Source organism: uncultured Senegalimassilia sp. (assembly GCF_902464545.1).
Classification (GTDB): domain Bacteria; phylum Actinomycetota; class Coriobacteriia; order Coriobacteriales; family Eggerthellaceae; genus Senegalimassilia.
Genome location: NZ_CABQJR010000018.1, coordinates 1 through 45,396 on the forward strand (window position 1 = coordinate 1; position 45,396 = coordinate 45,396).

The following is a 45,396-nucleotide window of genomic DNA, read 5'->3' on the forward strand; positions in this document are numbered from 1 at the left end:
GCACCTGAAAGCATTCGATATTCGGCTCCCAAATGCAACAACTAAAAGATAGGAGCCCGCATGGAACTGGTAACCATGCACACGCATACGAACTACACCGGCCACGGCCACGGCACCGTTGCCGAGCTGGTGGACGCCGCCGCGGCCGCCAAGCTCGGCGCCATCGCCGTCACCGAGCATTACCCCATGTCGGCGGCCATGGATCCCGACAACGTGGTCTCCATGGCGTGGGATCGCCTGCCCGATTACCTCATCGATATCGCCGCAGCGGCCGCCGCGCATCCCGAGATGCAGGTCATCCCCGGCTGCGAGATCGACTGGCTCGGCGCGCAGGAGGACCGCGACTTCTCCGCGCTCGACTTCTCCAACTTCATCCACGTGCTCGGCAGCGTGCACTATCTTGACGGCTGGGCCTTCGACGACCCGGCTCAAGAGGCGCGCTGGCACGACGTGGGCGTCGATTCCGTGTGGCGTCGCTATTTCGAGGTGTGGTGCCAGGCCGCCAGCTGCACCGACATGCCCTTCACGTGCATGGCGCACCCCGATCTGGTGAAGAAGTTCGGCTATCGTCCCAGCTTCAACCCCCAGTCGCTCTACGACGAAGCAGCCGAGGCCGTGCAATCGAGTGGCCGCATGGTGGAGGTGAACACCTCGGGGCTTACCTATGCGTGCGCCGAGCTGTTCCCCGCGCCCGACCTTCTGCGCACGTTCTGTCGCGCCGGCATCCCGTGCTCCATCGGCACCGACGCGCACGACCCGGCCGTGGTCGATCGCAACCTCATGCCCGGGCTTGCGGCGATGTACGAGGCGGGCTACCGCTGCGTGACGGTTCCCACCCCAACGGGCGACCGGCGCCAGATTGCGCTAGAGTAAAAGCGGCGAAAGCCCCGTCGAAGCGTCGGGGCGCATGACCGGGGCCTGCAGCCCCGGTCATTCCAAGGGAAGCCTCATCACATGGAAGGACTTGATGGACATGGCTTCGAAGAAGATCAAGATCGAAGGTTCCAAGGAAAAGGGCGTGCAGGGCGAAGGCAAGTCTGAGCTGTTGCGCGTGGAGGTCGGCGGTTTGCGTGCCAAAAGCTTCCAACTTTCGGTGGGCGCGCTTGAGCAGGCGCTCCTGGCTGAGTTTCCGGCGGCCGACGCCGAGGAGTGGGACCGCACCGGCCTTCTGGTGGGCGATCCTGCCGCGCCGGTGCGAGCGGTGGCCGTGGCGCTCGATCCTACGGTAGGCGCTATCGATGCGGCCGCAGACGCGGGTGCGAACGTGCTCGTCACGCATCATCCGGCTTATTTGACTCCGCCCACGTCGTTCCAGCCGGCATCGTCGCCGGCGCTGAACTCCGGCGCCGTGGTGTATCGCGCCATCCAGCGGGGCGTGGCGCTCATGAACTTCCATACCGCCCTCGACGTTTCCGCCCGGGCCCAGCGTATGCTGCCCGGCATGCTGGGGCTGTCGCTGCGCGGGGTGGTGGAGCCGAAGGCGGGCTGCGCCGAGAAGGGCTACGGCCAGCTGTGCGCTCCTGCCGAGAGGATGACGTTCGGCCAGCTTGCCGCGCGCTGCACCAGCGTGTTCGGCCGCGCGCCGCGCGTGTGGGGGAGCTTCGAGCGTGCGGTTGGCAGCATCGTCACCTGCACGGGATCGGCGGGCCCCACGGGTCGCGCTGCCCTTGCCGCCGGCGCCGACGTGCTCGTGGCGGGCGAGGTCAAATACCATGATGCGCTCGATCTGTCCCAGGCCGGCATGGCCGTGATCGATCTTGGTCACGATACCTCCGAGCTGCCGTTCTGCGGCGTGCTCGCCGCCAGCGTGCGCGATGCCGGGGTGCCCGATGAGCTGGTCGCGGTGGTGTCGCAGCGCGACAGGTGGTCCTACCCCGAGGCCGTGCGCGTGTAACTTGCAAACCGCGCCCTGCGCCGCGGTATGGCTGCACGCGGGGCGCCCGAACGAAAAGGATTCGCATGAGGATCGACTCCGAGGTTTTGGCCGCGTTTTTGCATATGCAGGAACTCGATGTGCAAATCATCCGCGCCGAGAAGCAGCTCCAGGAACTGCCCGAGCGCAAGGCTATCGCCGATGCCATGGCGAAGAAGCGTGCTGTCGCCGCCAAGGCGGAACAGGTGGAGAAGCTTGCAGCTAAGGCAGAGGACAAGCTTGCGCGCATCACCGAGGAGGATGACGGCCTGGCCGAGAAGGCCCGCCGCATCCAGGACGAGATCGAGCAGGCCCAAGGCGATTTCCGCACCGTCGATGCGCGTACCAAGGAGCTGACGGGCGTCCAGGAGCGCCGGGATGTCCTTGAGGAGGATATGCGCGCCGTCGATGCCGAGCTGGAGAAGATCAAGGCGGTGCGCGCCCAGGTCGCCGCGGCGCTAGGGCAGCTCGAGGGCATCGAGAACAGCGCCGGCGCCGCGTTCGCGCAAAAAGGCGGCGAGCTGAAGCAGCGCATCGCCGACATGCAGGCCAAGCGCAAGTCTATGGCTCAACGCGTGCCCGCCGAAGATATGAAGCTCTACGAGCGGACCGCCGCAGCCACCGCCGGCGTACCTTTGGCCTTGCTTGTGGAAGAGCGTTGCGGCGCATGCCGCACGCCCATCGAGCACGGCCGCGTCATCGACATGCGCTCCCAGGGCAACGTGGCCACGTGCCCCAACTGCGGCCGTCTGCTTATCTTGCGGGCGCATTAGGGTGCTGCTTCGCTTACCATCGATTACGGGTTTGTGCGGCGGCCCCGTCCCTGTTTGGGGCGGGGTCGCCGCCTTCTATTGCCAGGGCGGAGCTGTAAGCGTTTGCGGATCGGGCGCTCGCAAGGCAGGGGATTCAATCCCTGTATAGGCAACCCTCGCGGAATCGGGTTCGCATATGGTTCTGGTTGCCAGGGTTCCGCCCGGCGGTAAAGCCTCCCGAACGTAAGAAGGCCCCCGCTCGCAGAGCGGGGGCCTTCGTTTTCCCGTATGGGATGTTCCGCGAAGGTGTTACGCGCGGGTGACCTTGCCGGCCTTCATGCACTTGGTGCAGACGTTGGCCTTGCGGACATGGCCCTTGGCGTCCTTGATGGTGACCTTCTGGATGTTGGGACGGAACCAACGGTTCGTCACGCGGTGGGAATGGCTGACGTTACGACCGGCAACGGGGCCCTTACCGCAGATTTCGCAAACTTTAGACATTATTCATCACTCCATGTACCTAGGTTGCATGTATCGGCGCGAACGCCGCTCTTGCACAAAAAGCCCTCCAACTATACCACACGTACTTGCAGCATCACAAGATTATTTCGTGTTTATGCCTTGCATGCGCCATGCATGCATACCGTCTGCACAATTGCATGCGCTATACTGCCAGCAGAAGTTTCGAGCCCGCATATGCGAGCCAGAAAGGAACGCCATGAACGATACCATTCCCGGCAACCTCCACGTTGCCAACGATGTCCTGGCCGACATGGTCGGCAACGCCGCTCTCGAGTGCTACGGCGTCGTCGGCATGGCCGCACCTTCCGCTGCCGACGGAATCGCCAAGATCCTGCCCGCCAGCCGCCTGCGCCGCGGCGTGACGGTCACCGCCACCGATGCCGGCGTGCACGTGGCGCTGTACGTCGTCATCGAGTACGGCACCAATATCAACACGGTGTCCCAGAACCTGGTCGACCAGGTCACGTTCGTCTTGAAGGAGTATGCGCGCGTCCCGCTGGACGGGGTTGAAGTGCATGTGCAGGGCGTGAAGGTCCGCAAGTAGCGCGCGCCCAAGCGTCTTGCCGCCTGCCCCAATGAAGGAGAATCCCATCAATGTCTAGTACCTATACCAGCAACGACCTGGTCAACGCCATCGCGGCCGCCAGCAAAAACCTCAGCGCGCGCAAAGACGAGGTCAACCGCCTCAACGTCTTCCCCGTGCCCGATGGCGACACCGGCACGAACATGTCGCTGACGCTGGAATCCGTCGTTGCAAGCCTGGCCAAGCTGCCCATCGGCGCCTCCGCCGCCGAGATCCGCAAGGCCATCACCACCGGCGCGCTCATGGGCGCGCGCGGCAACTCCGGCGTCATCACCTCGCAGATCTTGCGCGGCCTGTGCGAAGGCTCCAACGGCTTCGACGCCGTTTGCGCCGAGTCCATCGAGTCCGCCCTGGCCAAGGCCCAGGACGTGGCGTTTCACGCGGTGCGCAAGCCCGTCGAGGGCACCATCCTCACCGTGTTGAAGGACTCCGCTGCCGCCGCCAAGTATGCCCGCAAGAAGAAGATGTCGGCCGATGAGGCGCTGTCCCACGTCGTCGAGCAGGCGTATGCCAGCGTGCAGCGCACGCCCGAGCTGCTTCCCGTGCTGAAGGAGAACGGCGTGGTGGACTCCGGCGGCTACGGCCTTGCCATCCTCATCGACGGCTTCGTGGCCGCCCTCACGGGTAAGGAAGGCCCTCTCGTCGACGAGCTGGCCTTCGCGCGCGACGCCGCTCCGAAGGTCGAGATCGAGCAGATCAACGACTGGGAGGGTAGCGAGTTCACCTACTGCAACGAGTTCCTGGTGGATTCCGACACGCTCGACAAGGCTGAGGCGCTGGACTTCCTGGCAACCATGGGCGACTGCGAGCTGTGCGTGGGCGAGACCCCGAAGTTCAAGGTGCACGTGCACTCCAACACGCCTGACAAGGTGCTGGCGTACTTCCTGGAGCGCGGCCAGATCTCCGAGGTGTTCATCCACAATATGAAGCTGCAGTCCGAGGAGCGCACCGAGAAGCTCGAGGCCGAGCAGCATGCCGAGCACAAGCCGCTCGGGTTCGTGGCCGTCGCCGCCGGCCAGGGCAACGCCAAGATCTTGGAGTCGCTCGGCGTCGACGTCGTCGTCTCCGGCGGTCAGACCATGAACCCCTCCACGAAGGACCTGCTCGATGCCGCCGCCAAGGTCAACGCCGACGCGGTCATCTTCCTTCCGAACAACAAGAACATCATCATGGCCGCCCAGTCCGCCTGCGAGCTGTCCGACATCCCGGCGGGCGTCGTGCCCACCAAGTCCGTTCCGCAGGCCTTCGCAGCCATGTTCGGCGTTGACGGAGAGGCGTCGCTCGAGGATAACGTCGAGGCCATGACCGAAGCGTTCGCCGACGTCAAGACCGGCGAGGTCACCACCGCCATCAAGGATTCCAAGGACGCCGAGGGCAACGCCATCGCCGATGGCGACGTCATCGGCATCGCCGACGGCGCCATCCATGCCGTAGGCCACAGCGTTTCCGACGTCGTCATGGGCCTGCTCGAGCACATGGAGGCCGACGATTGCGACACCTGCACGCTGCTCGCCGGCGAAGACCTCTCCGAAGAGGACTTCCAGGCGCTGCAGGAGCGCATCGAGCAAGCCTACGAGGACTTGGAGATCGACGCGCACCGCGGCGATCAGCCCCTGTACCCCATCGTCTTCTCCGTGGAGTAGGGCGGCAACGTGGCCGATAGGCTCGCAGCAACATTAGCCTTAGATGAACCCGCGTCGCGCGTGAAGCTGGTCAGCCCGGCTCGCGCGCAGGCGCTTGCGGGTTTGGGCGTGCGCACGGTCCGCGACCTGCTCACGCACTTTCCCCGACGCTACATAGACCTGTCGAAGCGCGAGACCGTCGCCGGCGCGCGCATCGGCGGGTCGTGCACTATCCAGGGGTCCGTCCATGAGGTCAAGCTCAAGCGTCCGCGCCCCAACCTCACGCTCGTCGAGATCGCGGTGGTGGACGCAACCGGCGTGCTCATGGTCACTTGCTTTCGCCAGCCTTGGTTGAAAGACCAGCTCAAACCCGGCATGGGTATCGCCGTCGCCGGCAAGGTGGAGTTCGATTACGGCTTCAAGCGCATGGTGAACCCCTATATCGAGCAGCTCGGCGACGGCCAGATGGCCGAGGGCATGATCATCCCCGTGCATCCGGCATGCGAGAAGATCTCGGCAGCGTGGATGCGCCGTTTGGTGGGAAACGCGCTCGATGCCGTGCAAGGCTGCTACGATCCGCTGCCGCTCGATCTGCGCGTGCGGTATCGGCTCATGGCGCGCGGCGCCGCGCTGTCGTGCATCCATTTCCCGCATACCATGGAGGAGGCGGCCGAAGCGCGCCGCCGCCTGGTATACGAGGAGCTGCTGCTGCTCGAGCTCGTGCTCATGTCGCAGGCTGCGCAGCGTACCGCCGGAGCGCAGCCGACGGCGCATGTGGTTGACGGCCCGTGCGCGGCGGCGCTCGACTGCGTCATGCCGTTCGCCCTCACCGAGGAACAGCAGCAGGCCCGCGCCGACATCCTTGCGCGCATGGCGGCGCCCGAGGCGGCCAACCACATGCTGCTCGGCGACGTGGGCACGGGCAAAACCGCCGTCGCGGCCTTCGCCCTTGCCGCAGTGGCCGACACGGGCACCCAGGCGGCGCTCATGGCGCCCACCGAGGTGCTCGCGCGCCAGCATGCCGCGTCGCTGGGGAAGTGGTTCGACGAAGTGGGCGTCACCTGGGGCCTGCTCACGGGCTCCACGTCCGATGACGAGCGCGCCCGTCTGATCGAAGGCGCCGTCGACGGCGGCATCTGCGTGCTCATCGGCACGCACGCGCTGCTCGAGCCCGATGTTCGCTTCAAGCGTCTCACGCTCGCGGTCATCGACGAGCAGCAGCGCTTCGGCGTGGAGCAGCGCGCGGCGCTCCTTTCCAAGGGCGAAGCCCCCGATGCGCTCTACCTGACGGCCACGCCCATTCCCCGTACGCTCGCGCTGGCGGTGTTCGGCGATATGACGCTGTCCTACATCAAGCACCGTCCCAACGACTCGGCCCGCCGCACCACGCACGTCGTGTCGAAGGCCGATCAGGGCAGGGCTTACGATGCGGCGCGCGAGGCGCTGTCTCGCGGCGAGCAGGTGTACGTGGTTTGCCCGCTTATCGGGCAGGATGCCGAAGCGCGCGATAAGCGGGCCGGAGGTCGGGGCAGGGAAGCCGACGAGGAGGCCTACGAGTTCGCGTCCATCAGCATCGAGTCGGACGCCGATTTCGCCGGCGATAACGTCACGGCCGCAACCAAGGAAGCGTCCTATCTGCAGCAGACGGTGTTCGCCGATTGGCATGTGGAGTTGTTGCACGGGCGCATGAAGCCCGCCGACAAGGACGCCGTCATGGGCCGGTTCCGCGACAACGAAACGCAGGTGCTCGTGGCGACCACCGTCATCGAGGTGGGCGTGGACGTGCCCAACGCCACGGTCATGATCGTCATGGACGCCGACCGTTTCGGGCTCTCGCAGCTCCATCAGCTGCGCGGGCGCGTGGGCCGCGGCGAGAAGCCGGCGCAGGTGTTTTTGGTCTCCACCTCGAAATCCGAGCAGTCCCTGGCGCGCCTTGCCGCCATGGAGGGCACCGATGACGGTTTCGAGCTGGCGAAATACGACTTGTCGCTGCGGCGCGAGGGCGACATCTTGGGTAACCGGCAAAGCGGAGCGAGCGCGCTGAAGCTCGTCAACATCGTGCGCGATGAGCGGGTCATCCAGGCCGCGCACGCCGATGCCGCCGCCATCATGGCGGCGGACCCCGGGCTTGCCGAGCCCGATCACCAGGCGCTCGCGCTCGAGCTTCGTCGCACGTTTCCCGAGCAGGCGCCCGCAAGATAGCCGATACGTTTCGAGCCGCGCCCTATGACGGTGCGGTTCCAGAAAGAGGTAGGTATGAGGATCATCGCAGGTCAGTTCCGCGGTCGAACGCTGGCCGCACCTAAGGGCGACGGCACCCGTCCCACTACCGACCGCGTGCGCGAGTCGCTCATGAGCGCCGTGTTCAGCCAGCGCGGCGGCTTCGAGGACGCCGTGGTACTCGACGCCTTCGCCGGGTCGGGCGCGCTCGGCCTGGAGGCCCTGTCGCGCGGCGCAGCCCGCGCGGTGTTCTACGAGTGCGCCCCCGAGGCGGCGAAGGTCGTGCAGAAGAACGTGGCGAATCTGGGCCTCGAGCCGGCCCGCGCCACCGTCATGCGCGCCGACGTCATCGAGCGTGCCCCGCAGTTCGCCCGCCCGCCGTTCGACCTGATCTTCCTGGACCCGCCCTATGCCTACGACGCCATGGCGGTGCTGGGCATGGTGGCGGGTTTGGTGGAGCGCGGCGTGGCCGCCCCCGACGCCATCGTGGTCTACGAGCATTCGCTTGCCGGCAACGATGCATCCGCCCTGGCAGCCGCCGAGCTGGGCTTCGAGCTTGCATCCCGCAAGAAGTACGGCGATACTACCGTGGACGTGCTGCGCGCCGGCGAGCGCGCCGCGTCCGATAACGACTAAGAAGGAGCAGCGTCATGAAACGCGCATTGACCCCCGGCACGTTCGACCCCATCACCTCGGGGCATCTCGACGTCATCGCCCGCGCCTCCCAGCTGGTGGACGAGGTTGTGGTCGCCGTCGCCGATTCCCAGAAGAAAGGCCCTCTGTTCACGCTCGAGGAGCGCGTCGAGCTGGTCCGTCAAGCCACCGCGCATCTGCCCAACGTGCGCGTGGAGCCCTTCAAGGGCCTGCTCGTCGATTTCGCCAAGGAGCTTGACGCCACCGTGGTGGTCAAGGGCCTGCGAGCCATCACCGACTTCGAGTACGAGTTCCAGATGACGGCCATGAACTACCAGCTTTCCCCGCAGCTCGAGACGCTGTTCATCATGTCCCCGCCGCAGTACATGTACCTGTCCAGCTCCATCGTGCGCGAGATCTCGAAGATGGGCGGGGATATCCAGCAGTTCGTGCCCCCGTGCGTCTACGAGGCGCTTAAGAAGAAGTACGCGAACCTGCAGTAGGACGGATGCCTCCGCCGGCTCTTTCGCCGGCGGGCGAAGATCTGCCGTGGTGCCGTCCTGCGTAGGGCCGTTGCCGCCCGTCCGAATCCGGGTACGCGAAGTGCTTGCCGGCATCGCGCGCTTGCGCAGGTTGGATGCGCCTCGCCCGTGTTTGGGCGGGGCGCATCGTATGTGCATGCTTTGTTCTTCAGGTGCAAGCGGCGGGCGGCATGCTATCATGCTTATCTGCATGCGTGGCCTTATGCCCGTGTGCCTAAACGCAGTTTTCAAACGCAGCAAGCCTGGGTGGAAGGATCATCATGGACGAAACAGGGGTTCTGGGGCTTTTGGAAGAGCTCTCGATTCTGCTTGAGGACTCTAAGCCGGTGTTCGGCAAGGGCAACCTGCGCCAGGTGGATATCGCTGCAGCTTTCGAGATCATGGACGAGATCCGCGACACGTTCCCCAGCGAGTTCTCGCAGTCGCGCCAGATCGTGCGCGAGCGTCAAAGCCTGCTCGATGATGCCGAGGCCGAGGCCAACCGCATGATCGAGGATGCACGCAGCCAGGCGATGACCATCGCCTCCGAGCAGGAGATCGTGCGCATCTCCCAGCAGCAGGCCGACCAGCTGGTCGCCGATGCGCGCGAGCTCGAGCGTCAGACGCGCGCCGGTGCGGAAGATTACGCCGACGAGGTGTTCGGCCACGTCGAGCAAAGCCTCGATACGCTGCTCAACAACGTGCGCCGTTGCCGCGACCGCCTCAACGCCAACGCCATGGCGCAGGGTCGCCAATAATGGACGCCGTGAAGTTCGAGGTCCCGCCGGAGCTCTTCGTTACCACGGAGAGCTCCTCTTTTGCAGGGCAACTTGCCTTGGGGGCGCTTGAGGCGGGCCCCGATACCTATACGTTCTCGCAGCCCGTGGACTGGAACGTCACCGTCACCAACACCGGCGACGCGCTTCTGGTCATGGGCAGCGCCCGTGGCACGGCAACGGTCGCGTGCGCACGCTGCCTGGATGACTTCCAGGTTGACCTCAACGGGGAAGTGGAAGGCTACTTCCTGCTCTCCGAGGACGGTCCGGCTCCCGAGGACATGGACGACGACGAGTTCGAAGTGCTCGGCGCCGACAAGATCCTCGACTTGGAGCCGCTTATCATCGCCGCGCTTCTGGTGGAGGCGCCTCTCGTGCCCCTGTGCCGAGAGGACTGCGCCGGATTGTGCGCGCAGTGCGGCGCCAACCTCAACGAAGGGCCGTGCGCATGCTCCGCTCAGCCCGACGACGGCCTGCCGCGCATGTCCGACGGCCGCGTCAGCCCCTTCGCCGCTCTGAAGGACCTGGATCTGGGCGAGTAGCTGCCCGGATTATGGAACCTGCATGGGTTTGTGTGCGCCTGGCGAACAGGCACTTGCATGCGCAGGAACACTTTGGTAGTATATCGCTTCGCGTGTTTACCAAGCGAACGAGCGAGCGCCACGCGCGCCCGACATAAAGCAAGGAGATAGATCATGGCAGTACCTAAGCAAAAAATGGGCCGCGCCCGCACTCATGCACGTCGTAGCACCAACGACAAGATCGCAGCCCCTTCCCGTTCCGTGTGCCCTCAGTGCGGCGAGGCTAAGCTTCCCCACCGCGTGTGCCCGAACTGCGGCTTCTACAAGAACCGCGAGGTCATCGAGACGGAGTAACGCCGTCACAGCGTGCAATTGCAACTTGAAGCCTCTCTGCGGCGCCATTGGCGCAGAGAGGCTTTCTTGCGTTTAGCAGCGCCGTCCCCTCGGCGCGCAACGCCTGCTAGGGAAAGGGTGTCAATATGACAGACAACGTCACCATCGCAGTGGATGCCATGGGCGGCGACAACGCTCCCGAGGTCGTGCTCGAGGGCGTGGCGGCGGCGCTTGCCGCCGATGAGGGGCTTACCGTCATCTTGTGCGGTCCCGCCGACGTGGTCGAGCCGTTCGCCGCGCAGCACGCACGCTGCCGCGCACAGGTTGCCGCCGAGGTCATCGAGATGGCCGAGCACCCCGCGCAGGCCGTGCGCAAGAAGAAGGACAGTTCCATCGTGGTGGGCTGCCGCCTGGTCAAGGAAGGCCAGGCCCAAGGTTTCTTCTCCGCCGGCTCCACGGGCGCCTGCCTGGCGGCCGCCACGCTGGTCATGGGGCGCATCAAGGGCATCTCGCGCCCGTGTTTGGCCACGGTCGTGCCTAGCCCCGTCCGCCCCATCGTGCTGTGCGACGTCGGCGCCAACGCCGATTGCAAGCCCGAGTACCTGGTGCAGTTCGCCCAGATGGGCAGCGTGTATGCGCAGAAGATCTTGGGCTACGAGTCGCCCAAAGCCGCGCTTCTCAACATCGGCGAGGAGGACACCAAGGGCAACGCGCTTGCCCAGGAGGCCCATCAGCTCATGGCCAAGCGCTTGCCCAACTTCGCCGGGAACTGCGAGGGCCGCGATGTGCTCGGCGCGCAGTACGAAGTGGTGGTCACCGATGGGTTCACCGGCAACGTGTGCCTGAAGACCATCGAGGGCGCCTCGAAGGTGCTGTTCGGCGCCATCAAGGACGCCATGATGTCCACCACGAAGGGCAAGATCGGCGCCCTGTGCGTCAAAGACGGTCTGAAGGGCTTGAAAAGCCAGGTGTCGCCCGACACCTACGGCGGCGCCCCGCTTCTCGGCGTGAAAGGCGCCTGTATCGTCGGACACGGAAGCTCGGGCGCGGCGGCCATCGAAAACGGCGTGCTCACTACGGCGCGCGTGGTGCGCCAGGACGTTTCTGAAATAATTCAGCACATGGCCCAGGCTGGAAACGGCTCGGATACAATCAAGTAACACCATAGGGACCAGCCGCTTTATGCGGTATGGTCGTATCATCATCGATTCTCATTCATAACGGTTTCGGAGGTTGCATGACCTTTACAGAAGAACAAGCCTCAAAACTGCAGAGGGCGGAGGAGGTCCTGGGCTACTCGTTTTCCAACAAGCAGCTCATCTTGTCCGCTATCACGCACCCATCGGCCATCGAAGGCCGTGCAGTGAAGTATTCCTACGAGCGCCTGGAGTTTCTGGGCGACTCCATCTTGGGCGCCATCGTCGCCGACGTCGCGTTCGAGCGCTTCCATGAGCTCGACGAAGGCGGTTTGACGCGCATCAAGGTGGCGCTCGTGTCGGGCGCAAGCCTGTCCGATGTGGCGTCGGGCCTTGGCTTCGCCGACATCATCGTGTTCGGCTCCTCGGAAACGGGCACGGGCAAGCGCGGCCTGCATTCCGCGCTCGAAAACGTCTACGAGGCCGTGGTGGCCGCGTTGTACCTGGACGGCGGCGTGGAGGCGGCGCGCGATTTCATCTATCGCACGCTTATCCCGCGCATGTCCGAGGACATGGCACTCGAGCCGGAGAACCCCAAAAGCGCGCTGCAGGAGCGCCTGCAGGAAGACGGCATCACGCCCACCTATAAGCTGGTGGAAACGCAGGGACCGCCGCATGACCGCACGTTTGTGGCGCAGGTGTTCGCAGGCAATCAGGGTCTGGCGCGCGGAACGGGCCGCACGAAGAAGGAAGCGGAAAGCCAGGCGGCGAAGTCCACGCTGTCGCGTCTCGGCGAGTTTTTCGGTTTGGGCATGGATGAGCAGGCCCGCGCCGAGAAGGCCGCCGCGGCCAAGCAGGCCAAGGCAGACAAGGCTGCGGCTCGTGCCGAGGAGAAGGCGCGCAAGAAGCATGAGCGCGAGCTGCATAAGAGCATGAAACAGGGCTAACGCATGTACTTGAAGTCGCTCGTGCTCAAGGGCTTCAAGTCGTTCGCCGACAGAAGCGCGCTTTCCCTGGAGCCGGGCATCACCGCCGTAGTGGGTCCGAACGGCTCCGGCAAATCCAATATCTCCGATGCCGTGCTGTGGGTGCTTGGCGAGCGCAATGCCAAGCATCTGCGCGGCCAGGCTATGGAAGACGTCATCTTCGCAGGCTCGTCGGCCCGAAAGGCCACGGGCCTTGCCGAGGTTGAGCTGGTGCTCGACAACTCCGATGGCAAGCTGCCGGTCGACTTCAACGAGGTTTCCATCACGCGACGCATGTATCGAAGCGGTGAAAGCGAGTATCTCATCAACGGCAGCGTGGCGCGCCGCATGGACGTGCTCGACATCCTGCACGATTCCGGTTTGGGCACCGGCACGCATTCGATCATCGGCCAGGGCAGCTTGGACTCCATCCTGCAATCCAAGCCCGAGGACCGCCGCGCGCTCATCGAGGAGGCCGCCGGCGTGCTCAAGCACAAGCAGCGCAAGGCGAAAAGCGAGCGCAAGCTGGCCGCCATGGATGCCACGCTCGCGCGCGTGCGCGATGTGGCGGGCGAGGTGGGCCGCCAGCTCGGACCGCTCGAGCGCAAGGCGAAGAAGGCCCGCGCTTACCAAGAGCTCTCCGGGCAGCTTACCGACGTCAGCTTGGCGCTGGCCGTGGACGACCTGCGTTGCCTGCGTCAAAGCTGGGATGAGGCTTGCGCCGGCGAGCATCAGCTGGTGGAAGACCTTCAGGCTCGTCATCAGGACATTTCCACTGCGGAAGCCGCCGCCGAGGCGTTGCAGGAGCAGATCCGCAAGCAAACTCAGAATGCAGGCGACCTGTCGCGCAGCTATCAGCGTGCGTCGTCGGCAGTGGAGCGCTTCGACGGCGCCGTGCTGCTGTTGCACGAGAAGCGCCGTGGGGCGCAGGGCCTTGAGGCCGATGTGCGCGTGAAGCTGGAGTCGGGCCGCGCTAAGCGCGCCGAGGCCGTTGCCGAGCGCGAGCAGGCGGCAGCCCAGCTTGAGGCGGTGCGCCGCGACCATGCCGCCGCGAAGGCCGCCGTCGAGCGCCTTGACGACTCCCGTCGCGAGAACGCCCAGGCCCGCCGCAGCGTGGAGGACGAGCTCGATCAGCTCAAGCGCCAGGGCCGCGCCGACGATCGCGCTTCCGAGGACGCGCGGCGCCGCCTGTCGCAAACGCAGGAGGCGCTTGCCAACGGCTTGGCCCATGCCAAGCTGGTGGAAGGGCGCGCCAAGGAGCTCGAGCTGGCGCTCGGCCACGCTGAGGAGCAGGCTCAAAAGCTCGAGGACGCCCGTGCTTCCGCCCAGCGCTCGCTCGATGATGCCCAGCAGGCCGAATCGCAGGCGCGCGGCGCCGTCGCCGCGGCCATTAAAGAGCGCGATGCCGCCCGTGCCGCGCTTGACGAGGCTCATCGCCAGGTCACCTCGCTCGAAAGCCGCATTTCCGCGCTCGAGGAGGTTGAGCGCGCATCGGCCGCAGCTGGGCCTGCCCGCGCATGGCTCATCGAGCATGCGCGCATATCCGGTCAGCAGCTCGAGCCCCTGGCCCGCGTCGTGCGCGCGCCGCAGGGCTTCGAGGCGCTTGTGGAGCATCTGCTCTCCGGCGATGCCGAGGCGCTTATGACCCCTTCGGTCGATGCTGCGGCGGGCCTTGCGGGCAGCGTGCTGGAAAGCGGTCGTGACGGCCAGGTGTCGCTGCTTCCCGCCGGCGGTATGCGTTCCGGCGCCTCCGCGCGCCAGGCCGCGCAGGCTTCCGGCGGCACGGCGCTTGTGGACATGCTGGAATACCCCGAGCAGGCAGCGTCCACGGTGGAGGCCCTGCTCGGCGACGTGGTGGTGTGCGAAACCTTCGAGGCGGCGCGTCATGCTCAGGCGGCGCGCATGCAAGATCGCTCGGCTGTCCCTGTGCGCTTCGTGTCGGCCGATGGGTGCATCGCCTGGCCCAGCGGCAAGCTCACGGTGGGAACGGTGGACGCCGGCGCCGAGGGCGCCTTGGCCCGTGCGCGACAGCTCGACGAGCTGCGCGCATCGCTTCGTATCGCATCCGAACAGCATAAGGAAGCCGAACAGACGGAGCGCCAAGCCGAGGAGGCGTTGCGCGCCGCCCAGGCAGAAAGCCTTCAGCTTTCCCAGCAGCTGGCCGAGCGCCGTGGAGCCGCGCAGGCGGCGTCGGCCGAGGCCAAGCGCGCCGCCGATGCGCTCGCGTCCACGCGCCGCGAGTTCGCCGACGTCGAGCGCCAGCGCCAGCAGGCGGATAAGACGGTCGCCGAGGCGCGCCCTAACGTCGACAAGCTTGAGGCGCAGCTGGCCGAGCTTGCGCAAGCGGGCCAAGCCCGTGCCGTGCGCACTGAGGAGCTTGAAGCCAAGGTGGTGCCGCTTCGCAAGGAGGCGGCGCAGCTGCGTGACGGCTTGTCGGAGGCGAAGCTCTCGGCTGCCACGCTGCGCGAGCGCGACACTTATACCGCGCGCATCGTGGACGCTCGCGGCCGCGACGTGGCCGCGGTGGACGCCGCCGAGGACGAGCTGAAAAACCAGCTGGCGCGCAAGATCGTGGCGCAGCGCCGCATCGCGCCGCTTCTGGCGGTGTTCGAGGAGCTCACCGCAAGCGCCCGTCGCTGGACGCACGACCTTGAGCAGCGGGCCCAGCAGGCGCAAGATTCGTCGGCGGGCCTGCATGCGCAGGTCACCGCTGCGCGCGAGCAGGCAAAGGCCGCCCACGACGCTTACGATGACGTGAACGCGCGCCTGTCGGCGGCCCGTGTGGAGAAGGGCCGGCTGGAGGTGCGCGTCGATGCTGCCGTCAACTCCATCGTCCAAGACATGGGGGTGCCGCTTGAGACGGCGCTTGCGCTTCCCGAGCTCGAAGATCGTGGAGCCGCCGAGGAGAACGCGTTCAAGCTGCGTCGCCGCATCGCCAACATGGGCGCCATCAACCCCGATGCCGCCCAGGAGTACGAGCAATTGCGCAGCCGCTACGATTACCTGGCGGCCCAGCTGGCAGACCTCGACGGCGCGCGCCGCAGCCTTGCCAAGATCGTCCGCGTCATCGATGCGCGCATGAAAGATGACTTCGTCAGCACGTTCAACGCGGTCAACGACAACTTCCGCAGCATCTTCGCCACCTTGTTCCCGGGCGGCTCGGCCGAGCTCATCCTCACCGACCCTGACGACCTGGAGAACACGGGCGTGGAGGTCAGCGCGCAGCCGGCGGGCAAGCGCATCACGAAGATGATGCTCATGTCCGGCGGCGAGAAGTCGCTTACGGCGCTTGCGCTGCTGTTCGCGGTCTACCGCATCCGCAGCGCGCCGTTCTACATCCTCGACGAGGTTGAGGCGGCGCTTGACGACAGCAACCTGCGCAGGCTCACGGCGTATCTGCAGTCCATCCGCAACGACACGCAGCTCATCATGATCACGCACCAGCGCCGCACCATGGAGATGTCCGACGTGCTCTTCGGCGTGTCCATGCAATCCGACGGCGTCACCAAGGTGATCAGCCAGAAGCTCGACCACGCCCTGAAGTACGCGGAATAGGGAAGGTGTCGCGTAGGACAACGCGCTGGGAGATGCGGTGATGCTGGACGCGATGCCGGGTACTTTCTGGTGGGGCGGGAAGATTCCTTCCAAGGTTCCGGGTTTGCATGAATCGAACCAGGCGCGAAGAGCGCTCAGTGCGAAACAGCCAAAAGGCGAATATCGTGCGTGATGACAGGGCCGGTTACCGATTGTAACCGGCCCTGTCCCCGCTGAATTCGTGTTCGCCTGCTGCCCGGGATGCCGAGGGCGTGGCAGCAGGGTATACTTCTTCACGAATCAAACGCGTGATGCGCCGGACATGCTTGCAGATCGACCTGCAAGCATGTCGTCGGGTGTCGGGTCATAGCTGGCCGGCCGAGCTCAGGTCGGCTTGCGGGCATGCGATCCGCCGACGGCGCCGCCGGGCATCGCGCACTATGCGACGGTTTGCGACACAAGAGGAGCAACATGGGATTTTTCGACCGCATCAGCCAAGGGCTGCAACGTTCTCGTGACAAGTTCAAGGAGGAGATGAACGTCCTCCTCGACCGCGGTCCCGACCTTGACGAGGAGTTCTGGGACGGCCTGGAGGAAACGCTCATCCTGGCCGACATCGGCGGAGCGGCGTCGTGCGACATCGTTGAGAACCTGCGCGACCAGGCCACGCGCAAGGCGCTTCCCGATGCCTACGCCGTGCTCGACATGCTCAACGACCAGATCGCCGATACGTTCACGCAAGGCGGTCAGGAGATCCTCGGCGGCGATCCGGCGTGCGTGCTGTTCGTCGGCATCAACGGCACGGGCAAGACCACCACGGTGGGCAAGCTTTCCAAGGAAGCGCACGACGCTGGCCGCAAGGTCATCCTGGGCAGCGCCGACACGTTCCGCGCCGCCGCCATCGAGCAGCTCGAGGTGTGGGCGAAGCGCGCCGACGTGGAGATGGTCACGCGCGAGCGCGGCGCCGATCCGGCAAGCGTGTGCTACGACACCATCGAGCGCGCCGAGGCCGAGGACGCCGACCTGGTGCTCATCGACACCGCCGGGCGCCTTCACACCTCGGCAGATCTTATGCGTGAGCTGGCGAAGGTCGTCAACGTGGTGCGCAAGCGCTCGAAGCTGCCCGTCTACACCGTGCTCGTCATCGACGCCACCACCGGCCAGAACGGCCTGCAGCAGGCGCGCGAGTTCAACCGCGAGCTCGAGCTGGACGCGCTCATCGTCACGAAGCTCGACGGCACGGCCAAGGGCGGCATCGCGCTTGCCGTCAGCCACGAGCTTGAGCTGCCCATCATCAAGATCGGCGTGGGCGAGGGCCTTGACGATCTGCGCGATTTCGACGCCCATGATTTCGCTCGCGCTCTTGTCGGCGCGTTCGATCAGCGCCAAGCCTAACCGCCATGGATACCTCGGCTTGCATCGAACAGGTGTTCCACGCGCCCGACGTGTATCTTGTGCAGGTGCCCTTCGAGAACATCTCCACCTCCGCCACCAATTGCTACGTCATCATGGATCAGGGCGAAGCGCTTGTGGTGGATACCGGCGCGCCTTCCGATGAGGGCGCGAAGGTGCTGTCGGACGCCCTCGACGAGCTGGGCGTGGACCGCGGCCGCGCCAAGTGGTTCCTTACGCACTTCCACCTGGACCATGCCGGCCTGATCGACCGCGTGGTCCCCGAGGGCGCGCCGCTGTTCGTGGGCGGCGTCGAGCTGGGCGAGGCGCGCGTCACGCGCACCGGCGTGTTCGTCGATGCGCTCACGCGGACGTATCGCCAGCAGGGCGTGGCGCTGTCCGACGCCACCACGGCTGCGCGCTTGGGTATCGAGCAGCCCCTGTTCGACCCGCAGCGCCTGCGGACGGCTTTCGTGCGCGGAGGCGACACGGTTACGGTGGGTCGCTACGAGCTGCAGGTCGTGGAAACGCCCGGCCACACGCCCGGGCATCTGTCGTTGTTCGAGCCGCAAAGCCGTATCCTGTTCGGCGGCGACCACGCGTTGTTCGTCATCAGCCCTTCCATCGCGCTGTTCCCGCGCGAAGGCGACGGGCTGCAGGCATACCTTGACAGCATCAAGCGCGTGCAGGACCTGCATATCTCGCAGCTGTTCCATTCGCACGGCCCCATCCGCCCCGATTTCGAGCAGCGCCTCGATTGGCTGGTCCAGCATCACCTGAAGCGACTCGACGAGGTGTGCGGCATCGTCGCGCGCAACCCGCGCTTGTCGGGTTACCAGATCATTCGCGCTATCAGGTGGAACGTGCCCTTCGACGACTGGGAGGACATCCCCATCATGCAGCGCTACATCATGCTCACCCAGGGCATCGTGTACCTGAAGCACCTCGTGGCCGACGGCAGCATTGCAGCGAAAACCTACGGCGACGGCATTCAGCTCTACGAATCCGCAAAGTAAACGGCGGTCATCGCGGCAGGCGGCGGGACGTGAACAGGGGACGGAGGTGTGTTCACGGTTCGTTTTCGGAAGCGCGAACGTTTCCCGTGAACACACCTCCGTCCCCTGTTCACGTGGTTAGCTCCTCGCAATTTGACATCTCGAAGCGGGCCCTTATGGGCTCGCTTCGCTGTTTTGCCGGCCGAAGGTTTCCGCCCGCCGCCCTTCGGCTATAATCCAAAAGATTGTAAGCATACGTGACACGCAAGAAGAGGCGCTTCATGTTCGATAACCTTTCCGATCGCCTGCAAGGCATCTTCTCGGGCTTGCGCGGCAAGGGCCGCCTGACCGAGGACGACATCAACTCCGCCATGCGCGAGGTGCGCATGGCCATGCTCGAAGCCGACGTCAACTTCAAGGTGGTCAAGCAGTTCGTGGCGCGCACGAAGGAGCGCTGCCTTGACGCCGAGGTGCTCGACTCCCTGTCCCCGACGCAAAACGTCATCAAGATCGTCACCGACGAGCTCACTGAGCTGCTCGGCCGCACCGACAGCAAGCTGGTGCTCTCCAGCCGCATCCCCAACATCATCATGTTGGTGGGCCTGCAGGGCTCCGGTAAAACCACCGCAGCCGCCAAGCTGGCGTACCGCCTGAAGCAGGAAGGCCACAGCCCGCTGCTGGCCGCCTGCGACGTGTACCGTCCCGCCGCAGCCGATCAGCTGGAAACGCTCGGCAATGAAATCGGCGTGCGCGTGTTCCGCGGCGACGGCAAGGACCCGGTGGCCATCGCCAAGGGCGGCGTGCAGGACGCCATCGACAACCTGCGCGACGTGGTCATCGTCGACACGGCGGGCCGTTTGCACGTCGACGAGCAGATGATGGAAGAGGCCCAGGCCATCAAGTCGGCCGTCAAGCCCGATCAGATTCTTATGGTCGTCGACGCCATGACCGGTCAGGACGTGGTCAACGTGGCCGCGGCCTTCTCCGAGCGCGTCGATTTCGACGGCGTCATCATGTCGAAGATGGACGGCGACGCCCGCGGCGGCGGCGCGCTTTCCATCCGCGAGGTCACGGGCAAGCCCATCAAGTTCATCAGCGCTGGCGAGAAGCCCGATTCGCTCGAGGAGTTCCATCCCGACCGCATGGCCCGCCGCATCCTGGGCATGGGCGACATGCTCAGCCTCATCGAGTCGGCGGTGAAGGTCCAGCAGCAGGAAGAGGAGCAGGCCGAGACCGAACGTCTCATGAAAAGCCAGCTCACGCTCAACGACTTCGTCACCATGAACCGCCAGATCCGCAAGATGGGCGGCGTCTCCAAGCTCATCAGCGCCCTTCCCGGCGGAGACAAGGCGTTGGGCCAGGGCCAGGTCGACGAGGGCGCGCTCGATCGCATGGAGGTGATCATCAACTCCATGACCAAGGCCGAGCGCGAGAAGCCCGACCTGCTCAACGGCAGCCGCCGTGCCCGCATCGCCGCCGGCGCCGGCGTGTCGGTCACCGAGGTCAACCAGCTCATGAAGAAGTTCAATGAGACGAAGAAGATGATGAAGCGCATGATGCCGGCCGTCGAGGAGATGGGCGGCAAGGGCAAGCGCGGCAAGAAGGGCAAGCGCCGCCGCGGCATCCCGGGCATGGGCGGCATGAAGATGTCGGACCTGAAGAAGATCCAGGACATGATGGGCGACATCAAATAGTTCCGGTCCGCGTGACGGTTGCTGGAGCCGCTCGACAATGCGGTTGCGGGCGCCTCACGAGGCTGCGGCACGCGGCATTCCATCATCGGCTTCGCGGGCGTGGCATATAAGGCCCGTGCTCGTGATGCTTTGTCGGAATGCGATGCATCGTCGGCGTCCTTGCCGGCCTTGCCGGGACACCGGCGCCAGAAGCGCTTGCTCCTGCGACAAGCGCAGGGCTTGGCATAATGTGCGAAACTGAAACCTAGCAGGCGCAACAGGGGAGCGTCTGAAAACGAAAGGGGAAACCAATGGAGCTGCAGATCCGTCCGTACACCGCAGACGATATCAAGGCCATGGTGCGCATCTGGAACGAGGTTGTGGAAGCGGGCGACGCGTTCCCGCAGGTCACGCCGCTGACCGAGCAGAACGCCGACGAGTTCTTCTCCGCTCAGACCGCTACCATGGTGGCCGATGTGAACGGCATCATCTTCGGCATGTACATCCTGCATCCCAACGGCATCGGGCGCTGCGCGCACATCGCCAACGCCAGCTTCGCCGTGGCATCCGCCTCGCGCGGCCTCGGCCTTGGCCGCAAGCTGGTGGAGAACTGCATCGAGACCTGCGGTAAGAAGGGCTTCCGCGGCCTGCAGTTCAACGCCGTGGTCGCCTCCAACGAGGCTGCCCAGCACCTCTACGAGTCCATGGGCTTCACGAAGGTCGGCATGATTCCCGGCGGCTTCATCAACGGCCTCGGCGGCTACGAGGACATGTTCATCTACTACATCGACACGCTCGACACCGCCCAGCCCTGCTGAGGCTGAACGACCGCCCGGTCGGGTTTAGAGGTTCGAGAGGCGTGGGGAATGCAGACTCCCTTCGCCGGCAATCGCAAGGTTGCCACGAGCGCAAGCGATCCGGTTCGTTAGAAGGTGCGGCTCGCGGTTGCTAGGAGGCTTTCGGGCATCTCTCGCGACCCTCCATTTGTCCGCTTTATTCGTGAACACCTGGTGATAACCGAACCGAAGGCTTGTCAATCGAGGCGTTTCGCCTTATCATAAACAACTGCTGTTTTGCTGCGCGCTTTTTTGCGGGCTGGCAAAGAGGATTCAAGTAAGAACAAGAAGGAGTTACTCTTCATGGTTAAGATTCGCCTGGCCCGTCACGGCGCCAAGAAGCGTCCGTACTACCGTATCGTCGTTGCCGATGCCCGTTGCCCGCGCGACGGCAAGTTCATCGACGACATCGGCCGTTACAACCCGCTGACCGAGCCCGCAATGATCAAGATCGACCTGGAGAAGTGCGACAAGTGGCTGGCCAACGGCGCTCAGCCCACCGACACGGTTGCCGCCCTCATCAAGAAGTTCCGCGAGCAGGCGTAAGCTTATGGCAGCGCAGACCGAGGAAATCGCTGGGCTCGTAGAGTCCGTGATCCGTCCGCTCATCGATAACCCGGACGACTTGGTCATCGATGCGCGCGAAACCGAAGATGGCTCCATCTTCGTCGAGGTTCGTGTCAACGAGGAGGACGCGGGCAAGGTCATCGGCCGTCAGGGCCGCGTGATCAAGGCCATCCGCACGCTTGCGCGTGCTGCGGCTTCTTCCACGAACACCCATGTCGACGTGGAGCTGCTCGATTAATGGGCGCTTGGGTTCGCGTAGCCGAATTCACGAAAGCTAAGCACTTGAAGGGAGGGCTCGTCGCGCGTAGCGTGGCGGGTCTCCCTTTTTTGCTTGAAGAGGGCCTCTTTTGCGCTTTCGTGCCTCCGGTGATCGATGTTCCGCGTCAAGGCACCGTGGTGGAGGTCCGTCCCGAGGCCCGGGGCGGCGCTACGGTGTTCTTCGATACCGTCGTCGATGCCAACCAGGCAGATGCCCTGGTGGGCTGCTATGTTCTTGCGCGCCGGGAAGACCTTCCCGATGACGTGCTCGAGCTGCAGGAAGGCGGCATCGAGGGTTTCACGGTGGTGGACGCCGAAGCCGGCATCATCGGCACCGCCGTGGCCATCAACGAAATGCCAGGCCAGCATCTGCTGGAAGTTGCGTGCGAGGGCCAGGAAGGCACCGTGCTCATTCCCGTTGTGGACGAGTTTCTCGAAGGGGTGGATGAGCAGACGCGCTGCATATACGTCAACGTGCCGCAAGGCCTGCTCGATCTGTAACCTGTGGAGGTACCCATGATCATCGAAACGTTGTCCACGTTTCCCGATATGTACGAATCCGTCATGGGCGCTTCCATGATGCGCATCGCCCAAGAAAAGGGCATCCTGGATTTCAAGGCGTACGACCTGCGCGATTGGACGCACGACCGCCATCGCACCACCGACGACGAGCCCTACGGCGGCGGTGACGGCCTGGTCATGAAGTGCGCTCCTATCTTCGAGGCTTACGAATCGCTGTGCGCATCGCCGTGCGGTGGCTCCGATGCGGCCGATAGGGCATCGGGGGAGGGCGCTGCCGACGTTGCCGGCCAGATGCCCGGCGACAGCTCCGGTGCCGCTCAGGCGTCCGGCGAAGGCTCCGCCTCCGCCGCTGCCGATCAGGCGGCTTCCAAGCCCTACACCATCTTCCTGGCCCCGCAGGGCCGCCGTTTCGACGACGCGTGCGCCTGCGAGCTTGCGAAGCAGGATCGCCTGCTGTTCATCTGCGGCCACTACGAGGGCATCGACGAGCGCGCTTACACGCTGGCTGATGAGGTCATCTCGTTGGGCGATTACGTGCTCACCAGCGGTGAGCTGGCATCCATGGTGGTCATCGACGCCGTGGTGCGCAAACTCCCCGGCGTCCTAGGCGCCGAAACGGGCGCCTTGGGCGAAAGCTTCGCCGACGGCTTGCTGGAATACCCGCAGTACACGCGCCCTGCCACCTTCAACGGCATGCAGGTGCCGGCGGTCCTGCTGTCCGGCAACCACGGCGCGGTCGACCGATGGCGCCGCGAGCAAAGCCTCGAGCGCACCTATCGCCTGCGCCCCGACCTGCTCGAGGGCATGGAGCTGCCCGACGCCGACCGGGCATTTCTGCAATCTTTATCGACCGATGGCCGGTAGTGGCCGCAGCGCGGTATCATAGGCAGCTAAGCGCTTATCGGGTGCCGCTTGCGCGGGCCCCGTAGAAAGGAAACGTACATCATCATGGCCGCAGGTCAGCACGCCACGGGGGAAAAGGGCGGAATACTGCGCTCATTTTTGAGCCTTCTCATCATGATCGCATTCGTCCTGGGGCTTTCCTGGGCGCTGCGCACGTACGTCTTCACCGCTTACGAGATCCCCTCCGGCTCCATGGAGGAGACCATCATGACCGGCGACATGGTGTTCGCCGAGAAGGTCAGCTACTATTTCCGCGACCCGCAACCCGGCGACATCGTCACGTTTTCCGATCCCGAGATCCCGGGCCGCACGCTCATCAAGCGCTGCATTGCCACCGCCGGCCAGACCATCAACATCGACGGCGACGGCTTCCTCTACATCGACGGCGTGGCTCAAACCGAAACCTACACCCACGGAAAGCCCACGCTGCCGCTCACCAATTCCACCATCACCTTCCCGTACACCGTTCCTTCCGGTTACATCTGGGTGATGGGCGATAATCGCACCAACTCACAGGATTCGCGATACTTCGGCGCGGTCCCCGCAAGCTCGGTAACGGGCAGGGGCGTGCTGGTATATTGGCCCGTGCCCGACTTCGGCTTGCTGGAGTAGGGGCGCGTCGCCCGACAGTTTTCAAGTAGGCAAGCAAGGACCAGCGGAACCAGACAAGGAGAACCATGTCAACCGAAACCTTCGCCGCGAACGCGACAACGGGATGTGCCGGCTCGCAGCCGCCCACGTTCCAGGACATCGTCATGAACCTGCAGCACTACTGGGCCGCCCAGGGCTGCGTCGTTTTGCAGCCTTACGACGGCGCCGTGGGCGCTGGCACCAACCACACTGCCACCACGCTGCGCTCGTTGGGTCCCGACACCTGGCGTACCTGCTACGTGCAGGGCTGCCGCCGTCCCACCGACGGCCGATACGGCGAGAACCCCAACCGTCTGCAGTACTACTACCAGTTCCAGGTGCTCATGAAGCCCAGCCCGGACAACATCCAGGATCTGTATCTGGGGAGCCTCCGCGCTATCGGCATCGATCCGGACAAGCATGACGTGCGCTTCGTCGAGGACGACTGGGAGTCGCCCACGCTCGGCGCATGGGGCCTTGGCTGGGAGGTGTGGCTCAACGGCATGGAGGTCACGCAGTTCACCTACTTCCAACAGGTGGGCGGCTTCGAGTGCGCTCCCGTGCCCGTGGAGATCGCATACGGCCTTGAGCGCCTGACCATGTACATCCAGGGCGTCGACAGCGTCTACGACATCATCTGGGCCCGCGGCGACGACGGCGTGGAGTTCACCTACGGCGACGTGTACCTGGAGAACGAGCGCGAATTCTCCACGTACAACTTCGAGGTGGGCAACACCGAATTTCTGTTCGAGGCCTTCAACCAGTACGAGCGCGAGGCTGGCCTGTGCCTGGAGCACAATCTGCCGCTGCCCGCCTACGACTGGGTGCTGAAGTGCTGCCATACATTCAATCTGCTCGACGCCCGCGGCGTCATCTCCGCAACCGAGCGCATGGCCTATATCCTGCGCGTGCGCTCCATGGTCAAGGAGTGCTGCGCCTCCTACATCGCCACCGTCGTCGGCGACGATCAGGACGATCAGAACGAGAAAGGGGAGTAACCATGGCCGATAAGCACACTCTCGCGTTCGAGATCGGCGTGGAGGAGATCCCCGCGTTCGACCTTGATTCCGCCAACAAGCAGTTGGAGAAGATGGTGCCCGCGGCGTTTGCCGATGCGCGCATCCCCTACGATTCCATCGAGATCCACTCCAGCCCCCGCCGTCTGATCGTCATGGCGTACGGCGTGGCCGATGCCACCGAGGCGCTCGTGGAGGAGTACAAGGGCCCTGCGGCCAAGATCGCCTTCGACGCCGACGGCAACCCCACCAAGGCGGCCATCGGCTTCGCCCGCGGCAAGGGCCTCTCGCCCGAGAACCTCGAGCGCCGCGAGGTCAACGGCACCGAGTACGTGTTCGCCACAAAGAACATCCCGGCAACGCCCGTGGCCGACCTGCTGCCCGATGTCCTGGCGGGCTTCATCACCGCCATCAAGTGGCCCCGCTCCTGCCGCTGGGCCGCATATCGCGAGTACTTCGTGCGCCCGGTGCGTTGGATCGTGGCCATGCTCGACGACGTCGTGCTGCCCGTCAGCTTCGCCGGCGCCGAGTCCTCCAACTTCACCATGGGCCATCGCGTGCTGGCTCCCGGCAAGCACACGGTCGATACCGCAGAAAACCTGCTCGACGTCATCCGCGCCGCCTACGTGATCCCCACGCAGGCCGAGCGCGAGCGCATCATCCGCGAGGGCGTGGCAGCCATCGAGGCCGAAACCGGCTTCACCGCCGACCTTCCCGCGAAGACGCTGCTCGAGGTGGTCAACCTTTCCGAGTACCCGCAGCCGCTCGTTTCCACCTTCGACGAGGAGTTCCTGCAGGTGCCCGAGGAGATCATCGTTGACGCCATGCTCATGCATCAGCGTTACTTCCCGCTCTACGATGCTGACGGAAAGCTGACGAACAAGTTCATCATCGTCTCCAACGGCAACCCCGAATGCGCCGCCACCATCATCGACGGCAACGAGCGCGTGGTGCGCGCCCGTCTCGACGACGCCAAGTTCTTCTACGAGGAGGACCTCAAGCACCCGCTGGAGTCCTACATCGAGAAGCTCGACAAGGTGGTGTTCCAGGAGTCCCTGGGCACGGTGCGCCAGAAGGCCGAGCGCCTGGAGAAGCTGGCCTGCGCCCTTTCCGCCGACGCTCAGCTCGACGCGGCCGACGCGGCCGACGCGAAGCGCGCCGCGCGCCTGTGCAAGGCCGACCTGGTCACCAATGCCGTCATCGAGTTCACCAGCGTCCAGGGCGTCATGGGCAGCTACTACGCCGCCGCCTCCGGGGAAACCCCGCAGGTCGCCCAGGCCATCGGCCAGCACTATCAGCCGCGCTTCGCCGGCGATGCGCTGCCCGACACCACGGTGGGCAAGCTGGTCGCCTTGGCCGACAAGCTCGACACCATCTGCGGCCTGTTCGCCGTCGGCCAGGGTCCCACCGGCTCTTCCGACCCGTTCGCGCTGCGCCGTAGCGCCATCGGCATCGTGAACATGCTCGAGGCGGGCCTTCCCATCTCGCTTGCCGCCGCCATCGACGAGTCGCTGGCCAGCTTCGCCGCCCAGGGCGTCGCCTTCGACGCGGCCGCCGTGCGCGCCGAGGTCGTGGACTTCTTCGTCACCCGCACCAAGGTCATGCTGCGCGACGCCGGCGTCAACGCCGACACCATCGACGCCGTGCTGGCTGCGGGCGTGGAGGAGCCGGCCGTCATCAGCCAGCGCGCCCACGCGCTCGAGGATGCCCGTGCCAACGATGCCGAAACGTTCGACAACCTGGCCACGGCCCACGCCCGCGCGAACAACCTGCGCAAGCCGGAACTGGGCGAAGACGTGGACGATGCCCTGCTCACCGATCCCGAGCGCGCGCTCGCGGGCGCCGTGGCAACCGCCGAGCAGGCCGTGGCCGCCGCACTGGAGTCCGACGACTTCACAGCCGCATTGTCCCAGCTGGCCGCCCTGCGTGCGCCCATCGACGGCTTCTTCGCCGACGTCATGGTCATGGACGAGGACGCGGCTCTGCGCGACAATCGCCTGCGCCTGCTCAACCGCTTCGTGGCCGTGTTCGCCAACGTGGCCGACTTCGGCAAGATGGCGAAGTCCAAATAAATCCGGTAACCGTTTTCAACCGGTAGCGAAGGGGAGGCGAGGGCAACCTCGCGCACCCCGCAACGCGAAAGCGTGTAAACTTTAAAGGGCGGCGGCCGATACGGTCTGCCGCCCTTTTCCGTATCTACAAGGCACCGTCTGTAAGGAGGACGCCCATGCAAGGCGAGTTCATCGTGCATGAGAACACCACGCCGCTGCCCACCATCCACGTCGTCAGCGACTCGGTGGGGCTTACCGCCCAGGCCCTGGCTCGCGCCGCGGCCGCCCAGTTCGGCGTCACGAACCCCAACATCGAGGTGCTGCCGCACGTGCGCTCGTTCGAGGAGGTCAAGCAGTTCATCGCCGAGCACGGAGAGCTGCACAAGCGCCTAAAGGGCGACGAGAACCTGCTCATCTTCTACACGCTCGTCGACGGCGATCTGCGCCGTAGCCTGTCGGATTATTGCGAGAGCCTGCCCAACGTGGTGGCGGTCGACCTCATGACCGACGCCATGAACGCCATCGCCAAGCTGTCGGGGCAGACCCCCTCGAAGCGCCCTGGCGGCCTGCATGTGGCCGACCAGCACTACTTTCGCCGCATCGAGGCCATCGAGTTCACCATCGCCCACGACGACGGCCGCAACCCGCAGGAGATGACGCAGGCCGATATCGTGCTGCTCGGCGTGTCGCGCTCGTCGAAGACGCCAACCTCTATCTACCTGGCTCAGCAGGGGTATAAGGTTTCCAACATACCCCTCGACCCGTCCACCGAGCCGCCCAAGGAGGTGTTCGAGGTCGATCGCTCGCGCCTGTTCGGCTTGATGACCACCGCCGACGTTTTGGTAGGGATCCGACAACGCCGTCTGGGCAACGCCGCCGTGGCGGCTTCGAAATATGCCGACCCCGAATACGTCTACGAGGACCTCGACCGCGCCCGCGCGCTCATGCGAAAACTGGGGGCTATCGTCATTCACACCGAAAATCGTGCCGTTGAGGAAACCGCTCAAGAGATTTTGCGGTACTACGAACGGGCTCACCCGCAAGGTGCTGATATAGTAATACGGTCCTGATTGAACTAAGTCCCGTTTTCGGACGACCTTACGTTAGGAGTAAGAAAGTGACTGCAGAAGTCAAGCGTGTGTACGCTTTCGGCAAGGACGCCGAGGGCAACAACGTCACCGAGGGCAATACCAATATGAAGGCCATCCTTGGCGGCAAGGGCGCCAACCTGGCCGAGATGGCCAACATCGGCCTGCCGGTGCCTCCGGGATTCACCATCACGTGCCAAACCTGCATGGAGTATGCCAACGCAGACAACACCTGGCCCGAGGGCGCGCTCGACACCATTCACGAGTATCGTCTTGACCTGGAAAAGCGTATCGGCAAGAAGATCGGCGACGCCGAGGACCCGCTGCTGGTCTCCGTGCGCTCCGGCGCTCCCATGTCCATGCCGGGCATGATGGACACGGTTTTGAACCTGGGCCTGAACGATCAGTCCATCAACGGCCTGATCAAGCAGACTGAGAACCCGCGCTTCGCATGGGACTCCTATCGCCGCTTCATCCAGATGTTCTCCAACGTGGTCATGGGCCTGGACGGCGATCTGTTCGAGAACGCCATCAACGTCATGAAGAACAGCCGCAACGCCGCTTCCGACACCGACCTGACCGCAGAGGACCTGCAGGAGCTCGTGGCCGAGTTCAAGAAGATCTTCTCCGAGAACGTCTCCGGCGTCGAGTATCCCAGCCTGCTGGTCGACGGCGTCGTCGCCTTCCCGCAGGACCCCATGGTGCAGCTCAAGCTGGCCATCGAGGCCGTGTTCGGCAGCTGGAACAACCCCCGCGCCGTCCTGTACCGCAAGAAGAACAAGATCGCCGATGACCTGGGCACCGCCGTCAACGTGCAGTCCATGGTGTTCGGTAACAAGGGCAACTCCTCGGCCACCGGCGTCGCGTTCACGCGCAACCCCGCCAACGGCCAGAAGGAGTTCTACGGCGACTACCTGGTCAACGCCCAGGGCGAGGACGTCGTGGCAGGCATCCGCAACACCAGCCCCATCGCCGAGCTGAAGCACGTCGAAGGCCTTGAAGAGGCCGGCAAGCAGCTCGAGGAGATCTTCGTCGTCCTCGAGAACCATTTCCGCGACATGTGCGACATCGAGTTCACCATCGAACAGGGCAAGCTGTACATGCTGCAGACCCGCGTCGGCAAGCGCACCGCCGCCGCCGCGTTGCACATCGCCATCGAAATGGAGAAGGAGGGCCTCATCTCCAAGGAAGAGGCCGTCATGCGCGTCGAGCCCGAGCAGCTCGACCAGCTGCTGCACCCGCAGTTCGACAAGAACGCCGAGTACGACGTGCTGGCCCGCGGCCTGAACGCCTCCCCGGGCGCTGCCGTCGGCGAGGCCGTGTTCTCCGCTGCCGACGCCGTGGCCGCCGCAGAGGCCGGCCGCAAGTGCGTGCTCGTCCGCTGGGAGACCAACCCCGACGACCTGGCCGGCATGATCGCCGCCGAGGGCATTCTGACCAGCCATGGCGGCAAGACCTCCCATGCTGCCGTTATCGCCCGCGGCATGGGCGCCCCGTGCGTGTGCGGCGTCGAGGCCCTCAAGATCGACGCTGAGAAGAAGCAGGCCGTCGTCACCGGCACCGATGTCGTCATCAAGGAAGGCGACATGATCTCGCTGGACGGCACCACCGGCATCGTGGTGCTCGGCGCCGTCGAGCTGGTGCTTCCCGAGCTCACCGGCGACCTGGACACCATCCTGGAGTGGGCCGACGAGTTCCGCACCCTGGGTGTGCGCGCCAACGCCGACAACCCCGAGGACGCTCAGCTGTCCCGCGACTTCGGCGCGCAGGGCATCGGCCTGTGCCGTACCGAGCACATGTTCCTGGGCGATCGCAAGCAGATCATCCAGACCTTCATCCTGAACGAGGACGAGGATATCCGCCAGAAGGCCGTCGACCAGCTGTTCGAGGCTCAGACGGGCGACTTCTACGGCATGTTCAAGGCCATGGACGGCCTGCCGGTCATCGTGCGTCTGCTCGATCCGCCGCTGCATGAGTTCCTGGAGAGCCCGCGTGCCCTCGACGTCGAGATCGCCCGCCTCGAGGCCACCGGCGGCGACAAGGGCGTCATCGCCGAGAAGCGCGCCCTCATGGAGCAGATCGACGCCATGGCGGAGGCCAACCCCATGCTGGGTCTTCGCGGCTGCCGCCTGGGCATCGTGTACCCCATCCTCCCTGTGATGCAGGTGCGCGCCATCGCAACCGCCGCCGCCCAGCTGAAGAAGGAGGGCCTGGACCCGCAGCCCGAGATCATGATCCCGCTGGTGTCCGTGGTTCCCGAGCTGGCCAAGCTGCGCGAGGTCGCCGAGCAGACCATCGCCGAGGTTGCCGCCGAGCAGGGCGTCGAGCTGAACATCCAGATCGGCACCATGATCGAGCTGCCGCGCGCTGCCGTCACTGCTGACGAGATCGCCACGAAGGCGGACTTCTTCTCCTTCGGCACCAACGACCTCACCCAGACGACGTTCGGCTTCAGCCGCGACGACGTCGAGGCCGAGTTCATCCCGCAGTACTTGCAGGAGCGCCTGCTGCCCTTCAACCCGTTCGCAACGGTCGACCCCGGCGTTGCCAAGCTGGTGAAGATGGGCGTCGAGCTGGGTCACCAGGGCAACCCCGACCTGACCTGCGGCGTGTGCGGCGAGCACGGCGGCGATCCGGACTCCATCCACACGTTCAACGCCATCGGCCTTGACTACGTGTCCTGCAGTCCCTACCGCGTGCCGCTGGCCCGTCTGGCCGCCGGCCAGGCTGCCATCGAGGCCAAGAAGGCCCAGTAGGCTAGCGTTTGCGCAATAGTCGCATCATGAAGGGAGCTCCCGCATGCGGGAGCTCCCTTTTTTTGTCAGATGTGAGCGGGGTGTACCTGTGAAACGAAGGGGGTTCCGCCACGAGCAAGATCACGAAATGCGAAGGGAGCTCCTGATAAGGGAGCTCCCCATTTCTTCGGGCAGGCGCAATTTCTCTTTCTTCCAGCAAGTGTAGGATGTTCCTGCTTCCGGCAAGCGTAGGTTCTTCCAGGGAAACGAAGGGAGCTCCCATATGGGAGCTCCCTTCGTTTCGCGATGAGCCACGCCGTCTTCACAACGTTTTGGCTCGCTTGTCGTTCTCGATCATGCGCGTCGTGCTGAGCGGCGGGTTTACTTGACGGCGGATTCTGCGATCTGCTTTCCGGTCTTGTAATCAACCCAGCCCTCCGGCATGCTTGCCGCGGCGTCGTTGTGGCACTGCGTGCACTGCATCACCGATGCGCGATGCGATTTATGGCAATCGCTGCAGTTTGCTTCGCCGTGATGGTTGCTATGCGGGTTGAACGCTTTGTCTGCAGTCGCCTTCATCAAGTCCTCGCGCGTGGAGATCTCGGTGCCGCTTGCATCGACATGGCAGCCGCTTTTCAGGCAGAAGGCGGCCTCGTCGCTTGCGTTCTGCCCGGAATTCTCTTGCAAAGCGGAAATGCTGACTTCAGAAAGCGGGTAGTAATAATCGCCCGTGATAGTCTCGGTCACCTCGCCGATTTGCTGATTGATGCTCGGGACGTGGCACGACAGGCATTCTACGCCGGCTTCTTTATGCGTGACCACCAACATGGCGTTCGAATTCGTCACGTCGTTGCCCCATTTGTCCGTCGCTTGCGCGTTAGGTTGCGCTTCGTACGTTGCAACGTACGTGCTCATGGGCGTGTGGCACACGCCGCAAAAACCCGGCGTGTTGTGCCATGTCCAAAAACCGATGCCCGCCAGCACCACAACCGCAACGACGATACCTGCTATCAGCGGTTTTTTGCTCTTCTTGCTGCACGCGTCCACGCTGTTCGTCGGCGTTTCCATGGTGTGCTCCTTTTATCTCGGTTCAAATAAGACGCTGAGCGCCCGGAGGGAGATGGAGGGCGCTCAGCTTAGGGGGATGATCCGTTCGGGGGCGTTTCGAGGACGACGAACGCTCCGAAACGCCTATCCGAAGGTCATGGGTTTTACAGTTCGGCCACGTACTTGCCGATCACATAGCCCTGCGTGTGGGCACGGCCAAGGGACAAGCCCGGCATCCACATGGTGTAGTCGACGCCGGCGAAGAAGTTACCGGCAACGTTGCCGATGGCGAACAGGCCGGGAATCGGCTCCTCGGTACCGTCCTTGAGCACCTGCATGTGCTTGTCGACGTTCACGCCGGACACGATGGCCGATACGCGCACATGGCGATGGATGCCGTAGAACGGCGGGGTGTCGATGGGCGTGAGCCACTTGGCCTGCTTGCCGAAGTCCTCGTCGCTGCCCTTCGCAACCAGCTCGTTGTAGCGCTCGACGGCCTTCTTGAACGCGGCCGCGTCGGTGATGCCCAGCTTCTTGGCAAGTTCGTCAAGGGTATCCGCCTTAAACGTTGCGATCTGCCCCTCGAAAACGCCCTTTTTCTCGCCGGGCTCTTCGGGCATGTACGCCTTGATGGCCTCCTGGTCGAACAGCTTGCCCGGCCAGCTTGCAGCCGTCTCGGTGTAGTTGTTGTCGAAGATCTGGCAGTAGTTGCCCTGATCGGCGTCGCTGCGCAGGAAGTTGTTCATAAGCGACATGCCGCAGGTCTCATCGCAGAAGCGCGTGCCGTCCATCTTCACAGCCAAAAACGGCATATCGCACATGGAGCCCGGACCGGCGTCGAAGTCATGGAGCATCTTCGTGTGACCGAGGTCCTCCATCGCGCCGCCGGCCCAAATGGCCATCTTGTGTCCGTCGCCGGTCTTGTTCGTCTGCTTGCGGCCGAGGTGTTTCAGGTCCGGAAGATAGTAGTTCACCATCTCGTCGTCGTTTTGGTAATCGCCGGCAGCCAGGATAACGCCCTTTTTCGCGTTGAACTGAATGTTGCCCTCGGCGCCCTTGGCGATAACGCCCGTGATGCCCGATGCGTCGCCCACCAGCTGTTTCGCCTCGGTGGAGTAGAAGAAGTCAACACCCTGCTTTTCCGCGTACTCGGCCAACGCCTTCATGCCTTCGCCGGTGTTGTAGGGCTTCGGACCAAAGTCGATGGACAAGTAGTTCATCTCGTAGTCGTTGACCTTCGCAATGCCTGACGTCCACTTCTTCGTGGTGTCGGAGACCTGCGCGCCGCATTGCTGTGCCAGGTTGAACAGCCATGTGATGGCCTCGCCGGAGTTCTTCGCCCACAGCTCCACCTGTTCGCGCTTAGCGCGGTAATCATGCTCGGAGATCAGCTTCGACACCACGGCCTCGACGCCGGCGGGGTCGGACTTGTCAAGCAGGATGCCCGTTGCGGTGTTGCCTTGCGAGATGGCGGTGCTTTCCTTCTGGATGACGGCGACGCTCGCGCCTGCTTCCTTGGCGGTGATGGCGGCGGGGATGCCTGCAGCACCAGCGCCTACGATCACGACGTCGTAATCCTTCGTGGTTTTCACGTCCTTGATCGGCTCGGGTGCGCTCAGGAAGCTCGGAAGCCCTGCGCGCTCATGGCCTGCCGCGGTGGTTGCGGCGGTCGAGCCGCCGTTTGCCGCCTTGCCTGAATCGGATGCGCTCGATGCCGCTTTCGGTGCGCAGCCGCCCAGAAGCGATGCTCCCGCGACGCCTGCTGCCGCCAGCCCGCTCATCTTGAGCAGATCGCGACGCGACATTTCCTTGGACATGAGTAACTCCTTTCGGTATGCGAGCCCCGCATTTCGCCTGCATGCTCGACGGGGCAGAGCAACGATCCCTTCGCCCTCCAAAACTCGTTGCTGTGCCCTGCACAATATCTTCACAAACGCGTCGATTCATCAGCCTTTTGGGAAATCAGGGGGATTATTTCCATAACCCCTTGAAATAACCCGCTCTTGAACAGGCAATACTCGCGCAACCGTTTCTGAGTGCATTAGCGTTGCGCTTAAACAGTCGTATACAATGAGGGAAGGGAGAGGGGGTTATATGGATGCATAACCCCAATTGGACAAGGTGATGGGGGGACGGTTTTGCACAGTTCGGATGTAGCGGCGCAGAGCGTGGCGCAAGCGAAGCCGTCGAACGGCGAACAAGCGCAAGGGAAGCAGGCACGCCGTTCGTTGCGGGATGTGCTGGTGCCCATCCCTTTGGCGTTTCTAGGGTTGGGCGTGTACCGCGCCTGGATAGAGATCACCTTTGTGGGGTCGTTCGTCGGCTTCTCGGCTTTTTCCGTTTCCATGCGCGACATCTTCGATCTCACCGCCATCGTCGAAATGCTGGCGTGCGTGGCGCTTGCGCGCAGGATCGGCCCGCTGTTCAACAGAGCCCGGGTATATATCCTTTGCGGCAGTTTCATGCTGCTGTCAACCGTGCTGCTGTTCGCGTCGTGTTTCATGCCGTCGCTCGCGCTGCTGCTTGGCTTTGCAAGCTCTGTATTCGGCGGTCTGGGCCTGGGCTTGATTATCTTGATCTTCAGCGAACTGTATGGATGCTTGAATCCCATCCGCGTAACGCTGTATTACGCGTCATCCCTGGTGTTCGGTGCGCTGATCGTGTATGTGTACATGGGCTTTAAGATGCCGTGGCTGTTTGCGATGACGGCGTTGCTTCCCGTAGCGGCGCTGCTGTGCGCTCGACGCGGCTTCGAGTTGCTGCCTGAAGGCGAACGGCCGCAGAAAACGTGGGTGAGCGTCTCCGTGCCGTGGAAGATCATGCTGCTCATGGGCTTCTTCGCGTTTTCGTACGGCATCATCGAATCGAGTGCTTATCGTGGCGCGTTCGGACCGCATTCATCGCCGGGAACGTTTATCGTGGCAGTGCTCGTGGTTATCGGTGTGCTGGTGCAACGCGATAAATTCGATTTCAACGTGCTTTGCCGCATCGCGTTGCCGTTGACGGTGGTTGCGTTGTTCTCCATTTCCGTGTTTGGTTTTGCAGACGATGTGTTCGGCGGGTATTGCGTGGCAGGTGGCTACACCGCGTTTACCATCCTGATCATGGTGCTGTGCTCGAACCTGTGCTATCGCTATGGCGTGTCGGCGATATGGCTGTTCGGTTTGGAGCGCAGCCTTCGCCTGGTGTTCATGTTTCTTGGCCGGTGCGTATACGAATACGGGTCGATGATCGATGTCGGCGGTGTGCATGGCACCACCATCGCCATCGGGATAGCTATCGTCGCCGTGATCATGGGGACGTTCGTGCTGCTATCTCAAAAGGAGCTGTCCAATACATGGGGAGCGTCGTTTTTCGATGGCTCAGGGGCTGATGGCCAGGCCGTGCGCAAGCAGGAGATCGTGGATCGCTGCGAGCTTTTAGCGAAGCGGTTCGGGTTGACGTCGCGTGAGACCGAGGTGCTCATGCTTCTGGCGCAACGCAAAACCGTCGGGCAGATCGAGCACGAGCTGTTCATCGCTAACGGTACCGCGAAAGCGCATGTGCGCCATGTGTATCAGAAGTTCGATATCCATTCGCGTGAGGAACTGTTCGACCTGATCGGCATCGATGGGCTGCACAGCAACGCGGAGGCTCCGGTCGAAGAGCTCGCTGCTGGCAAGCACGCCTGACCGGCGCTGCGCTATCGTTCGATGGGGCGCAGCTGCGTGAGGGTGCTCAGACGCTCGGCTTCCTCGCGTTGCTGCAGGTCGGCCATCACCACGTGGCCTGCCATGGCGATATCGCGGCACTTTTCGGGGGCAAGGTGCGAGAATGCGCTTTCCCCTGGCTATTTGGGGCGAAATCGCGTAGTGCGGTGCGTCACAGGTCGAGCAGCTTGTGGCGCAGCGCGTAATCGACGGCATCGGCGCGTGTTTTCAGATGAAGCTTCTTGTATATCTTGCTACGATGCGCCTCGACTGTTTTCACGGACAGGAACATCATCTTGCTGATCTCCTTGTTGGTGTGCCCGCGGGCTATCAGCTGCAAGATCTCCAGTTCACGGCTGGACAGTTGTTGGATTGACGGGTCGCTTGAGCCGCTCGTTGTGTGTTTTGCCAACAGCTCGACCATGGTCGGGTGGATATAGCTGCCGCCGTTGGCAACGTCGTGCACGGCCTGGCGCAGTTGCTCAGGCGTGGAGTTCTTCAACACGTATCCTGCCGCTCCTCCGCGCAGCGTGTACAGCAGGTATTCCGGTTCTGCGAACATGGTGAGGATAACCACTTTGGTATCTGGGAAATCCTTTGCCGTCTTCTCGCACGCGATAAGCCCGCTTTGCCCGGGCGGCATGGATATATCCAACAGCAGCACGTCGGGCTTGTAGCGGGCCACCAGGGAATATGCCTCCGTTCCCTCAGCGGCTTCGGCCACAACCTCGATATCGGGATCGGCGTCGAGCAGCATTTTTATGCCGGTACGTACCACTACATGGTCATCGGCGAGCACTACGCTGATCATCGCGCATCGCCCTCCTCCGTCGAACGCATAGGCGTGACCAAGGTGACGCGCGTGCCGTGCTCGTTTGATTCGATGGAAAGCGTGGCGCCTACCTGGTTGGCGCGCTCTTGCATGCCGAGCAACCCGCAGCCGTTGCCCTTGATGGCGGGATGCGCCACGTCGAAGCCGCAGCCTTCATCGACTATGCTGATGTGAAGCCAGTTGCCGGCAGTCTCAACGCCTACGGTCACGGCATCCGATCCGGAGTACTTGCAGGCGTTCGTCATGGCTTCCTGGCAAATGCGATAGGCTTGCGTTTCCAATGCGCGATCGAAGCGGGGCAGGGAGAGCTGGCCTTCGAAGCGGATGGCGGAGCCATAGGTTTTCTCTAGCAGCAAAGCTTGGCTGCGCAGAGCGGGCACGAACCCCAAATGATCAAGCGAGCTGGGGCGCAGCATCACGGAAATGTTGTGTAGCTCATCGAGCACGCCGTTGATGCCGCCGCGTGCCTCTTCAAGGATATCGGCGCCTTCTGCGTCGACGTGGTCCGTAAGGCGTTGCAACGTGAACGTGACGGTCAGAAGCTCCTGTGCCACGCCATCGTGCAGCTCGCGCGAAATGCGCCGCCGTTCTTCCTCTTGCGCGCCTATGACACGAGCCAAATCGCCGCGCAACAGCTTCGGCGCGCCCGTCTCGTCGGTGTCGCGCACGCCGGCGAAAGAGGTATCGCCCGAGATGTCGATAAACGCGGCTTCACTTCGGTCGCCGGCTTCTCCAAGTCCTATGAACCCTTCGGAAACCACCTCGAGCCCGCAAAACGTCCCACGCAGCTCATCGGTTATAAGCGCACGGAACGTTTCCGCATGCGACGGATCGACGTTGCGGAAAGCGCATAGCAGCACGGCTACCACATGGTCTGCGCGTTTGAGGGGCAAAGCGCAAAAGCTGCGCAGGTCCTCGGCGAACACGATGGGATAGGACGAGTATTCGCGAGGGTCCATTTCCGAATCGATGTCGGTGAACAGCATGGGTTTGCCGGTTTTCAGCACGATGCCGCCGATGCCATGTCCAGGTGCCAGCGCGATGCGACGATGGCGATTGCTGGTCTCGCCTGCGCTGTAGATCCATTTTAGCGGAGCCCCTAGAAACGCGGTGATGCCCATGGATGCGAAGTCGAAGCGGAAGCGCTCGCGCAGTGCGTCGACCGCTTGCTGGAACGCGGCGTTCTTCCCCGAAATCGTTGCCTGGTCGAAGTTCGATGCCCCCATGATGTCCCCTTCCATGACCAAAAGCATCTTAAACGCTTCTGCGTGTTCCGCGCAGAGACAACCTAGTAACAATAGCAGGTTGTAAGCGGCACCGACGAAATCATAGGGTTTTGCCCGTCTGTTTGGGGGAGGGTTCGCTACCCGTGCGCGCGTCAAGCGCATGGGCATGCGCGATGCGTGTACCGTTAGATGCGGAGAGAAGCGCCTGCAAGAAGGGAGGAAGATGGAGATGATGAAGGCAAAAGGGAGCAAGGCGATCGTTTGGACTACCGCTTTGTGCGCATTCGGACTGGTTGTGGGCCTCTCGGCTTGTGCGCCGAATGCCGACAAGGCGGGACGTGCCGATCAGAAGGCAACCGACAAGCCGGTCGCGCAACAAGTCGAGCAGACGCCCGATGCCGATGAGTATGGCGTGGTGCATGCCGATCAATGGGCCGGCGATTATCCATATCAGTATCAAACCTATAAGCAAAACGACGCTAACGGCACCGAGGGCAAGCACGATTACCTGCAGCTGTATCCTGCGCTGAACACCATGTACAAGGGATACGCCTTTGCGCTTGGCTACGACGAGGCGCACGGCCATACGCACTCGCTCGATACGGTGAAGGAAACGCCGCGTACGCAGAAAAAGGAGCAGCTCGCCAACTGCATCTCGTGCAAGACCCCGCAATATACCGCGTTGGTGAATGCGGAGGGCGATACGGCCTATCAAGGCAAATTCAAGGACATGATCGATCAGTTCGACGAGCCCATCAGCTGCTATAACTGCCATGAGAACGACCCCACCCAATTGGTCGTGGGCAACAAATTCTTCGTGAGGGCGCTCGGCGACGACGTGAACAACGAGAAGAAGGCGCCGCTGGCCAGCCAAACGTGCGGTCAGTGCCACAACGAGTATTATTTCGATCCGACCACGAAGGCGACGACGAACCCCTACACCGGCACCGATCAGATGACGCCCGATGCCATCCTCGCCTATTACGATGACATGAACTTCTCCGACTGGAATCATGCCGACACCATGGCGCCTATGATCAAGGTGCAGCATCCGGAGTTCGAAACCATCTACGGCGGGGAATCCACCACCATGGCGCGCATCGGATACACCTGCTCCGACTGCCATATGGGCACCGAGGTCGCCGAGGACGGCACCGCATACACGTCTCATGATTGGATCAGCCCGCTTGAGAACGAGGATATGCTGGCAAACGACTGCAACAACTGCCATGCCGACCTGAAGAGCGAAGTTGCGGCTACGCAGGCCAAGGAAGAGCAGCGCGTCACCTCGATCAGCGAGAAGATCGAGGATATGACGAACAAGATCGCCGGCAAGTACGCTGACGAGATCGCCTCGATCAAGGCCGCCAAGGACGCCGGCAACAAGCAGGCTCCTTCCGATGAGCTTGCCGCCCTGTGGAAACTGCAGCGCAACGCGCAGTTCTACTGGGATTTCGTGATGGTCGAGAACAGCGAGGGCGCTCACAACCCCGATTTGACGTTCGAAACCCTGGACAAGGCCGAAGCGGCGGCCGACCAGGCATTGTCCATGCTCGGATAAAGCGTAGGCGACATTCTCTCCGAAGCTCCCGAGCAAAAGCGAGCTGCGCGCTCGGGGGTAACCGCTAGCATATTCCGATTCATTTCCAGAAAGGGGGGTTGAAACACATGAGCGAGCAAAATGGGACCGGCGAGCCTCGCAGGATAAACCGCAAGTGGCCGATCACCGTGGCTGTGGTGGCGGTTGTCGCGGCAGTTGCCGGCGGGGGCTTTTGGGTTTGGCATGAGCAGCCCAGCTTTTGCAACGCCATTTGCCATACGCCCATGGATCCATATCTTGCCGCGTTCGAGCAGGAGCCGGGCGTGCAGGGCATCGACAAATGGGGGAACACGGTGGAGAACACCGATTCCATGTTGGCCGTGGTGCATGCGGTGCCGAAAGAGGAAGGCGGTGCTGATGCGAACTGCCTGAGCTGCCATAAACCCACCATGTCGCAGCAGCTGACCGAGGTGAGCGAGTGGGCAACCGGCAATATGCCGCTGTACGCCAACGAAACCTATGGGTTGGTGCTTGGGGAGCGAGATACCGAGCAGCTCGGCGAGTGGCTGAGCCAGGACGGCGATGCATTCTGCTTGAACTCGGCATGCCATAACATCACGCGCCAGGACTTGGTGAAGGCGACGGCGCAGTATGGCGAGCGTAATCCACATATGGCCATGCATGGGCAGCAGCTCGACTGCGGAGATTGCCATAAGGCGCATCGTGCTTCGGTGAACGCGTGCAGCCGATGCCATGATGATGCGCCCATCCCTGATGGGTGGTTGACCTACGATCAGGCTCAAGAAGTGGCGAACCGCGCATAATCGCGTATTCGCAATAAGGGCGTTGGCTCAAGCCAACGCCCTTATTGCGTTTTGGGGCAAGCCGTTCCGCTTTCGACGGAGCGGGAGCGCGCATGGGATTCAAAGCGGGTTTTCGCTTAGATATGCCGTCGAGACCCGTGCGTCAGATCGCGCGCGAACGGGGTCGCCACGTTAGGGAAGCCCCGCGTATCACTGTTTCAAGGGGCGCAGCTGCGTGAGGGTGCTTAGACGCTCGGCTTCCTCGCGTTGCTGCAGGTCGGCCATCACCACGTGGCCTGCCATGGCGATATCGCGGCACTTTTCGGGGGCAAGGCGGCTCCACAGGTACTGCGTGGCGATGCGGTCCACGCCCGCGAGCACAACGTCCTGCATATGGCGCCCCTCGTCGGTGCAGGCCACGTACACGGCTTTGCGGTCGTCGGGCGCGCCCATGCGCTCGACCCAGCCGCGCTCTGCCAGTCGGTCGGTTGCGCGCACGGCGGTGGCGCTCGTGAGCTTCAGCTGTCGCGCCAGGTCCACGATGCGCATGGGGTAGCCCACCTCGCCTAGGCGCTGCAGCACACGGCATTCGCTGAACGTGGCGCCGTCGCACGACTCCTCTAAGGCCTTCTCTATGCGCTTGCGCAGCACCTCGAAGGAAGCTAGGGCGCGGGAGGCGAAGAACTTGCGCGACATCTCGCGGGACAGCGGCGGCTCGATGGTGGCACCGGCCATGACGGCGGCCTCGCAGATCGAGCGGAAGGGCGCGGTCTGGGTGGGGAAGATGCGGTAGAGCTGGGCGATGATGGCGGGGTTGGCCTGCTCGATGTGCTTGATGCCGGCTTCGAGCACGCGCACGCGGCTTCCTCGTTTCCCCGGCGTGTGGATGCGCTCGACGAAGCCGGCGTCCTCCAGCGTGTTGACCGCATGGGTGATCACGTTGGGCTTCAGGTCCAATATGATGCCCAGATTCTTCTGCCCGATGGGCTCGGGTTCGGCGGCGGCAAGCTTCACGAGCACGCGATACTGTGTGCAGTTCAGGCAGCTCGCTTCCCGAAGGCCTTCCTTCAGGCCCTCGTGGGCAAGTTCGAACGCCACGAAAAACGTTGAATCCAGAAGATATTTCCCGGGTTTGCGGTGTTCGGTCGAGGTATCGCTCATGACGGCCTTTCATGTCATCAAATCGTTGCACTGGTGAACCATGATACTTCTTTCTCCTCGTCTGTGGCTTATTCGTTTCATGTCCGCGTCAACCTTTCCATAATTCGACGCCATGATGCCCGTCTGCCGTCCGCCATGCCGCTGTGCGCCGCGGCGCCCCTGGCGCGGTATACTGCTGCTATGCCTGAAACTTGAAGGTCGGGAGGGTAGCCATGAACATCGTTCACCGCGAGGACCAGCAGCTCCGCGAGCATGCGCTCTTGAGCGCGGATGCGGCCAAATCCGACGAGTCCGAGGGCCGTGCGCGCTCGGGCGAGCCGGATTTCCTCCGAACCGAATTCCAGCGCGACCGCGATAAGATCCTGCATTGCAAGAGCTTCCGCCGCCTTTCGCACAAAACCCAGGTGTTCTTGGCCGCCGAAGGCGATCATTTCCGCACGAGGCTCACCCACACCCTCGAGGTTGCGCAGATAGCGCGCACCATCGCCCGCGCGCTCGGGCTTAACGAGGACCTGGCGGAGGCCATCTCGCTCGGCCACGACCTGGGGCACACTCCCTTCGGCCATACGGGCGAGGCCGCCTTGGCGGGATGCTTGGCCCGTCACCGAGGCATCGATATCGCATCCGCCCAGGTAGCCGCCCAGTATCGGCACAACGAGCAAAGCCTGCGCGTGGTGGAGCGCATCGAGAACGACGGGCGGGGCCTGAACCTCACCGCCGAGGTGCGCGACGGCATCCTGCACCACACCGGCGCCATCCGCGCGGAAACGCTCGAGGGCCGCATCGTGGCTACCGCCGACCGCATCGCCTACGTCAACCACGACATCGACGATGCCATCCGCGCCGGCCTGCTCACCGAGGACGCGCTACCCGCAAGCACGCACGAGGTGCTCGGCCCCGATCATTCCAGCCGCATCGAGCTTCTGGTGCGCGATATGGTGCAAACCTCGGCGGCCGTCGACGACATCGCGCTATCGGAACCGGTATGGGACGCCATGAACGAGTTGCGCAGCTTCCTGTTCGCCAACGTCTACACCGCGCCTCAGGTGCTTGCGGAGGTCAACAAGGCCAAGTACCTGGTCTCGCAGCTGTTCGATTACTATGTGGACAACATCGAAGAGGTTCCCGAGGAGTATCGCGTCATCGCCGAGGGCGACCGTCTGCAGGCCGTCACCGACTACATCGCCGGCATGACCGACCGGTATGCCACCGCAACGTTCAAGCGCCTGTTCGTGCCGCGCGATTTCATGAGGTAGCTCGCCGCCCGCCGGGCGTTGTCGCCACCGCCTCTTTCGCGCGAAAAGCAACCCCTGTTTTCCCGATTCGCTTCGGGCTATAATCGTGCGGTTATGATACAGAGAAGCGACATACAACCGGCCGTGCAGGCCGCCATCCCCATTATGCTGGGCTATGTGGCCATCGGCATCCCCTGCGGCATATTGGAAGACTCCATCGGCATGAACGCCGTGCAGGTGTTCTTCCTTTCGTGCATGTTCTATTCCGGCGCGGGTCAGTTCATGATCCCCAACATGTGGCTTGCGGGAAGCCCTCTGGCCTCCATCATCGCTAGCGTGTCGCTGGTGAACACGCGTCAGATGCTGTATTCGGCGTCTTTCGCGCCCATGTGCGCCAAGGAGCCCAAGCGCCTGTCGTTTTTGTTCTCCGCCACGGTCACCGACGAGAGCTTCGGCGTGAACATGGCGAACTTCGCCACGGGAACGTGGAACGTGCCGCGCGCCACCATCGTCAACATCTGCTCGTGCACCTCTTGGACGCTGTCCAACGTGGCAGGCGTCCTCATCGGAGGCGCGCTCGGCATCCCGCTCGCCATTGCCAGCTTCGCCATGACCAGCATCTTCATCTGCCTGCTTGTCACGCAGAAGATCACGTTCGAGAACGTGATCGCCGCCGTGGTGGCCATTGTGGGCGTGTTCACGTGCAAAGCCGTGGGCCTGGCGGGTCCCGCCATCCTCGTCGGCGCCATCCTGGGCGTGGTCGCCGCCATGCTCGTCTCGCAAGTGCGCCGCCAGCGCAGGGCAGAGGACGCCGCGCTCGAGGAGAAGATCGCGAAGGCCGCCGGGGAAGGGGATGATGCGCGATGAGCATGACCGACTTCTTCATCGTCTTCGTCACATGCCTGGTCACCATGCTGCTGTGCCGCTGCCTGCCGCTGTTCGTGCTGAAGGGCCGCCAGCTCCCCGAGGGCCTTGCTCGCGCGCTCGGGTTCATCCCGCCTGCGGCGTTCGCCGCGCTTGTGGCCAACGACCTGCTCTCGCCCGGCATGTTCGACGCGGGCGTGTGGCCTGCCGCCATGCCGCTTGCCGCCGCAGCGGTGGTGGTCGTGGTCGCGCGCAAGACCAAGTCGCTCCTATGGTGCGCCCTCGCCGGTTGCGCAAGCTATGCGCTGCTGGCGTTCTGCTTTGCCCCGGGCGCGGTGTAGGGAAGGGCGTTCCCGGTTCGATGGCAAAACCGAAGCAATCAGGTGCGCTTGCGGCCCCCGTCTTCGGAAAGGCGCTCTCCCAAACTCAGCCGCACATATCCGGCTGAGTTCGATAACGAAACCAAGGTGCTTGGATGAGCATGCAAATCAAGCAGAAGCCGCCCCTTTGGCTTCGGTTGCGGAAATTAATTGGCAAAACGCCCTTGTTTTGCCTGGTTTGATATAATCCCGCATCGTATATGTGCTAATGGGGACCGTAAGCGTTCGCACTGGCGAAGCGGCCGAAGCGCCGATCGAAGGAAAGAATGGGGACATTATGAGCGAACTGCTTTCGCAGCTGATCACGCCTGAGATCCAAGCGGCGTTTTCCGTCGTGGTCGTGCTGCTTGCCATCTTGTACATCCTGTCTATCGTGTGGGTTGCCCGCGATGCGTATATGCGCGGCACCTATTGGTACGTGTGGGGTATCGTCGCCCTCGTCCCGCTCGTGGGCGTCGTGGCGTACTGCCTGCTGCGTCCGCCCTTGCTGCAGATCGACCGTGACGAGCAGGAGCTCGAGGTTGCCCTCAAGCAGCGTCAGCTCATGCACTATGGCGAATGCGCCAACTGCGGTTACCCCGTTGAGTCCGATTATGTGCTCTGCCCGAACTGCCATCAGCGCTTGAAGAACCTGTGCGGCCATTGCGGCCATGCCCTTGAGCCGGCATGGACGGTGTGCCCGTACTGCGCAAGCCCGGTCAGCGGTCAGCGCCAGGCGGCTCGCCGCGCTCCGCAGCCTCAGGCCGCCCCGCGTCAGCAGCGCCCGCAGCGACCGGCGCGTCCCGAGGAATAGGTTGAACCCTTGTCGTACGCACGAGCCGTCCGATCGGACGGCTCGTTTTGCTTTTCAGGCGCGCAAGGCCGCTGCTTTTGCGGGCATGCCCCGAATGCTGAGCAGGCGGCGGCGCGTGAAACTCCTATGCATGCGGCGGACCTTCATTTGGGATTCACCGGTCTATGCGCTAGCATGGTGGGCAGCTGCATGCTATCTTTCTATAATCCCGTAAAACCGATGCGCAGGCGGTATGCACCTGCCCGGCTGAAGAAAGGAACGTATCATGGAAATCGTTTTGCCCGACGGCTCGAAGAAAACGCTGGACGCCGGGGCAACTGTCGCCGACGTGGCGGCTTCCATCGGCGCGGGCCTTGCGAAGGCCGCGCTTGCCGGTAAGATCGACGGCAAGCTCGTCGACCTGACCACCCTCGTTCACGATGGCGCCGCCGTCGAGATCATCACGGCGAAAAGCCCCGAGGCGCTGCATATCCTGCGCCATTCCTGCGCCCATATCATGGCCGAGGCCGTGCAGGAGCTGTTCCCTGGCACGCAGATCGCCTTCGGCCCTGCAACCGATGACGGCTACTTCTACGACTTCCTGCTGCCCGAGAACATCTCCTCCGACGACTTCGGCGCCATCGAGAAGAAGATGCAGCAGATCATCAAGGCCAACGAGCCCTTCGTCCGCGAGGTGGTCACCATCGACCAGGCGAAGGAGATTTTCGCCGACCAGCGCTTCAAGCTCGAGCACATCGACGACCTCGCCGACGAGGAGATCACCATCTATCGTCACGGCTCCTTCGTCGATCTGTGCTCCGGTCCGCACATCCCGTCTGCCGGCAAGATCGGCGCCATCAAGCTCATGAAGCTGGCCGGCGCCTACTGGCGCGCCGACGCAAGCCGCGAGCAGCTGCAGCGCCTGTACGGCACGGCGTTCTTTAAGAAGGCCGAGCTTGACGAGTACCTGCACAACCTCGAGGAGGCCGAGAAGCGCGACCACCGCAAGATCGGCCGCGAGATGGACCTGTTCATGATGCGCGAGGAGGCCCCGGGCTTCCCGTTCTTCCTGCCCAACGGCATGGTGCTCAAGAATACGCTGCTCGACTACTGGCGCGAGATCCATCGCAAGGCCGGCTACGTCGAGATCT

40 protein-coding genes and 1 pseudogene are annotated in these 45,396 nt (G+C 63.6%); 35 read left to right on the forward strand and 6 right to left on the reverse strand.

The window, feature by feature from the left end; genetic code table 11:
- The first annotated feature begins 60 nt into the window (after positions 1-60).
- The 3 genes from RDW26_RS06165 to RDW26_RS06175 all read left to right on the forward strand — a co-directional run bounded on the left by RDW26_RS06165 (position 61) and on the right by RDW26_RS06175 (position 2,685).
- On the forward strand, positions 61-873 hold the full coding sequence (locus tag RDW26_RS06165; protein ID WP_307982924.1) for a histidinol-phosphatase HisJ family protein: 813 nt from the start codon (positions 61-63) through the stop codon (positions 871-873).
- 100 nt (positions 874-973) lie between these two features.
- Entirely contained in the window at positions 974-1,894 is a 921-nt protein-coding gene (locus tag RDW26_RS06170) for a Nif3-like dinuclear metal center hexameric protein (RefSeq protein WP_307982925.1), read from the forward strand.
- A gap of 65 nt (positions 1,895-1,959) precedes the next feature.
- The gene (locus RDW26_RS06175; protein ID WP_307982926.1) at positions 1,960-2,685 is read left to right on the forward strand and encodes a C4-type zinc ribbon domain-containing protein; all 726 of its coding nucleotides are present in this window, start codon (positions 1,960-1,962) and stop codon (positions 2,683-2,685) included.
- A gap of 288 nt (positions 2,686-2,973) precedes the next feature.
- Here the strand turns inward: RDW26_RS06175 and rpmB are convergent, their stop codons facing one another.
- The gene (gene rpmB / locus RDW26_RS06180; protein WP_042434542.1) at positions 2,974-3,165 is read right to left on the reverse strand and encodes a 50S ribosomal protein L28; all 192 of its coding nucleotides are present in this window, start codon (positions 3,163-3,165) and stop codon (positions 2,974-2,976) included.
- A 217-nt stretch (positions 3,166-3,382) separates the two neighbouring features.
- Here rpmB and RDW26_RS06185 point away from each other — a divergent pair, with 217 nt between their 5' ends.
- The 24 genes and pseudogenes from RDW26_RS06185 to ppdK all read left to right on the forward strand — a co-directional run bounded on the left by RDW26_RS06185 (position 3,383) and on the right by ppdK (position 30,717).
- Entirely contained in the window at positions 3,383-3,730 is a 348-nt protein-coding gene (locus tag RDW26_RS06185) for an Asp23/Gls24 family envelope stress response protein (RefSeq protein WP_042434539.1), read from the forward strand.
- Positions 3,731-3,780: 50 nt separating this feature from the next.
- The gene (locus tag RDW26_RS06190; protein WP_307982927.1) at positions 3,781-5,412 is read left to right on the forward strand and encodes a DAK2 domain-containing protein; all 1,632 of its coding nucleotides are present in this window, start codon (positions 3,781-3,783) and stop codon (positions 5,410-5,412) included.
- A 9-nt stretch (positions 5,413-5,421) separates the two neighbouring features.
- Positions 5,422-7,593: an ATP-dependent DNA helicase RecG gene (gene recG / locus RDW26_RS06195; protein ID WP_307982928.1), complete on the forward strand. Its 2,172-nt coding sequence runs from the start codon at positions 5,422-5,424 to the stop codon at positions 7,591-7,593.
- A 24-nt stretch (positions 7,594-7,617) separates the two neighbouring features.
- Positions 7,618-8,247, forward strand: coding sequence for a 16S rRNA (guanine(966)-N(2))-methyltransferase RsmD (gene rsmD, locus RDW26_RS06200; RefSeq protein WP_307982929.1), 630 nt, complete (start codon positions 7,618-7,620; stop codon positions 8,245-8,247).
- Positions 8,248-8,261: 14 nt separating this feature from the next.
- Positions 8,262-8,747, forward strand: a complete 486-nt coding sequence (coaD, locus tag RDW26_RS06205; protein ID WP_114620390.1) for a pantetheine-phosphate adenylyltransferase — start codon at positions 8,262-8,264, stop codon at positions 8,745-8,747.
- A gap of 299 nt (positions 8,748-9,046) precedes the next feature.
- The gene (locus tag RDW26_RS06210; RefSeq protein WP_042434524.1) at positions 9,047-9,523 is read left to right on the forward strand and encodes a hypothetical protein; all 477 of its coding nucleotides are present in this window, start codon (positions 9,047-9,049) and stop codon (positions 9,521-9,523) included.
- Complete coding sequence (locus tag RDW26_RS06215) at positions 9,523-10,083, forward strand: DUF177 domain-containing protein (protein ID WP_118349784.1); 561 nt, start codon at positions 9,523-9,525, stop codon at positions 10,081-10,083. The genes RDW26_RS06210 and RDW26_RS06215 overlap by 1 nt, the downstream gene beginning before the upstream one ends.
- Positions 10,084-10,236: 153 nt before the next feature.
- Positions 10,237-10,416: a 50S ribosomal protein L32 gene (rpmF, locus tag RDW26_RS06220; protein ID WP_294164335.1), complete on the forward strand. Its 180-nt coding sequence runs from the start codon at positions 10,237-10,239 to the stop codon at positions 10,414-10,416.
- A gap of 125 nt (positions 10,417-10,541) precedes the next feature.
- Positions 10,542-11,555: a phosphate acyltransferase PlsX gene (gene plsX, locus RDW26_RS06225; protein WP_307982930.1), complete on the forward strand. Its 1,014-nt coding sequence runs from the start codon at positions 10,542-10,544 to the stop codon at positions 11,553-11,555.
- Positions 11,556-11,632: 77 nt separating this feature from the next.
- On the forward strand, positions 11,633-12,478 hold the full coding sequence (gene rnc / locus RDW26_RS06230; RefSeq protein WP_307982931.1) for a ribonuclease III: 846 nt from the start codon (positions 11,633-11,635) through the stop codon (positions 12,476-12,478).
- Between the two features lie 3 nt (positions 12,479-12,481).
- Positions 12,482-16,051, forward strand: a complete 3,570-nt coding sequence (smc, locus tag RDW26_RS06235; protein ID WP_307982932.1) for a chromosome segregation protein SMC — start codon at positions 12,482-12,484, stop codon at positions 16,049-16,051.
- 450 nt (positions 16,052-16,501) lie between these two features.
- Complete coding sequence (gene ftsY, locus RDW26_RS06240; protein ID WP_307980626.1) at positions 16,502-17,425, forward strand: signal recognition particle-docking protein FtsY; 924 nt, start codon at positions 16,502-16,504, stop codon at positions 17,423-17,425.
- Between the two features lie 5 nt (positions 17,426-17,430).
- Positions 17,431-18,438: an MBL fold metallo-hydrolase gene (locus tag RDW26_RS06245; RefSeq protein ID WP_307982933.1), complete on the forward strand. Its 1,008-nt coding sequence runs from the start codon at positions 17,431-17,433 to the stop codon at positions 18,436-18,438.
- A 260-nt stretch (positions 18,439-18,698) separates the two neighbouring features.
- Positions 18,699-20,111, forward strand: a complete 1,413-nt coding sequence (ffh, locus tag RDW26_RS06250; RefSeq protein ID WP_307982934.1) for a signal recognition particle protein — start codon at positions 18,699-18,701, stop codon at positions 20,109-20,111.
- A 290-nt stretch (positions 20,112-20,401) separates the two neighbouring features.
- A complete protein-coding gene (locus RDW26_RS06255; RefSeq protein ID WP_042434501.1) occupies positions 20,402-20,908 on the forward strand; it encodes a GNAT family N-acetyltransferase in 507 nt (168 codons plus the stop codon).
- A 321-nt stretch (positions 20,909-21,229) separates the two neighbouring features.
- Positions 21,230-21,469 (forward strand): annotated as a pseudogene (gene rpsP / locus RDW26_RS06260) (30S ribosomal protein S16); the annotation flags it as partial.
- A gap of 7 nt (positions 21,470-21,476) precedes the next feature.
- On the forward strand, positions 21,477-21,731 hold the full coding sequence (locus tag RDW26_RS06265) for a KH domain-containing protein (RefSeq protein ID WP_042434496.1): 255 nt from the start codon (positions 21,477-21,479) through the stop codon (positions 21,729-21,731).
- Between the two features lie 158 nt (positions 21,732-21,889).
- Positions 21,890-22,252: a hypothetical protein gene (locus tag RDW26_RS06270; RefSeq protein WP_307982935.1), complete on the forward strand. Its 363-nt coding sequence runs from the start codon at positions 21,890-21,892 to the stop codon at positions 22,250-22,252.
- A gap of 15 nt (positions 22,253-22,267) precedes the next feature.
- Complete coding sequence (gene trmD / locus RDW26_RS06275; RefSeq protein ID WP_307982936.1) at positions 22,268-23,137, forward strand: tRNA (guanosine(37)-N1)-methyltransferase TrmD; 870 nt, start codon at positions 22,268-22,270, stop codon at positions 23,135-23,137.
- A gap of 84 nt (positions 23,138-23,221) precedes the next feature.
- Entirely contained in the window at positions 23,222-23,788 is a 567-nt protein-coding gene (gene lepB / locus RDW26_RS06280; protein ID WP_307982937.1) for a signal peptidase I, read from the forward strand.
- A gap of 65 nt (positions 23,789-23,853) precedes the next feature.
- A complete protein-coding gene (gene glyQ, locus RDW26_RS06285; RefSeq protein ID WP_042434484.1) occupies positions 23,854-24,804 on the forward strand; it encodes a glycine--tRNA ligase subunit alpha in 951 nt (316 codons plus the stop codon).
- 2 nt (positions 24,805-24,806) lie between these two features.
- Positions 24,807-26,894 carry a glycine--tRNA ligase subunit beta gene (gene glyS, locus RDW26_RS06290; RefSeq protein ID WP_307982938.1) on the forward strand — a complete coding sequence of 696 codons (2,088 nt, stop codon included), beginning with the start codon at positions 24,807-24,809 and terminating at the stop codon, positions 26,892-26,894.
- A 155-nt stretch (positions 26,895-27,049) separates the two neighbouring features.
- Positions 27,050-27,943, forward strand: a complete 894-nt coding sequence (locus RDW26_RS06295; RefSeq protein WP_294415435.1) for a pyruvate, water dikinase regulatory protein — start codon at positions 27,050-27,052, stop codon at positions 27,941-27,943.
- 47 nt (positions 27,944-27,990) lie between these two features.
- Positions 27,991-30,717 (forward strand): pyruvate, phosphate dikinase, encoded by a 2,727-nt coding sequence (gene ppdK, locus RDW26_RS06300; protein ID WP_307982939.1) that lies wholly within the window; start codon positions 27,991-27,993, stop codon positions 30,715-30,717.
- Positions 30,718-31,077: 360 nt separating this feature from the next.
- Here ppdK and RDW26_RS06305 read toward each other — a convergent pair whose 3' ends face one another.
- Positions 31,078-31,764: a cytochrome c3 family protein gene (locus RDW26_RS06305; RefSeq protein WP_307982940.1), complete on the reverse strand. Its 687-nt coding sequence runs from the start codon at positions 31,762-31,764 to the stop codon at positions 31,078-31,080.
- A 143-nt stretch (positions 31,765-31,907) separates the two neighbouring features.
- On the reverse strand, positions 31,908-33,560 hold the full coding sequence (locus tag RDW26_RS06310; RefSeq protein WP_114620376.1) for an FAD-binding protein: 1,653 nt from the start codon (positions 33,558-33,560) through the stop codon (positions 31,908-31,910).
- 321 nt (positions 33,561-33,881) lie between these two features.
- On the opposite strand from RDW26_RS06310, the gene RDW26_RS06315 reads away from it, so the two are divergent.
- A complete protein-coding gene (locus RDW26_RS06315) occupies positions 33,882-35,414 on the forward strand; it encodes a helix-turn-helix transcriptional regulator (RefSeq protein ID WP_307982941.1) in 1,533 nt (510 codons plus the stop codon).
- Between the two features lie 190 nt (positions 35,415-35,604).
- On the opposite strand, the gene RDW26_RS06320 is transcribed toward RDW26_RS06315, so the two are convergent.
- Together RDW26_RS06320 and RDW26_RS06325 are read right to left on the reverse strand one after the other, a co-directional pair.
- The gene (locus RDW26_RS06320; RefSeq protein WP_374110312.1) at positions 35,605-36,243 is read right to left on the reverse strand and encodes a response regulator; all 639 of its coding nucleotides are present in this window, start codon (positions 36,241-36,243) and stop codon (positions 35,605-35,607) included.
- Positions 36,240-37,490 (reverse strand): ATP-binding protein, encoded by a 1,251-nt coding sequence (locus RDW26_RS06325; protein ID WP_307982942.1) that lies wholly within the window; start codon positions 37,488-37,490, stop codon positions 36,240-36,242. Before RDW26_RS06325 ends, RDW26_RS06320 begins: the two co-directional genes overlap by 4 nt.
- Positions 37,491-37,713: 223 nt before the next feature.
- Here RDW26_RS06325 and RDW26_RS06330 point away from each other — a divergent pair, with 223 nt between their 5' ends.
- The gene (locus tag RDW26_RS06330) at positions 37,714-39,051 is read left to right on the forward strand and encodes an ammonia-forming cytochrome c nitrite reductase subunit c552 (protein WP_307982943.1); all 1,338 of its coding nucleotides are present in this window, start codon (positions 37,714-37,716) and stop codon (positions 39,049-39,051) included.
- A 107-nt stretch (positions 39,052-39,158) separates the two neighbouring features.
- A complete protein-coding gene (locus tag RDW26_RS06335; RefSeq protein ID WP_307982944.1) occupies positions 39,159-39,854 on the forward strand; it encodes a cytochrome c3 family protein in 696 nt (231 codons plus the stop codon).
- A gap of 189 nt (positions 39,855-40,043) precedes the next feature.
- Here RDW26_RS06335 and RDW26_RS06340 read toward each other — a convergent pair whose 3' ends face one another.
- Complete coding sequence (locus tag RDW26_RS06340) at positions 40,044-40,994, reverse strand: MarR family transcriptional regulator (protein ID WP_307982945.1); 951 nt, start codon at positions 40,992-40,994, stop codon at positions 40,044-40,046.
- Between the two features lie 212 nt (positions 40,995-41,206).
- Between RDW26_RS06340 and RDW26_RS06345 the strand changes: the two genes are divergently transcribed.
- The 5 genes from RDW26_RS06345 to RDW26_RS06365 form a co-directional block, all read left to right on the forward strand.
- Positions 41,207-42,250, forward strand: coding sequence for a deoxyguanosinetriphosphate triphosphohydrolase (locus tag RDW26_RS06345; protein WP_307982946.1), 1,044 nt, complete (start codon positions 41,207-41,209; stop codon positions 42,248-42,250).
- Between the two features lie 93 nt (positions 42,251-42,343).
- Positions 42,344-43,096, forward strand: coding sequence for an AzlC family ABC transporter permease (locus tag RDW26_RS06350; RefSeq protein ID WP_307982947.1), 753 nt, complete (start codon positions 42,344-42,346; stop codon positions 43,094-43,096).
- Entirely contained in the window at positions 43,093-43,434 is a 342-nt protein-coding gene (locus RDW26_RS06355) for an AzlD domain-containing protein (protein ID WP_307982948.1), read from the forward strand. Before RDW26_RS06350 ends, RDW26_RS06355 begins: the two co-directional genes overlap by 4 nt.
- A gap of 316 nt (positions 43,435-43,750) precedes the next feature.
- Positions 43,751-44,266, forward strand: a complete 516-nt coding sequence (locus tag RDW26_RS06360; RefSeq protein WP_118349805.1) for a zinc ribbon domain-containing protein — start codon at positions 43,751-43,753, stop codon at positions 44,264-44,266.
- Between the two features lie 265 nt (positions 44,267-44,531).
- Positions 44,532-45,396: TGS domain-containing protein (locus tag RDW26_RS06365; RefSeq protein ID WP_307982949.1), on the forward strand; the 865-nt coding region annotated here is incomplete at its 3' end.

Excerpts from the sequence above, each read along its gene's own strand:
- glyS (WP_307982938.1), top strand. The coding sequence starts at position 24,807 with ATGGCCGATAAGCACACTCTCGCGTTCGAGATCGGCGTGGAGGAGATC.
- RDW26_RS06245 (WP_307982933.1), top strand. The coding sequence starts at position 17,431 with ATGGATACCTCGGCTTGCATCGAACAGGTGTTCCACGCGCCCGACGTG.
- RDW26_RS06325 (WP_307982942.1), bottom strand. The coding sequence starts at position 37,490 with ATGGGGGCATCGAACTTCGACCAGGCAACGATTTCGGGGAAGAACGCC.
- RDW26_RS06340 (WP_307982945.1), bottom strand. The coding sequence starts at position 40,994 with ATGAGCGATACCTCGACCGAACACCGCAAACCCGGGAAATATCTTCTG.
- RDW26_RS06330 (WP_307982943.1), top strand. The coding sequence starts at position 37,714 with ATGGAGATGATGAAGGCAAAAGGGAGCAAGGCGATCGTTTGGACTACC.
- rnc (WP_307982931.1), top strand. The coding sequence starts at position 11,633 with ATGACCTTTACAGAAGAACAAGCCTCAAAACTGCAGAGGGCGGAGGAG.
- RDW26_RS06170 (WP_307982925.1), top strand. The coding sequence starts at position 974 with ATGGCTTCGAAGAAGATCAAGATCGAAGGTTCCAAGGAAAAGGGCGTG.
- RDW26_RS06305 (WP_307982940.1), bottom strand. The coding sequence starts at position 31,764 with ATGGAAACGCCGACGAACAGCGTGGACGCGTGCAGCAAGAAGAGCAAA.
- RDW26_RS06265 (WP_042434496.1), top strand. The coding sequence starts at position 21,477 with ATGGCAGCGCAGACCGAGGAAATCGCTGGGCTCGTAGAGTCCGTGATC.
- RDW26_RS06295 (WP_294415435.1), top strand. The coding sequence starts at position 27,050 with ATGCAAGGCGAGTTCATCGTGCATGAGAACACCACGCCGCTGCCCACC.
- RDW26_RS06360 (WP_118349805.1), top strand. The coding sequence starts at position 43,751 with ATGAGCGAACTGCTTTCGCAGCTGATCACGCCTGAGATCCAAGCGGCG.
- RDW26_RS06310 (WP_114620376.1), bottom strand. The coding sequence starts at position 33,560 with ATGTCCAAGGAAATGTCGCGTCGCGATCTGCTCAAGATGAGCGGGCTG.
- RDW26_RS06185 (WP_042434539.1), top strand. The coding sequence starts at position 3,383 with ATGAACGATACCATTCCCGGCAACCTCCACGTTGCCAACGATGTCCTG.
- coaD (WP_114620390.1), top strand. The coding sequence starts at position 8,262 with ATGAAACGCGCATTGACCCCCGGCACGTTCGACCCCATCACCTCGGGG.
- rpmB (WP_042434542.1), bottom strand. The coding sequence starts at position 3,165 with ATGTCTAAAGTTTGCGAAATCTGCGGTAAGGGCCCCGTTGCCGGTCGT.
- RDW26_RS06345 (WP_307982946.1), top strand. The coding sequence starts at position 41,207 with ATGAACATCGTTCACCGCGAGGACCAGCAGCTCCGCGAGCATGCGCTC.
- rpmF (WP_294164335.1), top strand. The coding sequence starts at position 10,237 with ATGGCAGTACCTAAGCAAAAAATGGGCCGCGCCCGCACTCATGCACGT.
- glyQ (WP_042434484.1), top strand. The coding sequence starts at position 23,854 with ATGTCAACCGAAACCTTCGCCGCGAACGCGACAACGGGATGTGCCGGC.
- ffh (WP_307982934.1), top strand. The coding sequence starts at position 18,699 with ATGTTCGATAACCTTTCCGATCGCCTGCAAGGCATCTTCTCGGGCTTG.
- smc (WP_307982932.1), top strand. The coding sequence starts at position 12,482 with ATGTACTTGAAGTCGCTCGTGCTCAAGGGCTTCAAGTCGTTCGCCGAC.
- plsX (WP_307982930.1), top strand. The coding sequence starts at position 10,542 with ATGACAGACAACGTCACCATCGCAGTGGATGCCATGGGCGGCGACAAC.
- ftsY (WP_307980626.1), top strand. The coding sequence starts at position 16,502 with ATGGGATTTTTCGACCGCATCAGCCAAGGGCTGCAACGTTCTCGTGAC.
- RDW26_RS06175 (WP_307982926.1), top strand. The coding sequence starts at position 1,960 with ATGAGGATCGACTCCGAGGTTTTGGCCGCGTTTTTGCATATGCAGGAA.
- RDW26_RS06335 (WP_307982944.1), top strand. The coding sequence starts at position 39,159 with ATGAGCGAGCAAAATGGGACCGGCGAGCCTCGCAGGATAAACCGCAAG.
- trmD (WP_307982936.1), top strand. The coding sequence starts at position 22,268 with ATGATCATCGAAACGTTGTCCACGTTTCCCGATATGTACGAATCCGTC.
- RDW26_RS06210 (WP_042434524.1), top strand. The coding sequence starts at position 9,047 with ATGGACGAAACAGGGGTTCTGGGGCTTTTGGAAGAGCTCTCGATTCTG.
- rsmD (WP_307982929.1), top strand. The coding sequence starts at position 7,618 with ATGACGGTGCGGTTCCAGAAAGAGGTAGGTATGAGGATCATCGCAGGT.
- RDW26_RS06355 (WP_307982948.1), top strand. The coding sequence starts at position 43,093 with ATGAGCATGACCGACTTCTTCATCGTCTTCGTCACATGCCTGGTCACC.
- RDW26_RS06165 (WP_307982924.1), top strand. The coding sequence starts at position 61 with ATGGAACTGGTAACCATGCACACGCATACGAACTACACCGGCCACGGC.
- lepB (WP_307982937.1), top strand. The coding sequence starts at position 23,222 with ATGGCCGCAGGTCAGCACGCCACGGGGGAAAAGGGCGGAATACTGCGC.
- RDW26_RS06255 (WP_042434501.1), top strand. The coding sequence starts at position 20,402 with ATGGAGCTGCAGATCCGTCCGTACACCGCAGACGATATCAAGGCCATG.
- RDW26_RS06350 (WP_307982947.1), top strand. The coding sequence starts at position 42,344 with ATGATACAGAGAAGCGACATACAACCGGCCGTGCAGGCCGCCATCCCC.
- RDW26_RS06215 (WP_118349784.1), top strand. The coding sequence starts at position 9,523 with ATGGACGCCGTGAAGTTCGAGGTCCCGCCGGAGCTCTTCGTTACCACG.
- RDW26_RS06190 (WP_307982927.1), top strand. The coding sequence starts at position 3,781 with ATGTCTAGTACCTATACCAGCAACGACCTGGTCAACGCCATCGCGGCC.
- RDW26_RS06320 (WP_374110312.1), bottom strand. The coding sequence starts at position 36,243 with ATGATCAGCGTAGTGCTCGCCGATGACCATGTAGTGGTACGTACCGGC.